Genomic DNA, 57,671 nt, shown 5'->3' with positions numbered 1-57,671 from the left:
GCACTTTTGGCTCTGTACCCTTTTGCAGCGTAAACAGCACCACTCCTGTCAGCAAGAAAAGGCAAGACAACAGCGGCCCCGCTTCGGGAAAGACTGCCACACTCAAGCTTACGGAAACGATCGGTCCGACAATAAAGCAAATCTCATCCACCACCGATTCGAAAGAAAACGCGGTGTGCAGCTTGGGGGAGCCGCCCAAAATCGCAGCCCAGCGAGCGCGCACCATCGCTGCCATGTTCGGCATTCCCCCGGCGAACAGCGCTGCCAAAAACAGCGTCCAGTCCGGCGCCCCGAGCCTTGTGCATAAAAGCAAAATAGCAGCAGCGGTTACGCTGATCCCCGCAGCAGGCAGCAGCACGCGGGATTGCCCCAGCCTGTCAGCCAGCCGCGAGATATGGGGAGCCAAGAGCGCAGATGCCAAGGCAAACGTCGCTGCCACAGCACCTGCCAGCCAATACTCGCCTCGCAGTTGAGACAGCATGGTAACGATTCCGATCCCCATCATGGAAATCGGCATTCTGGCAATAAAGCCAGCCGCAGAAAACCCCTTCGTTCCAGGAGTTTGAAATATCTCACGGTATGAGCGAAACATGGTGCACCTCCGTAAATGTAGGATGACTTGTCACGACCGTCCTTTCAAGTTGACATACGTCCCGTATGCCAATATCATAAAAACATACGCGACGTATGTCAATCCATACCAATCAAACAGGAGGAGTCCCATGACCCGCAAGACACGCCAAGAAATGCTAACAGAAACCCGCGCCAAGCTGGTAAGTGCAGCCAGACAAGCCTTTGGCACAATCGGATATGCGGACACATCCATGGACGATCTCACAGCCTCTGTCGGACTTACCCGCGGAGCGCTTTACCATCATTTCGGAGACAAAAAAGGTCTGCTCGCAGAAGTGGTCAAGCAAATCGACGCAGAAATGGACGAAAAGCTCGCCACCATCTCCACAGAAGCGGAAAATGCATGGGAAGGCTTTGTCTGCCGTTGCCGCGCTTATCTCGCCATGGCGCTTGAGCCGGAGATTCAGCGCATTGTCCTGCGGGACGCACCTTCCATCCTGGGCAATGCCTACTGGCAATCCTCCCAGTCCCAATGCCTGGCGACGATGGCGGAAACGCTCCGCCAGTTGATGGAAGATGGCATGATTGTCAAAACAGACCACGAAGCGCTTGCCCGGCTGTTGAACGGCGGCCTGGCTGATACTGCCTTTTGGCTCGCCAACTCCGACGCGCCGGAAGCGGATTTGTCCAAAGCGCTGCAAAGCCTCACCGCTTTATTGAACGGTCTGTTGCTGACAAAAGAGCCGCTGAAATAAATCGGCTTTTCCCCAATAAAAAAAGCCGAGAGATCGCAGGAGCAATTCCTTCCTGTCCATCTCTCGGCTTCCTTCATCTTGGCAGCTCGTTATCCATCGGCGACTTGCGAATCATCGCCACGCTTGATTCCCTGACAATGAGCCTCGGTTCAAACTGTACCCGCTCATATGCACCGGAACCGTTTTCGCGAATCCGTTTCAAAAGCAGCTCGGTAGCAAGCCGTGCCACTTCCTCCCCCATGATGGACACAGAGCTGATCTGCGGAGTCGTGATCGTCGTCCAGACGTTGTTGTCGATCCCCACGATCGCCACATCTTCCGGAACGCGAACGCCCAGCTCTTTGAAGCGATTCACGATCCCAATCGCCACCATGTCGTTGACCGCGTAGATGGCGTCCGGCATGTTTTTCAGGCTGAAAAAATAGTCAGCGGCCCGGCGGCCAGTCTCAAAGGAGAAGTCCTCGCCGAAATACACCAGCGAAGGATCGACGTGACTGAGCGATCCTTCGTACGCAAAGTAGCGTTCCTCGATCTTGTCTTTAGGCGCCCCGGCGTAAGCAATCCGCGTCCGCCCGATTTTGATCAGATGCTCCATGACAAGCCGCCCCTCCTGGCGAGCCATGCTGACGACGTCGGCCTTCACGTTTTCTTCAAGCCTTTTCCCGTAGTTGATAATCGAAACCGGGACGCTCGCCTTGTTGATCAGCGGAACAAGCGTTTTCGGGTAGGCGAGCGGCATGATGATCAGCCCGTCCACATGCAGCTTTTTCACCTCGCGGACAGTCTCCAGCTCGGTCCGCGCATTGCCTGACGTGTTGATTTGCACGACGCGATAGCCGTGCTGCTTCGCCGCTTGCTCCACAGACCAGGCAATGTCCGGGATAATCGCGTTGCGAATGTCCGGCACAGCCAGCGCGATCTGATACGTCTGGCGTACTTTCAGGCTCTGCGCAGAAGTGTTCGGGGTAAATCCGAGTTCCTCAATCACCTGCAGAACCAGCGCTTTCGTCTTCGGGCTGATCCCTTCGCTGTCATTGATCGCTCGCGACACAGTAGCAATTCCTACCCCTGCTTTTTTCGCCACGTCTTCAATCGTCACTTTATGATTGGTATCCAATGCAATGCTTTCCTTTCCTGCTTGGAATCGTTTTCTGCTTTCTTACGAATCTGCCGCTTTTATTATCGTTATTATATCACACGCGGCTCTGGCGGTAATGCAAACGCCACGCCCGGTCAGAGCCTTCACGCATGCAACAACGGATATTTTCAGCCAAACCAAAAACATTCGCTAGATTTCCCACTCAACAATCAGTCGCACGATTTTCACTCGATATTACAGTTTGACAATATGTCAAAGTTATGACATATTATTTTTCGGAAACGTTTCCTGTTTTAATTACTGATTCCGATCATCATATATTTTATCCACCTACAAGGAGCTGACCATTTATGAAAGCGTTACGCTGGCATGGTTTAAAGGACCTCCGTCTGGAAACAATCGAACAGCCTGAACCTCGCAAAGGACAGGTAAAAATCAGAGTGGAATGGTGCGGCATTTGCGGAAGCGACCTGCATGAATACGTAGCTGGACCAATCTTCATCCCGGAAGGAACCGCTCACCCGCTCACTGGCGAAAAAGCGCCAATTGTCATGGGACATGAATTTTCCGGACAAGTTGTCGAGATCGGTGAAGGCGTACAAAATATCAAGGTTGGCGACCGCGTCGTTGTTGAACCTGTTTTCGCGTGCGGCACTTGCGCGGCTTGCAACCAGGGCAAATACAACCTGTGCAGCAAAATGGGCTTCCTCGGCCTCGCTGGCGGCGGTGGCGGCTTCTCGGAATACGTTGCTTGCGACGAACACATGGTTCACAAAATCCCGGACAGCCTCTCCTATGAGCAAGGCGCACTGGTCGAGCCATCTGCTGTAGCTCTTTACGCTGTGCGTTCCAGCCAACTGAAAGCAGGAGACAAAGCAGTCGTCTTCGGTGCCGGACCAATCGGATTGCTCGTGATCGAAGCGTTGAAAGCGGCAGGCGCAGCAGAAATTTACGCTGTCGAGCTGTCTCCTGAGCGCAAAAGCAAGGCAGCAGAGCTGGGCGCAATCGTCCTCGACCCACAAGAATACGACGTGGTTCAGGAAATTCACAACCGCACCAACGGCGGGGCTGACATTGCCTTCGAAGTAACAGGCGTGCCACCAGTTCTCACCCAAGCGATCGAGTCTACGAAAATCGCCGGACAAATCATGATCGTCAGCATCTTCGAACGCGAAGCGTCGATCAAGCCGAACAACATCGTCATGAAAGAACGCTCCATGACTGGCATCATCGGCTACCGCGACGTATTCCCGGCCGTAATCAGCCTGATGGAAAAAGGCTTCTTCCCGGCGGACAAGCTCGTTACCCAACGCATCAAGCTGGACGAAATCGTCGATCACGGCTTCGAAGCGCTCCTGAAAGAGAAAAATCAGGTGAAAATCCTCGTCAGTCCAAAAGCGTAATCGAAAACGATTCCAATATGATAAATCCCTCTCACAAAACAAAGAGCGGACAGGCTGGCTACACTCCGGCCTTCCGCTCCTTTTTCTTTTCTACGCCGCCTCCGCCTCTGTCAGCGCTTTGCGCCGCTCATAGGCAAACAAGGTCATAGCCACTCCCAGCAAAGCGCACAGCATATACATGAACGAATACGAAGACAAATCCGCGACTGGCCCCATGATAATTCCGCCGAGCGAAACACCGAGATCGGCTGTGGCGATAAACAAACCGATCAGGACATTGCGGCTTGCCTGCGGCAAAACAAAGGTCAAATACGTGGTCAATGTCGGATAGAGCAGCGCCTGCGCGATTCCCATCAACACAGCCCCTACGTAAAAGAAGACAAACCCGCCCGCAGCGGACAAGCTCACACTCTGTGCCGCGACAGCGAGGATGAGCATCACCCCCATAATAAAAGAAGCGCGCCATTTGCCATCGGAAGGAATTTTTTTTCGCAAAACAAATCGCGCCAAAACGACCGTTCCCGCCTGTAGCATCAGGAAAACTCCCGCATGACCGCCGGCAATTTGCAGCGCGTACAACGGAATAAAAGCAGTCACCGCCCCGAATACAAGCGAGGATGTCAGCATCAGCACACTGCATGCGAGCAAGTGCGGATTTTTGAAAAATGGGCCGAACGCCGAAAAGGTTTCCGCTTTTCCATTCGCATTCGCCTGTCCTTGCCCGCCAGCCCCGGCTTGCCCATCGCTTGGATCGTCGATTTTGGCGGTGAACCCGACCACACCCGTCAAAATCGCAATCGCGATCATCGTGACGGCAAAGCTGCCCATCTCCCCGGGCTGCCAGATGCCCAAAGCCAAAAGCGGCCCGACGATCCCTGGCAAATACGCGCACAACGAGTACATCGATATCCCTTGGGAGCGTTCTTTTTCGGGCAGGGCATCAATAATGCCGAGCTGCAAAGCCATGGAGAAAAAGGCCGTGCACACCCCTTGCAGCATGCGAGCGACAAAATACCCTTCCAGTCCGGTAAACGTGTACAGGATCAACGCCGCCCCGTTCAGGATCAAAATCGTGCGGAGCACCTTGATCGGCCCGCGCTTTTGAATAATGTGACCAGCCCACGGGCGCAGCAGCATTGTCGTAAACAAATACGCCCCCATGACTATCCCGATGGTCGTATTGGAAGCCCCCAGCGATGAGCCTTGCAGCGGAATGATCACATTCAGTATGGAGTTGGCGCTAAAATAGAACAAAGTCAAAAGATACAACCGCAAAAAAGGCCAGGCCAACGCTCCCTTCACAACAGCTCTCCCTCCTTGTCTGTCGTCGTTACATTACAGCATGACCATGCGCAACAGCTTTCTGGCATAGGCAGACTGTACGTCTTTCAGTTGCTCGACCGCGACCGTCTCTACCACTCGTCCGCGATGTACGATCATCACCCGGTCGCATAAATAAGCCGCCGCCTGCAAATCGTGCGTAATAAACAGGTAACTCATGCGGTATGTCTGCCCGAGCTGCTTCAACAATTGCAGCACCTGCATTTGCACGGAACCGTCCAACGAACTGATCGCTTCGTCCAAGACGATGCACGTGGGATTTGTCGCGACAGCCCTTGCGATGCACACTCGCTGCACTTCGCCCCCGGACAGCTCATGCGGATGCTTTTGGCGATAGGAGCGATCAAGCCCGACCTGATCCAGCAAAAAGTCGAGCTTGTCACTTGCCTCCTGCCCTCCCATCCCGATCAGGCGCAACGACTCCATAATCGCCGCTTCGACGGTATAAAACGGATTGATCGAAGAAGTGTAATCCTGGAACACAGCGCTGATTTTCCCGGCTCGGCCCCTGCGCTTCGTCACGCTCTCTCCCTCGAACAAAATGCTTCCGCGATCCGGCTGCTCAATCCCCAGCACGAGCCGTCCCAGCGTCGACTTCCCGCTTCCGCTCTCCCCGATGATCCCCAGACATTCTCCGTAATCGCAGGCAAAATGGATATCCGCCAGCACTTGCTCTCTTTCTCTGGAAAAAAGACCTGCTTTTTTATACGCTTTCGCTACCCCTTCAACCTTCAGCAACGTCCACGCCTCCCATCACCTGGCTGAATCGCTGGCTGAGCGCAAGCTTGTTGGACACAAGATAACGCGTATACTCATGCCGCGCCTTGGAAAAGATCTGGTGCGCCGCTCCGCTCTCGACCACTGCCCCTTCCTTCATGACCAGCACCTCATCCGCGATCTTTTTGACGACACCCAAGTCGTGCGAGACGAAGATCATCGCGCAGCCCGTGTTCTGACGCAAAGCCATGAGCTGCTCTACCACTTCAAAGGCCGAGACGGCGTCGAGAGCGGTCGTCGGCTCATCGGCGATGATGAGATCAGGCGCCAGCACAAGCGCCAGAGCAATCATGATCCGTTGCAGCATCCCTCCGGATAACTGGTGGGGATACTTGTTCATGATCTCCCGCGGATTTCTCAGCATGACGCTCTCCATGGCCGCTGTCAGCCTGGTCGTTATCTCGTCACGCCCCCAGTCAAAGTGAGTAGCAATCGTCTCAAGCAGATGCACCCCGACCACGCATGAAGGGTCAAAGGCACGCATTCCATTTTGCACAATCAGGCAAATCTGTTTCCCGCGCTTTTGGCGCATCTCTTTTTCCGAGAGAGCCAGCAAGTTCTCCCCTTTGAACCGGATTTCTCCTGACTGACGAAGCCCGCTGTCGTTCAAGCGCATAATCGCCTTGCAGGTCAGCGACTTCCCGCTCCCGCTTTCCCCGACAATCGCCAGACAACTCCCGGCTTTTACCTGAAAAGAACTGCCAGCGACCAGGCATTGATTCGTGCCGCTGTCCCAAATTTGCAAATCCGCTACTTCCAGTACAGCCATGTGCAATCACCTCCCGCTCTTTCCACTGATTCCGGTATCCAGGGCGGAAACGAGCGCTTGCGGCTTTTGCCTGCTCCGCCCAAGCTTCGGGTCCAGGGCTGTCTGAAGCGCGTCCGCCAAAAAGTTGACCGCGCAAACCGTCAGGACGATCGCCAAACCAGGGGCAAGCATCAGCTCCGGGCGGGAAAACATGACTTCCCGCGCTTCGCTCAGCATCATGCCCCACTCGGCATTCGGAGCCTGGATTCCCAGCCCCAGAAACGAGAATCCGGATATTTGCAAGATCATCGACCCCAAGGAACTGCTGGCAATCACGGCGATGTCGGGAGTCGCCACCAAAGCGATATGCCTCGTCATGATTTGCCAGTCGCTGATCCCGATCGCTTTGGCAAACCGGACATAATCCGCCTCTGCGTACTGTCTCACAGAGGTGCGAATCACCCTGGCAAACCAGGGCCATTTGGAGAGGACAAACGCAATCAAAATATTTTCCAGGCCCACTCCCATAATCCCGATGATGGCCAAAGTCATCACATACCCGGGAAAAGACAGCATGACATCGCACAACCGCATCAAAACGGCGTCCAGCCGCCCGCGGAAATATCCGGCCACAAAACCGACGATTCCCCCGATGCCCACAGACAACACGAGCGCTGCGAGCACCCACAGCAAGCTGGGACGGATGCCGTAGATCAGCCGGGACAAGACGCATCGCCCCAACTGATCATTGCCAAGCGGATACTCCCACGAAGCCGGAGCAAAGCGCATATCCATATGCACAGCTTTTGGATCATGGGGAGCCAGAAACGGGGCAAAAATCCCGGCTGCCGCAATCAACACGAGAAAAGTGAACGATGCCATGGCGACTTTGTCGTGAAGCGCATTTTTCAGCCATTTCATGCTACAACTCTTCCCTCAGCTTTGGATTCAACGCCGCTTGAAGCACATCTGAAACCGTGTTGAACAAAATAAAAGCGACTGCCAGCACAAGCACGTACGCCTGAATGAGCGGAAAATCCCGGCTCATGATCGCTTTGACGCTCAACGTTCCCAGCCCCGGCCAGGCAAAGACGTTTTCCACCACAACAGTGCCTCCTAAAATGACAGGGATCGCCATGCAAAATACGGCGGTAGTCACCTGCAACGAATTTCTTATGACATGCAGCATGATTTTTCGCTCCGGCAGCCCGCACGCCCGGCTGTAACGTACATACTCTTCATGCAAGTTGCCAAGCACCGCGCTCCTGACCATGCGAAAATAAATGCCTGCGTAGCCAATCGTGGTCACAGCGCCAGGCAGCAAGTAGCTTTTGTACGAATCCATGCCGCTCGTCGGCAGCCAGTCGAGCTTGACTGCGAAGTACCAGACCAATATCGCCGCCAGCAAGTAGGGTGGAAGCGAAGCCAGCAAAAAGGATACGGCTCTGACCGCTTGATCTGTCCGCTTGCTTGCTTGCAGGGCGCATATAACCCCGAGGGCGACAGACAGCACGAGAATGGCGGCAACTGAAACCAAAGTCAGCTTGAGCGTATTGACAAAAGCCGGACCGAGCAGCGACCAGACCGATTTGCCCGTGACGTACGAATAGCCGAAATCAAGCTGCAAGCAGCTCAAGAGCCAATCCAGATAGCGCACGATAAACGGCTTGTCCATGCCAAGCTCCGCTTTGGTCTGCGCCACCAGCTCCGGAGTGATCTGCGGTACGCCTTGCGCTTGCAGCACCACCTCTGCCGGGTCGAGCGGCGAGAATTGCATCTGGCAAAAGGTGCAAAACGACACAAGGACAAGCAGCGGAATCGAAATCAGCAGCCTTTTTAGCAAATAACGCCCCATCTCTATCCTCACTTCGTTGCAAACGACATGCGTTCAAACGGCAACTCGTATTGGGTCTGTTTAAAGGAAATGCCTTGCAAAGCTTTGGGAGCGACAATCGTGACGCTGCCGTTCGTCAGTGGAATGAACACCGCTTCCTCATGCACGATATTCAAAATGTCGCGGTAAAGAGACTTGCGTGCTTGCTCCTCTGTCGACACCATGACGTCGTTGATTTTTTTATACAGCTCATCCGCCTGCGCAATGCCGCTTGTCGTATAGTAGTAGGACGACTTAGAAGTAAAAGCCGCGATCGTGCTTTGCGGATCGTAAGCCAGTCCCCATGTTTGGTTGAAAAGCAAATCGTAGTCGCCGCTGGATCTGCGGCTGGCAATGGAAGAGGACTCCTCTCCGATCAAGTCGAGCTGAATCCCGATCCCCTTCAACTGATCCTGCATCCATTCCGCTTCCATTTTTTGCGCAGAGGAGTTCACATCGTAGTAGAGCTTCATCGCCAGCACCGCTCCGTTTTTCTTGCGCACACCGCCTGCCTGCTCCGCGAGCCACCCTGCCTCCTCCAACAGTTGCTTGGCTTTTTCGGGAGCATACTCGCGCTGCTTCAACTCGACATTGGCATAGTTGACGTTGGAAGAAAAGAGAGTGTCGGCTGGCGGCTCCGTTCCCGCAAAAATTTGTTTGCTGATCAGCTCTCTGTCCATCGCGTACCAGAGCGCTTCACGGACAGCGCGGTCGTGGACGGGACTCTCCTTCTTGCTGCTGTTTGCTGCCAAAAAGTTCGTGTTCATCGGCTGGCTGCGGACAATCTGGTATTTTCCCGACTGTTCCAACTGGTTCATCGCCTCTACGTCGAGATTGTTCGCCCCCCGGTCATCGGTAAAGGCAAAATTGACCTCGCCTTTTTGCAGCGCCAAATACGTTGTTTCCCCCGCCGGAAGCACCTTCGCCGTAATTTTTTTGATAGCTGGCGCACCGCCCCAGTATTGTTCATTCGCTTCGAAGACGGCGGACTGTTCCGCTTTATGCTCGACCAGCCTGTATGGCCCGGTACCGCTGTAACCGTTCAGCCCGTCTTTCGTTTCACCCTCGATAAAATTTTTCGGGGAGACAAACACATACGGGCGCGTCATCGACAACTCCACTAGAGTCGGATAATAAGGCTCGGTCAACACCAACTCGACAGTATGCTCGTCCACCACGTTGCAGCTTGCGATCTTCGTCGACAGCTTGATCCAGGAATGCTTGGCGGCATTGTGCTGGACCGCCTCGATATTTTTCTTTACAGCGTCTGCGTTGAAGGGCGCTCCGTCGTGAAACGTCACATTTTTTCGCAGATGAAACGTGTAAACCTTGCCGTCTCCAGAAATCTCCCAAGATTCAGCCAACAGCGGTTTGATTCCCTCTTCGGTATTTTCCACCAGCGACTCATACAGCATGCCCTGCGCGAACATGGAGCCTGTGTACAGATGAGGGTTCATATCTTTTATATCTTTGGATACAGCCATGACAAGTTCCCGGGCTTGCTTCTCCGGTTCGCTCGGCGCTGCGTTTTCATTTCCGCATCCCGCCAATACCAGCAGCGAAACGATTGCTCCCCATAGCCATCCTGCTTGTGCTTTTTTCATGCTCGATCCTCCTGCGTTTCCTGTTCATTTTGTCTGTCTAGTGATGCACCTTTCCCAGCTCGCGGCAAACCAGCTGCACGTCGCTCTCGAAGCTTTGCACGCGAAACGCCTCTGATAGTGACTCGCCTGCAAGCGCGGCAGCGGCTTCCTCCAGTTTCTTTTCATACGTAGCGATAAGCTTGTCCATCGTCGGGCAAAGAGCGCCCACATACGCGGCAATTCCGCGAATCATTTTGATCCGGTAGTAATCCTCTTTCGGCATGCGCGGCATATCCCAGCTGCCTTCGCTGTTGACGAACATCGTGCGGATCGGAACGGCGGAAAAGTCGAAATACCTGCCGTTTTGATCCGGTTCGGAGTACGGATCGACCAGCAAAGACGTATAGCGGATATACAGCAAATACGCTTGACGGATCGGTTCAAAAAACGGGAAGTTCTCAATGTCACGGCGCGATAGGCTCTCCAGACGCACCGGGTAATTGTCGTCGGTCATAAACTGCAAAAGGTTGACGCCTTTCATGCCGAGCTTTTCTACCACATTCGTGATTTCCTGCCACAGCCCGAGCATATCGAAAATGACGTGCTGCGTGATCGGGCCTTCCGGAAACATTTTGTACACGTACTTCGGCACCTTTTCCTCTCCGAAAATGACGCGCAGCGAAAACTCGTTCATGAATAAAGGCGGGTGCACGTACAGCGATATATTTCGCGTCTCGGCCTCAAGCGGGGAATCCTTGGCTTCCAGTGCAATTCCCATGCGCTCGTACAGCTCGCGCAGCCTTTTGACAGAAGCAGAGAGCAGATTGGTAGAGCCGATGAAGACTTTTTTCTTCACTCCTGTCGTCACGACTTCATGCGACGGATCGCCATTCAACCAGCGTGTGTCGCCGAGATACGTGGAAAAGCTGATCACTTCCGCGTCCGATTGCCGCTCCTGCAAATATTGCCGGACCAGGCCGCCGGAGCCGAATGTCGGCGAAATCAGGACAACTCTTCGCACCTGTTGCCATACCGACTCATCCAGTTGCTGCAACACTTCTATGTACGCATCGGCCGTGACAGACAAAACAATCGTGTCCCACTCGCCATAAACCGTCTGATACCCGCAAAACAAGTGATCGAGGACGCATTCCCCAGCCAGTCTGCGGTGCTGCTCATTTTGTACATGGACAATCAGGCGCTGGCCGCTTTCTTTGACTGCCGAAAAGAACGACGCAGAGCGCACCGATTTTCGCCCGACCATTCCCACCTGGCAGTTCCACTCGTTTTTCAGCAAAACAGCCAATTGAACCGCTACCGGACCCGTTCCCAGCAGCAACACTCGTTGCAAGACGTTCATACACAACCTCCCTATTGGATGACTGCTGCTTTGCGATACAAAGCGATGTCAAAAACATGCTCAGGACGCAAGACGGTTTCGACCAGCCTCCACTTTTGCTCGTCGACCGCTTCCATCGGATAGTTGAACAGCGACTTCAAGTGATCGCCATACCGCATGGCGACGACCACGTCTTCCTTTGTCAGCGCGTGTAGCTGATCGAGAATCTCGTATTTATTCGAGACAGTCGAACTGAAGATGATATGGGTCGCCTCCTTCGTCACAGGAAGCTGCTCGACATACGATCTCTCCAGTTGAATCGGCAGCCCCGGTCCAAGCCTATCGACTACCTTTTGCCCGAGCTGGATAGCCTCCTCGTCTATATCGATCCCGACGACGGGCGCTCCAGTGCGCTTCGCAATCAATAAAGGCGTCATCGGATAGGAACCTGAGCCGACCAGCAGCACTTTGGAATTTGCCCCTACCTGAAAGCTCCCAAATTCCTCCTCGATGCACGATTCGATATTTTTGAAGTAGTCCGCTCCTTCTGCTTGCCCGCCAAGCAGCTTCAACGCCCGGTATTTTTCCATGATCGCCACGCAACGCGACGCCACCTGCCTCACATCCGCTACCAGCCCTTGAAATGGTTCCGGCTCGTTTTGCACCAGCCATTCCCAGGCTTCCTTGTTGCTTTCTGCCGTCACAAAAGCAGAGTATTCATCGATCACAGCGGCAAGCTCGAAGCTGTGCTGGATCGTACCGTCATACACCTTCGCCAATTCGGAAAATCTTTGGCAAAAATCCCGGACACACTCCTGAAACAGTTCTGGTTTGATCACTCCACTCCCACCTTCACCCTCTTCAATTGTTGCTCCCTATTTCGATATACGCTTTGCCTTGTGCGACAATGCCGACAGACCCGCCAATTTGCAAACGAACGACTTCCTGCCCTCGCCAGGTGGCATCCACATGGATGGTCCCTCCCGGCTGTCTGATCTCAACAGACGTATCTTTTTGCTGCTTCCAGGCGAGATAGGCACCGACCGAAGCGGTTCCCGATCCGCAGCCGCGCTCCCAAACCAAGCTGTCCAGCTCGGGAACGTAAATGAGCGGCGCAAGCTCGTTTCTGACAGGCTGATACAACAAAATCCCGACCATGCTCCACTCCGACACCGAGCCAAGAAGCTTCGCCAGCGACTCTGCCCTTTTCCGCAAATCCTCGCAAATGACTTCGGCTTCAATCACGACGTGCAAAAAGTCCGGGTATCTGACCATCGCCAGGTTCCATTCGCTGCCCTCGTACGAAATCGTGCGCTGCTCCAAACGCTGCGGCACTGGCATATCAAGCTGGCAGTAGTATTCATCCGCGAGGCGGTTGACCCGGCAATTCACAAGCCCTTCCGCTCCAGATACCCCTAACCGGACTTCTGTCCGCTCATTGGGGCCAAGACCGTTCTCCCAGGCGAGCCAAGCAGCCAGAGCCATGCACGCATTTCCGCAAAATTCACCTCCCGCCATTTGCAAATGAGCACGCGCTCCATCCTGCTGCGCCTGTTCAATAAAGCCGACTTGCTCTGCATGTACGCTGTCGTAGGACATCAGCCTGGACGCAATGCGCGAATACTGCTCCGTCAGATGCTTCGTTTTCACCAGAATCGTCATGTTTTGCGTGGGATTGAACTTGATAAAATCGACTTCTTGCCTCATGATCCCCACCCTTTACACATATGATTAACGTAAGCATCTTGGGTTGTTTAAATGAAAAACGTAATCATTACGTTTTAATACCGATAACTATATGGTACAATTCTGGTGATTGTCAATGTGTTCCAAATATATTTTTTTGTCGCCATGCTCCGGAGTACCGATATCGAGACAATGGTCAGGAAATCAATCTGTACCCTAGACGGAGGAATGAGAGAGCAATATTTCAAATGTCCCCCTGTGATATAACTAACATGACTTTTCAAACAGGGAGATGAGGACATGAGCAAGTTGAATGGAAAAATCGCTTTGGTAACGGGAGCAAGTCGCGGTATTGGCCGCGGCATCGCACTGCGTCTCGCACAAGATGGCGCGTTGGTCGCCGTACATTATGGCCGCAGACAAAAGGAAGCCGAGGAAGTCGTGCAGGAGATCGAGAAAAACGGCGGTGCGGCCTTTGCCGTCGGTGCCGACTTGCGCACGCTCGCGGGTATTCACGACTTGTTTGCCGCTTTGGATGATGCCTTGATCGCTCGCACCGGAGAGCGTCAGTTTGATATTTTGGTGAACAACGCGGGGATCGGTCAGATTTTGTCTCTGGAAGAAGCGACAGAAGAATCGTTCGATGAAGTCATGAGCATCAATGTAAAAGGTCCGTTTTTTGTCATCCAGCAAGCCTTGTCTCGTCTGAAAGATGGCGGGCGGATCATCAATCTGTCGTCGTTTGTGACGCGCGTAGCTTCGCCAACGGTTTTTGCCTACAGCGTGTCCAAAGGAGCGATGGATACCCTCACGCTCGCGCTGGCAAAACAGCTTGGCAGCCGCCACATCACGGTAAACGCCATTCAACCGGGCATCATCAATACCGAAATGAATGCTGGCACCCTGCAAAACAATCCAGACGGACAAAAATACGCCGCAAGCCTGTCCATTTTCAACAGATGGGGCGAGCCGGAAGACGTGGCAGATATCGCTTCCTTCCTCGCCTCGCCTGACAGTCGGTGGGTAACCGGACAATTGCTTGACGCCAGTGGCGGATCGCGGTTGTAAGGACACTCGACGCAAAAAAGGGCTGTCTCCCAAGTCGATTTTCCGACTGCGAGACGCCCTTTTTTCACAATGCTCCGACTGTTCCGGGCGATTGCTGCGGCTGCCAGGCTGCCGCTTGCCTAAACTTGCCCATTCGCTCCAGCGCCCGCTGCAAATCGTCACGCGAGCTTGCATGGGAGCAGCGAATAAAGCCCTCTCCGCCTGCTCCGAACACACGTCCCGGTACGACTGCCACCTTACCTTCCCCACTCCTGTTTCCGCTCATGCACGGAGCTGGCAATCATTCGATCCAGCAGCTGCGTATAGGTCATGCCTGCTGCCGCTGCGCTTTTTGGAAACAGACTGTTGGCGGTCATGCCCGGCAGCGTATTCACTTCCAGCACATACGGTGTATCCTGATACAAAATCATGTCGATCCTGGCGTACACTTTGCATTGCATCAACTGATAGCTGGTCAGTGCCGCATGATGTACGCGCTGCTCCACAACAGCGGGAAGCTGAATCACCTTTTCCTCCGCGCCGCCGACCTCGTATTTTGCCTGGTAGTCAAACCACTCCGAATGGGCGGAGCGAATCCCGATAATCGGCAAAACCTCGCCATCCAAGATCGCAACGGTCAGCTCTGTCCCTTTTATATACGGCTCAATCAAAATCGTCTCGCCCAAGCTGCAAGCTCCCTGGACAGCCGCCAACAGCTCCTGCTCGTTTTGCACAAGCTGGACACCGATGCTCGATCCGCCCGTATTCGGCTTCACAATAACCGGGTAACCTAGCTGCGCCACCATCTGCGGGTCATAATCGTTCATTCCTTGCCAGCAAAGACCCGCAGGCGTGTGCACGCCCGCTGCTTTGAGCAGCATTTTGCTCAGTTGTTTATTCATGCACAGACTGCTAGCCAAGACCCCGCTGCCTGTATAGGGAATGCCCAGCGTCTCCAGCGCGCCCTGCACCGTGCCGTCCTCCCCATACTCGCCGTGCAACGCCAACAGAGCGACATCAATTCCTGCCTGCTGAACTTGCCTGATTAAATCCGGCCGCTGATCGATCACGATGGGAACAACCTCGTAGCGACTGCGATCCAACTGTTTGATCATCTCTTGGCCTGTTTGCAGAGAAACCTGACGCTCCGAGGAAACCCCGCCCATAATGACACCAATTTTCATCGTGACACCTCTCCTTTATCGTTATCCTTGCAAAAATTTGCGCGTCTGCTCGCCGATTATGCGAATGCCCCGTTCGATATTTTCATCCGTTACCCGTGAAAAGCCTAACCGCAATGTATGCACGCCTTCGCCTTCCGCAATGAAAAACTTGTCTCCCGGCGTAAAAATAACGCCTTGCTCCGTGCAAGCTGCCAGCAGTTGACGGGTATTAACGCCTGGCGGGAAAGCAAGAAACAAGTGCAGGCCCCCGTCTCCAGACAGCTGCGCTTCCGGAAGGTGCGCTTCACAGCATGCTTTTGTCAGCTCGTATTTGCGCTTGTATTCCGTCCGCGCTTTTTTGACGTACTTATCAAAATTTCCGTTCAGCAAATATTGGTACAAGATCGCTTGATCGATGGTGGATGTATGAATCGTGCGTGCGCGCTTGATGCTTTCCAGCGTGTCGATCAGCGCTCTGTCTCCAAGCACCCAGCCTACTCGCAGGCCAGGGAACAGCACCTTGGAAAAGCTGCCGATGTAGATGACCCCGTTCCCTTTTCCCACTGTGGCAATCAAGGGCGACACATGCGCTCCCGAGTAGCGCAGCTCCTCATTGAACCCATCCTCGATCACCGGAACTTGATAGCGGCTCATGACATTCATGACGGCGCTGCGCTTGGCTGGCGACATGACGATGCCAGTCGGATTGTGATAGGAAGGAATCAGGTAGGCCAAATCGAAGCGATTGGCTTTTAGCACTGCCTCCAGCCGCTCCGCATCGATGCCGTCACGTTCCAGCGGAATGCCAGTTATCTCGAATCCGTGCAGCTTCAAGTTTTTGATCGCCGTATGGTGGGTCGGATTTTCACAAATGGCCGCACCGCGACGCCCGGAAGGCCGCAAAGCGGACAGCACCATGTCAAAGCCTTCTGTAAACCCGTTTGTGATCAACATGTCCTTGCCGCTTATATCCACGCCTTTGTTTTCCATATAGCGCATCAAGTATTCCATCAGCGGCTTGTAGCCTTTGGCATAGCCGTAGTTGAGCAGCACCTGCCCCTCGATCGCCATGCGATCCATAAACGCCCGCTTTACATCCCCCAGATCGAACAAATGCTCATCCGGCGCAATGCTCGTAAACGAGATCGTTCCTTTTTGGGCGCGTATGCCCTGCTTCATCATGTCCAGCTCTACAGCCGATACCGCATACTCGTTCATTTTCGCCTTCCAATCGACTTGCCAGCTGGCGGGGCCTTCCGTTCCTCCACTATCTCTGGCTGACTGGTCCACTATAGCAGCCACGTAGCTGCCCTTGCCGGGGATTGCATACGCAAAGCCGTCATCCGCCAAGCCTTCATAGGCGGCGATCACTGTATTGCGGCTCACTTTCAAAAGACCGCTCATCTCTCGCGTGGACGGCAGCTTCTGATCCGCTTGCAGCGCCCCTTTTATCATCAAACGTTTAAGGTATTCTTTTACTTGGATCACGACCGGCCGGTCATCGACGAGCTTGAAATCCTGGAACATCCTTCATCGCCCCCATCTACAATGATGGCACAGAAGACGCGCGAAAAAAAAGAACCACCGCGATCGATTTTTCATCGTGCGGCGGTTCCTTGCTCGCTTCCCCCATTAGGTGACAAGCTTTGCTTCTTCAACTTTGTTTCAGATCTTTTATATACCATGCATCCATTGCGGAATGCTCAGAGCCAGGTAGCGGCTCAGGTAAAAGGGTAAAGCCAAACTTCTCATACAATCTGCACGCAGCTTTCAGCTCGTGCTGTGTTTCCAGATAGCATTTTTCATAATGCTCGGCGGCAAATGCCAAAGCTGTTTCCATCAACTGTTTCCCAAACCCCAGACCTTGCGTTTTGGGACTTAAATATAGCTTTTGCAATTCGCAAATTTTCTCGCGCTCGTCAAACGGCGCTATGCCAATCCCGCCAGCAACCTCGCCATTGATTTCAACCACCCAATACTGGCTGTTTTTCAAGCGAGTGTAATATTGGTGAAGATCGTCAAGCTGCGGATCAAAGTAAGCTGTCCCCGGGATGTCTAGCCCAAGCGATTTTAATGAATCTTGAATGATTTTTTTGATTTGCGCATTGTCTTCTTTGCTTATTTCGCGGATAACCATATGCTTTCTCTCCTTCAAAAGTTGACTCAGTCCACATTTTAAAAGTACAATTATACTAATCTTAAATGTGGACTAAGTCAACTAAAAAAGGAGCCTATATGAATAAGCAAAGCATCTCTGACATTCGGCAATTCAATCGGTTTTATACGAAGATACTGGGCTTATTTAATGATCAAATTTTAGAGACCAATTATACATTAACGGAAGCGCGGGTATTGTTTGAGATCAGCGAGAGAACGGAATGCATCGCCAACAACCTCGTGCAAGAGCTTCGGATCGATAGAAGCTACATGAGTCGAATTTTACGCAAATTTGAGAGAGAAGAACTCATAGAGAAAAAAACTTCACTGACCGATAGCAGAAAAACGTTCCTTTCTTTAACACAAAAAGGGAAAGAGGTATTGGATAACATTCACAGCCAGTCGGACGAACAAATCGAGCAACTGTTGGATGGACTGACTGATCGTGACGTGAACGAGATCTGCGAGGCAATGGCACTCATCCAAGAGAAATTGAGCAAAGCAAAAATGAACAGCAAGTAATCCCAGGCTTGGTCTGGAAACGCATGCATCACATGCCAGAACAATAAAAGACGCTGCACCCCTATGAGTACAGGGATGCAGCCTTTTTGTCAGCGTATAGATTTACGTCCCTTTTCCCGCTTTAGCCATAGCGCCTTGCTGCGTAACGGACTTTTTCCATTGCAAGCCAATAATCAGAATCAGCGTTACAACAGCCAGGAAAATACTGCATCCTAACGCCAAGGTGAAGGCGTTTAGCTGCAGGTGCATATCAGCTGCTGCTTGCCCTGAGAGAGCTGCAAAAAATACGGTCCCGATTACGGCGACTCCAAGCGCATTGGCTGTCTGCATGAAAGTGCTCAATATGCCTGACGCCGCTCCTACATATTCCCTTCCGACACCTGACATAATCGTTCCCATCAGCGGGGCGCCAACCAAACCTTGTCCCAAGCCGATCAGGAAGAATGGCAAAATGAGCTGCTGCCAGTACAGCTCAGCGGCCAAGGCATAACACGCCGCTATGACTGCCGCATAGCCCGCGATCAAGACCGTTGCCCCCACTTTCAGCACATGGGCATTTTTCTTTGCCCACTTCGGCCCAAGCAACGATGCGATAAAAAAGCCAAGCCCGATCGGAGTGAACGCCAGCGCCGAATCCATGGCAGAAAGGGACAAAGCGTCCTGTAGCGTAATGGATACAACGAGAAAAAACCCGCTATTGCCGATTTGATAAGCCAAAATGGTAAGGACACCCAGAGTAAAAGAACGCTCGTGAAAAATCGCTGCAGGAATCAACGGCTTCTCCCCGCGCTCAACCATTCTCTTTTCGTGTATGCGAAACAGGAAGAAAGCAACGAGCGCTCCCGCAAAGCTTGCGAATACCCACAGCGGCCAACCTGCCTCTCTCCCGACAACCAGCGGATAGATCAACAGCAGCAAGCTGCCCGTCAAAATGAAGATGCCGAGCGCGTCAATTTTTTGCTTTCCTGCCGATTTTGTTTCCTTGATCAATGGAATGATGAGCAGAACAGCCAAAATACCAAAAGGAATGTTAATAAAAAACACGGAACTCCAACCGAGCCCTCCGATATCAAAATGGAGCAGTGCGCCACCGACCATTTGTCCCGCGATCAAGCCAAGCCCGCTGACTGCACCGTAAAAACCAATCGCCTTCCCTTTTTCCTCGGGCGGAAAGATCACCTGAATAATAGCCAGCACTTGGGGGATCAAAAGCGCAGCGCCAACCCCTTGGATGACACGTGAAAAAATCAGAAATCCTGCGCTTGTCGAAAATCCACATAAGGCAGAAGCCACGGTAAATATGATCATACCGACAATGAACAGCTTTTTGCGTCCCAGCCAATCCCCCAGACGAGCGCCAGTAATCAGCAACACAGCATAAGAAAGCACATAGGCAGCCACAATGAATTGAATTTGTGTGGTACTCGCGTGTAATTGTTCTTCAATCGTTGGAATCGCTACGTTTACAATAAATGAATCCAACAACACCATAAAAGTCCCAAGCAATAAAACAGCCAGCGCCCACCAGCGCTTTGGATCGATCGCCTTTGCGGTCTCCGGATTAGCCGTGTTCATGCAGAGTCGCACTTCCTTTTCCGTTATTTTAGGGGTATTTTTAAATACTACTATTAGCAGGTCAAAAATAGAGGAATACTGTTTTACAAGTATTCCTTGTACGCATCAATGATCCGCTCATAATGCTTCCCGTACTTCGCTTCCAGCTCTTTGCCAAAATCGCGCTCCACTTGCTCCATGATGAGATCATGGTAAAACGTGTTTTGCAACAACTCAATGAGCGAAGGATGATTTGTTTCCAGAGCGGTGGGCTTGATGCCTTTCCCAAAGCTGCCAAGCAAAGCGGAATGAACATCACACAAAATCGAAAATTTTCGCGTGCGAACCGAGCTCCACTCTTCGCTTCTTTGGTGAATGATCACATTTTTTACGCTCGTGTTGCATTCCCCTATCGAGATCAGCGTAACAGCAACCCCGCGCTTTTCCGCTTCCAGAAGCGGCTCTTCCACCCAGCTCACATCTTCGGACCAAATATCTACGACAATGCTTTTGTCCGCATTCGCAATCAGGCGATGAATGACCGTCTCGATCGTTTTGTCACCTTGCCAACTGTAAAAAGACGGCGGCGTGGTGGGGACAGCATTCAATTGCTCCTGTAGCACACGCGTTGTTTGTTCAAATTCCGTTTTCAGCAGACGAACAAGCTGTGCAATCGGGACGGCATCATAGAGCACAGGCTCGCTTTCGATCACCCGGCATATGCCCTTTTCCGTTAAAGAGCGCAGGGCCGCATACACATTCGTGCGGGATACGGATACTTTTTTGGCGACCTCATAACCGGAAATCTTCGGGTCCTCATGAAGCGCCAAATAGCATCTTGCTTCCAGATCGGATAATCCGATTTTTCGCAGCTCATCAATCATGGCTCTACCTCCTTTCTTACCCGTTTGTTTGTAGTGGTGTTTTTAAATACTACTATCGTTTTGCAAAGAAGTCAACTCCCAACTCCCGTTCCAGCATCTGCTGCTATCACGGTAAAGTGGAACGCGCTCCAAGCTCCTGCCAGCGGGTTTAGACGACTACTTGTGATCGTCAATCGAGGCAAGGGCATGCTGCAACGGAATCGGATTAAAATATTCTCTCCACAAACAAATTTGCCCATCGCTTACCTGCACGAGACTGACGTACGATTGGGCATACGCAAACCCGCTTTGCTTCACAGTCCCTTTGCTCTCCATTTCTGCGAAAACAAGCTCGGTCTTCCCATCGCCAACCGGGTACACCCGGATGTTGCTGATTTCCCACGCCGCGTACATCCCGTTCTCTTTTCCAATGAACTGATCAAGCAATTGCAGCAGCTTTTCCTTGCCCTGAATCTGGCCCGCTTGCAGACCGAACGGCATCTCATAGACGATGTCGCTGCTCATCAAGCTCCCCATTCCCTGTATATCCTGGTTAGCCTCCCGTTGAAAAAACTCGCTCACGATTTCCGCTGCTTTCATTCCTGCTCCACTCCTTTTCATTTCTTGGCAAACCTGCCCCCAAAGTATAGCGCCAGCTTTGCCGCAAAATATTGAACAGAATGCGCAAGTTTTTGTGAAAAATCGCGCTCCTTTCAGCGGGACGACGCGTATTTCAACGGGGTCAAGCCCGTCACTTTTTTAAACTGCCTGGTAAAATGGGCCTGATCCGCAAAGCCGCTCTGGGCAGCAACCTCCTTTAAACTCATGTGGCCGCAGCGAATGAGCTGCTTGGCCCGTTCCATTCTCAACCGGATCAAATATTGATGCGGTGTCACTCCCGTATGCTGTTTGAACAACCTCACCAACTGTGACAGGCTGATATTGGCAACCACCGCAAGCTCCTTCAAGGAAATGTCCTGTTCCACATTCATGCGCATGTACTCGATTGCGGCCGTCACCTGCTCGTTTGTCGCTGTAGACGATGCCACACTACTTCTGGCGTTTGCGGTATAGTTCCGAAGCAAATGGATTGCCATCGTCGTCGCAAGCGATTGGCTGTACAACTTTCCGTTGGCCCCGCCGTTGAGCACTTCCTCCATCATCCAGCGGGTGAGCACGATCAGCTTTTCGTCCCTGACCAAGGGCTTTTGTTCCAGCTGCCATTTGTCTGTATGCCCAAACCCCGACTCTTCGGCAACCTGGTCGAGAAAAAGCGGATCGATCGCAAGCTTCACAAAAGAGATCGCTCTTGTCCAGCGGCAGGACCACTTCTCGCCCGCTGCTAACAACTGAATATCGCCTGGCGCCAGCTTTTTTTCCGTTCGATTGCCGTGCTGAAAAAACTGCAAGTTCAGCGGCTCCTGTGTGCCATGTATGGCCATGACATGCCTTTTGGCGAGGGAAGCGTCGTACAGGTGGGCAGGCGGTATGTTCTCCCACCGGGAAAGCATGATGTTCGACCACCCCAGATCATCGCTGGACAAAATCGGCTTTGCACCGCTAGACAAAAATTCCTTGATCGCTCCATCCATTGCGCTCACCCTGTCTCCCGAATAGTTTTTTCGTATCAGCCAGTATAGCATACGCCGCTTTTTTCCACAGAGCAGGCGTCACCTGAAAAAGAGCCGCATACGCGACTCTTTTCCTTCACTGTCATAAGCTAATTTGCGGAACTGGCGGCAGTTGGCATCCCGCCTTGCTCAATCACGCGCACAGTCTGGATTTCACCCGTCCCTTTTTGCAAATCGGCTTTTGTAAAGTAGACGAAATACACCTTGCCCTCGATGTCGTTCATCGGCCCGATACCGTCAAAGCTGTTTGGGTACCAGTCAATTTGCACGTCTTTTGATTCGTTGTCGATATATTTGCTGCTAATCCAGTAGCCATGCTGGGGCAGCTCGATCTTCCTCGCTTTGAAAGCTTCCGTTGCCGCTTTGATAAACGGCTCGGCTTGCTCTTTGGACATGGCGGTTGGAAAAACCATTTGGGACTCGGCTTGTTCGTTTTGCTGTTTGGAAGCATCCGCAACCGTCTCTTTCCCCTCAAGCTCTTTCGGTGGTGCAGCCTCCGTCATGACCACATTCATCTTGCCATCCAGCACAGATTGCGCATACGTCGCCACGGAAAAACTGGATGCGACAGCGAGCGTGCCGATTGCGGCAAGGCCGAGCAGCAATCGAGACTTCCTGGTTGTTTTTTTACTGGTTTCCATACGATTCCCTCCCTGCAAGAAATGAGGCCGAACCTCCGGATGTTCGACACCGTTAGCGTATCACCGGCATGTCATCCTTCCATCTGCGTTCTGTCATCGTTTTGCAAAACTTGTCCGTTCGGCACTCGTATATAGACACTCGTCCCTTTTCCCAAACTGCTGACGATGGAAATACTCCCCCCGTGCGCTTCCGCAATCGCCTTGCAAAGGGACAAGCCTAATCCGTGGCCGCTGTACTTTCGATTCCGGGCAGTATCCAACACAAAAAACGGTTGAAACACATCGCTCACATGTTCCGCCGGAATGCCGCAGCCCTTATCGCTTACACAGAAGACAACAAACTCCCCTTCCGCATAAACACTGAGGAAAATCGTCTCGTGATAACCCGACGCTTTCGAGGCATTTTCCACCAAATTATTCAGCAAAACGTACAGCAGCTCCTCATCCACCAAGGCAATCTCCACGACGGATTTCATCACCAATGACTGCCCTTTGCCCGCAAGCGACAGCTTCGAGATCATGTCGAGGTGCTCCAAAAGCTGAGCGACCCTGACCTGTTCTTTTCGCACCACTCGCCCATTGCCCAGCCGGAACAGATTCAGCAGTTTTTTGGACATGTCATCCAGCCGCTTGCTTTCCGAGTGAATCAGGCGAAGCGCTTTTTGTTTCTCGGCTTGCTCCAGTTCATAGTTTTCCAGCAAACTGGCGTAGCCCATAATCGACGTGAGCGGCGTTTTCAATTCATGGGCAAGGCTGGCAATCAAGGTTTCCCGCTCTTTTACCTCTCTGCGCAGAAGCTCCATGTGGGATTGAACGGCATCGGCCATATGATTGAACTCTAGCGCCAATTGCCCGATTTCGTCCCGGCGAGCCACTGCAATGCGCGGATCGTAGTTTCCCCTGGCGAGTGCTTTTGCTTGCGTACCCAGCTGGGCGAGCGGCTTTAACGCATGACGGATGAGGACATACAAACCGATCGCAAGCAAAATCATCCCTGCGGAAAACCACAGGGCGATTTGTGTAGCGAGAGTCTGCTGACCAGCTACCATGTCGGTCACATCGTTTTCATAGTCGAGACGATAGAGCTGGTCTGCTATGCTCATCCAGCCTGATACAAACAGGACGCTGTGCTCACCCGATTGACGAATCACGAAGCTCCGCCTGCCGTCTTTTGGCGGGTCCAGTTCCATGATCTTTTCATCCGCTGGGGAAAAACTGCTGTACAGCTTTTCTCCATCCAGACTCGTCATCGCGATATAGCTTTTGCCATCTGTATAGTACCGCCCGTAATTTTGTGCCGCTCTCGTCAACAACTCTTGCCGCAACCCCGGATTGAACGCCATTTTCTCGATGGAAGCTGCATACATTTTCATCGCACTCGCAAACATCACATGCCTGTCCAGCGAGCGGCTATATTCTCTCTGCATGCTATGCTCACTTGAGACAGCCGTGATTTGATAGCAAAAGAACAAAATAATCACCGCACTCAAGCCGAATGCCAGCAAATAAATCCGTATCCAAAGAGGCATTTGTCCGTCTGTCCGCAACATCACGCCAGCTCCAATCGGTAACCAACTTTGTGCACCGTCTGAATGTAGCTGGACAGCCCGAGCTTTGTCCGCAGGTTCAAAATATGCGTATCCACCGTTCGCGTACTTCCGTAAAAGTCAAAACCCCACACCTGGCTGAGCAGGCTTTCACGGGAAAAGGCAATGTTCGGGTTTTGCAGCAAAAACGCCAGCAGTTCATACTCTTTCGGCGTCAAAGTAATAAGCTCGTTCGCTTTGTACACTTTGCGCCCAACACAATCTACTTTCACGTCGCCAATCAGCAGCATCTCCTCTGTCTCTTGAACCCGCCTTCTCAGCGCAACTTCCACTCTTGCCAATACTTCCAACAGTTCAAACGGCTTTGCAATATAATCCTCAGCCCCCAACCGCAATCCATGCACCTTGTCCAACACACTCGCTTTGGCAGTCACAAAAATAACGGGTACGTGCTTCTCTTTGCAAATGTCCAGCAACTGGTATCCATCCAGTCCCGGCAGCATGATATCCAGCAATGCCAAATCGTAGCCGCCATCTCCCAACAACTGCTTCGCGATGTGTCCATCCCCTGCGATTTTGCAGTGATAGCCGGAAGCGGTTAACGCCAGCTGAAGCAGCTCGGCGATAGACGGATCATCCTCTGCAAGCAAAATGGAATAAGCCATACGTTCCTCCCCCATTTTTTCCTTCATTCATTATGGCAGCAGCTTCGTATTTTCTTGTCAAAGAAATGTAAAAACCTATCCTTTTTTCGTTCATAGCGAGTGCAGATATTTTTACAATTTGAACGTGCAGGAGAGATACAGTAAAATCAATATATCTTTAGGCTGCAAAAGGTGGTTTTGGAACATGGAAGATGCTTTGCAAACGTGGATGGCTCTCGATCAGTTGTACGTAACCCTCAATCAGCAATTGGAAAAATTCCTTAAATCCAACTACGATTTAACCGTCAGTGAGTTTATGGTCATCACTGTGCTCAACGGCGACACTGGCGCGGGACTTACCATCGACCAACTGAGCAAAATGGTCAATCTGAGCCACAGCGCGGTTTCCCGTCTTGTCAGTCGCCTGGAAACTTGCCATACTGTGGAACGCCGTTTAAATGAAACCGATCGCCGCAGCTCATTGGTTCGCCTCTCCGACCAGGGAAGAGCCGATTATCAAGGAATCTTGCCGGACATCACCGCTATTATCCGTAATGGGATGAACAAGAAAAACATCTCGATCACGATTTCATGAACATGCTGCTTTTTCATGAGCGTTGACGAACAAAAAGCAACTTGTTATATTATATGTGCGTGCGCACGCAAATAAAAGAGCAGCTTGTATCTTGCTTTTCTACAAGGAGAATAAACCAATGAACAGTCGCCCTCTATCCTTTACCGCTCCCCGTCCTTTCCAAATCTCGGTCGATCAGCAAATCCTCGATGATTTGTCCGATCGGCTCAAACAGACACGCTGGCCCGACCGAATCGAACATACAGGATGGAGCTACGGCACTGACGATGTCGTCTTGCGCGATCTCGTCGCCTATTGGAGCGATGGCTTTGACTGGCGCAAACAGGAGCAAGCCTTGAATGAGCTGCCGCACTATACGACAACGATTGACGGTATCGAGATCCACTTCATCCACCTCCGCGGAAAAAGTCCTTCGGCCAAGCCGCTCCTGATGCTCCACGGCTGGCCCAGCTCGTTTGTGCAAATGATGGAGATTGCCCCGCTCCTGGCTGATCCGGCCGCTTATGGCGGACAGGCAGATCAAGATTTTGATGTCATCATCCCTTCCTTGCCTGGCTATGGCTTCTCTGGTCGGCCAAGTGAATCCGGCATGGATATCGCCTACATGGCTGACATTTTCTCCACTCTGATGACGAAAGTGTTGGGCTACGAGCGCTATATCGGGAGAGGCAGCGACATGGGACAAGGTGTGCTCATGCACCTCGCTCACAAATATCCAGAGCAGCTCATCGGCCTGCACTTCTCGGGTACGAATCTCCTCGTCGCGGAGGTTCCTGACGATATCACGCCAGCCGAGGCAGAATTTATCGCCAACTCCGCCGCCTGGATGAAATCAGAGTGGGCGTACGCATTGCTGCAAGCGACGAAGCCGCAAACGGTTGCCGTGTCCTTGAACGACTCTCCGGCAGGTCTGGCTTCCTGGGTTTTGGAAAAATTCCATGCCTGGACAGACCGCCCCGATGATTTCGTCAACCGCTATGGACGGGATCGGCTTTTGACGAATTTGACAGTGTATTGGGTGACCCAGACGATCGCTTCCTCGATCCGGTTGTATGCAGAGTGTACGCGCAGCAACAGCTTCCATCTCGATGTAAAAGTCCCTACGTGCATGCTGATGGCCGGCTCCGACATGTTTTTAATGCCACGCGAATGGGCGGCCCGCAGCACGAATATCGCACGCTGGGTCCAGCTTGATTGCGGAGGGCATTTCCTGGAATGGGAAGAGCCAGCGCTGGTCGCCGAAGATTTGCGCGCAGCTTATTTTCAATAACCTCCGCCTCCACGCTCGTGCTTGAAATAGACCGTCAAACCTCAAGAACCTGCAACAGCAAAAAAACGCTGTTACAGGTTTTTTGACGTGTCTACCCCGCCTTCCAAAAGGACAGCTCCCTCTATCTTATCTCCAAAATGTCTCGAATCCCCTCCTCCGTAAGCTTCCACGATTGATTTTCCCCCGGTTGAATAACTTCTTGAAAAAGCTTCTGTTTACTGGTTTGCAACTCATGTATTCTCTCTTCAATCGTTCCTTGCGCGATCAGCTTGATGACTTGAACGTCTTTCTTTTGCCCCAAGCGATACGCGCGATCGGCTGCCTGCTGTTCCACAGCCGGATTCCACCAGAGGTCGTACAGGATAACCGTGTCTGCCCCTGTGAGATTCAAGCCTGTCCCTCCCGCTTTTAGCGAAATGAGAAACACTTCCCTCTCTCCCTTGTTAAACCGATCGCAAAGCTGTACCCGCTCCTTGGCGGCTGTATTACCGTCCAGGTAGAAGTGGCTGCATTCCTTGTGACTCAATTCCTTGCTGATGATCGCAAGCATCTCCGTGAATTGCGAAAAGATGAGCATTCTCTTGCCTTGCTGCCGATACTCCACCACCAGTTTGCCGAGCTGCGCAAGCTTCGCCGAGCCTCCTGCATACCCTTCCAAAAACAAGCCCGGATGACAGCAAAGCTGACGCAACCTCGTCAAGCCAGCTAGGATTTTCATCTGATTTTCCTGAAAAGTATCCTTGCCGACATGCTTCAGGGAAACATGCTTGAGCCTGGCCAAGTAAGCGGCGTACAGCTTTTTTTGTTCAGGCAGCAAGTCGGAGGTCAGTATGGTTTCCATTTTGCTTGGCAGCTCTCTGAGCACTTCTGCCTTCATCCGGCGAAGCATGAACGGCGCGATCAGCTGTGCTATTTTTTCGCGCGAAAGCTCATGAAAAACTTGGCGATCCGGCATTAATCCCGGAAAAACAACGTGGAAAATCGCCCAGACATCCTCGATGTTATTTTCAATCGGCGTGCCTGTCAGCGCAAAGCGATTGGCGGCCTGGAGTTTTTGGAGCGCCTTTGCCGTCAGCGAATCGGCGTTTTTAAAAGCTTGTGCCTCATCGAGAAACAGCGTATGAAACACCCTTTTTTGATAGAAATGACTGTCCATTCGCAATAACGGATACGACGTGATGAAAACGTCTGTCTCACTGGCCCGCTCCAGCGCCGCTTTTCTTTCTTGATGAAGACCATCCACAACCGTAACACGTACTTCCGGTGTGAACCTGGCAAACTCGTGCAGCCAATTGTATATAAGCGAGGAAGGCGCTACGACCAGAACTGGATTGCCCTGCGCCCTGATCTCCGATAGCTCTGCGGCGATGAAGGCCAAGCTTTGCAGCGTTTTCCCCAGCCCCATATCATCCGCAAGAATCCCGCCGCAGTTATTTTGGGCTAAACGCTTCAGCCATTGGAATCCCTCTTGTTGATAGCTTTTCAAAATGGGCGCAAGCTGCGGGGGAAGGGGAAAGTCGGACTTCCCCGGGTTTTTCAGTTCCTCCACCCACTGTTGAAAAGAGCTTCCTTTCGTCAGGATACTCTCTGGTGTCTGTGCCATTTGCTGTAGACCAAAAACAAACGGGACACGAATTTTGCCCTCCACGACCTGCGCTTTGCCCCTGTTCAGCTGTTCAAGCAACATGCCCACATCTGCAAACTGCTTTGCCTCCAAAGACAGCAAGCGGCCATCCCGCAGTCGGTAAAACTTCCTTTTTTCACTCAAGCTCAGCAATACTTCGCGAATTTCCACTTCCGGAACTCCCTGCATATCAAACTGAAAGATGAGCCAATCGGTGCGCTCGTCAACCTCCACCCTGACCGTTGGCCGCGTATCTGCTTTACATATGCGGTCCCGCACCGCTGTTGTGGCATGGATTTCTACATGCGATTGCAGCTGCGGAACCATGTGGACCAAAAAATGGTACTCCTCTTCATCGTTGCTCCAATAATAGCCGCTCTCCGTTCGCGTACCGAGACTCTCTTTCATTAGCCGAAGAATTTCCTGCTCCTTCTCTCCCAGTTGGCTGAGACGTGATTCGGTTGGGATGTCGTCATGCATGGCTTCCAATGGATTCATGACGATCGCATCATAGTGAAACTCCAAACCCGCCAGCAGCCTGTTTTTGATTCTGTCCAGGAACAGCTTGCCTTTGAAACGAGTATTTGCTTTTCCTTTTGCCAGGTCGTCGATGCCTAAATCCCCTGCCAGGCTGCGTGCCGGCTTAGGTTCCGGGTGCTCGATCCTTTTTGCAGCTGATAATGGCGAAGGAGTCTGGCGCGGAGAAACTTGCTGGGGAGGTAAGCCATTGACCTGTATATCGTGCAAGCAGAGGAGAACAGCCGCAACGTGCTGGCAGCTTTTGTGGTAAGAAGAGAGTCTCGGGCAGGTGCACTCCGCGTAGATGTATCCGTTATTGTCCTTTTTAATCGTGACGTCGAACAGCGCTCCGCTATTTACAGTCGCCCGGAAAATCGACTGGCCGGGATGGTAATGGATGAGCTTTACCCGCTTTTCTGCAAAGTACCTCTTCCCTTTTTTAAACGAGATATCGCCGCATATTTGTTTGATTTTTTGCTGATTGAGAAAGTAGTTCATGGGGTGGCTCCTTATAGAATTCGTGTTTGATTTTATTTGCGTGCGCACGCATATATAAAATATCAATTTTGAGGGGGAGTGGCAACTTTTTTGTTATCGAGAGAGCCACCCCCTCTGCTGCCAGTTCGGTTTATTTTCGCGTAGAAAGTCGGAAAAGCGTTAGCTGTGTAGGCTAACGAGGCTAACGCTCTCCGCTTTCGTATAAATGGCAGGCTACACAATGGTTGGGAGCTGCTTCTTGTTTAACGGGAGTCAGCTCTTTGCAAGCTGCCTTCACAAACGGACATCTGGTTTGAAAAACGCAGCCTGATGGCAGATTCAAGGGAGACGGGATTTCGCCGCGAAGGATTACCCGCTCTCTTCTTCGGGTTAGGAATCGGCACAGCTAATCCCGCCAAAATAACTTCATTGACAACGTTTTCACTGAATAATAGAATATATTTAATGACAAGTTAACTTTGATGGAGACTCGGAGACTCATACTTTCTGGCACTTTCATTTTTGAAAGCGCCATTAAAGTATGGGTTTTTTTGCGTGTATCGTCATCTTTGTTAGAAATTACTTTAGGGGAGGAATACGATGCTCAAACTGTTTAGGCCTGCACCGCCTATTGACAGATTGCCTGACGAACAAATTGATTCTGAGTATAAAAAGCTCAGGCTTCAGGTGTTTTTAGGAATCTTCATTGGTTATGCGGCGTACTATCTCATCCGCAAAAACTTCTCGCTCGCCATGCCTTATTTGATTGAAGAAGGATTTACAAAATCAGAGCTTGGTTTTGCCTTATCTGCCATTTCGATTTCCTACGGGATCAGCAAGTTTGTAATGGCCATTTTTTCAGACCGAAGCAACCCGCGAATGTTCTTACCCGCCGGTTTGATTCTTTCTGCACTTATCAGTTTGCTGATGGGCGTTGTCCCTTACTTCACCTCATCCGTCACGATTATGTTTGTAATGCTATTCCTGAACGGTTGGTTCCAGGGAATGGGCTGGCCTCCATCTGGACGTGTCCTCGTACACTGGTTTAGTGTAAGTGAAAGAGGAGGCAAAACAGCGATTTGGAATGTTGCCCATAACGTTGGCGGAGGCTTGATGGCCCCCCTTGCTGTTGCAGGTGCAGCGATGTTCACCGGGCTTTCGGGTAATATCGGTTCCGGATATGAAGGCGTATTTATCCTGCCTGCCCTCGTTGCCATTGTCTTTGCATTCATTACGTATTTCTTAATTCGCGATACTCCGCAGTCAGTCGGCCTGCCGCCTATCGAAGAATATCGCAATGACTATCCAACCAAGACGAAGAAAACGTTTGAAACAGAATTTTCTACAAAAGAAATCCTTTTCAAATATGTGTTGAACAACAAATGGGTTTGGGCCATCGCAGTTGCCAACATCTTCGTCTATTTCGTCCGTTACGGCGTTCTGGACTGGGCGCCAACCTATTTGAGCGAGGAAAAAGGCTTTGATATGAACAAGTCGAGCGTTGCTTACTTCCTATACGAATGGGCAGGCATTCCGGGAACGCTCCTGTGCGGCTGGCTGTCCGATAAATTGTTCAAGGGCCGCCGTGGACCCGCAGGGTTTGTCTTTATGCTCGGCGTATTGATCGCTGTTCTGGTCTACTGGTTCAACCCAGCTGGAAATTCCTTAGTCGATATGATTTGCCTGATCGCGATCGGGTTCCTGATTTACGGTCCAGTCATGCTGATTGGTTTGCAAGCCCTTGATTTTGTTCCGAAAAAGGCCGCCGGAACCGCGGCAGGGCTGACAGGTCTGTTTGGTTACCTTGGCGGTACGGTCTCCGCAAATGCATTGATGGGGGTTATCGTTGACGCCTCCGGCTGGGATGCAGGGTTTATGTTGCTGACAGCTTCGTGCGTAGTGGCTGCGCTTGTTTTTGCGCTGACGTGGAATGTGCGGGGGCAGGAAGTCGTTAAAAATCATTAAAATAGCAAAAAGAAGGATGAAAATCGTTGTGATTTTTATCCTTCTTTTTCATGTGATGAATAATCAGTCTTCGCCGGATTTCTTCCTGGTATTCAACTCACCGGATGACTAGCCCCTCTACATAGTCCAAATAGAGAACAATCTTACATCATGGTTAATAGATTAGTGACTGCTGCAGCATTCTCATGGCTTCTCCGGTTGCACCCATCCCCCATAGCGTCGGGAAACAATATACCTTCGTGTTCGGTGAAAACTTTTTCGTCCCCCGCCGAATTTCTTTTGCTTCTCCGTAGAAGCGCTCATCAACGAACAAAATTATTTTTCATTCTGAAGAATCTTTCTGTATTCAACACCGTGAATATGTACAAGTATTTTTCGCTTTTCTAATTCCTCAAAAAAATTCAACATATCACCAAACGGGTTTGCAAAATATTGAATTAAGTGTTTAAAATCCTCAGTTGTTTTCAAGAAGTCATAAAAAAAGTACGGATCAATATTTCCAATATCGTCTTTATTCCCGAGGGAAGCTTCCAATTTTTGTCCGGTATCTAAGTTTTCAAACATGCAATGCTCTCCATGAACATCAAAGTACCAATTACCGCTTAAATATTCTTCACCGTTTAGTAATTCCGCATTTGAAATTAAGTAGTAACTTCCTTTTATTATCTCTGATTTTTCAGGCTGGTTTGTTTCCAATATTAATTTATCCATGAGTTCTTGCGCAATTTCTTTATAAGCGTCCATTGCTGCCAACAATTCATCTACCGTTTCTTTGGTTAGCGTGTTCATACATTACCGCCTTTTGTGCTATTTATATTTTTCAGATAAAGTTTTCCTTTAATCGTTTCTTACCAACTCACCCTGCGAATATGCTTCCTTGCAACTTCGCAGAACGTTCAGTTATTCAGGACGTACAAAAGATATATCCAACCTGCTCCGCACCTTTGCCAAAAATTCTGCCAGTCCCAAAGTCTGCAAGCTTGCATTGCGAGCTTAGTGTTACAACTTTATCATCCAGTCTATTCCTTTATTCATCTGTCTAAAACTGGATTATCACTGCACAAGCACAACAGCCCTTTTTATAAATAAAAATCCCGATGACCTAACAAAGCATCATCGGGACTTTTCTTGGAGTTTCATACTTTTTTATAACCAAACACTTGTGTCTAAGGATAATAAAGTTGTAGACTGTGATCCTTGAAATAATAAGGTTATCTTAGCCTCAAATCGTTAATAATCCCAAAAAAAGTTTTAGACTCAATGATAGAAGGAATCAGAATATGACTCTAAAACTAAATAATAAAGTTTTAGACTAAAACTGACATTACAATTCATTTTAAAAAATTCACAAATGTATCCCTATACGTTTCTTTAAAGAAAAGTTCATTTACACCAGCTCGAGACTGATATGAAATGTATTTGTTTATAATATTCTGTATATAACTCCTTTTTAAAGTAGCAATTTTTTCACATCTACTCATTACCTCGTCGTATCTATAAGATACTACATTATAAAAATCCCACTTAATGAACTTTATTGTTTTCTCTCTATCAAAAGGAACTGCAATACATGCATAATTCTCACCCATATTTTTTAAATATGTTGATTCCGGTTCAACAATTGTTCCTACAATAAATTTGAAGTTGTTATCAACTTTCACACTAGGCCTATGTGTATCGCAAAATGGTGTAATGCACAATAAGTATTTATAATCATATCTCTTATTAGTATTTTTAACATATCTTTTATTACGTGTATTTCTTGCCAGTCGTGGAACTGACATTTTAAAAATACTACCTGTATTGATTCTGTCATGTGATGTGTCTATGTATTTTAGTAACTTAGTAAAATAGTATGTCTGAGTTAAAAATGAAGTTTTAAATTCTTTATCAGTCTCTTCAATAAAATATACTGCCAATACTGTCATGAGAATGATATCATTAATTTTCTTGCTCATACTCGAATCTAATATTTCAGATATCCTATTATTAAGATGTTCAAATGATCGAACATTGACATCACTAAATATCTCTTTTAATCCAGTTAAAAAACTTTGTTTTTTAAATAGGTCTGCAATACTATCCTTTCCCTTAAAATTAAAAGTATCACACAAATGCTTTATTATTTCATAAGTTATTTGATTTGATTGCATTTTCTCGCGAATTTTTTCTCTTTTAGCACTAAACAAAAAGTTCTTCGGATCTAATGGTAATTCGTCAGATAATATGTTTGAAAGTAATGTTTCATCGAGAAATTTTGGTATACCATCATTTTTAATATCCAAGGATAACATTTGGGTTAATAAAACTTTTTCAAAAGGAGCATTGAATTTATATATTACATTGGCAATACTCTTTTCAAGCCTACTAGCACTATCCATAACATGTAGTGGTATGCATTTGTCTTTTAGGAGTATCGATGAAATTTTTGTAATTATCTCCTGAGGCTCAACACTTTTTCGCATAACAAAACCAAATAAAGAATTTCCATCTCCACCATCTCGTTCTTGGAAAAAAAAGTTTTCTTCATCAATCAGCTCAAAGTCATTGGTTAACTGCTCCAAAACTGTTGTAGAATCTTCTTGAGTATAAATTACAACACATTTTAATCCATTAGTGTGATTTGAATAAGTTTTTATTATCTCTAAAGCAGCCTTCCCAGGTCTTTCAGGAGATTCAGGTAGGTAACCCTCCAAGTTCCAGTCTATAAATAACAGCTTTGATGTTCTTAATATTTTTGATAGGAACTCAATTTGAGTTTCTGTATCATCATCATTAAATTTATATGGATAAGTAATAAACCCATCCGTAGTTAATTGACGTAACAATTTTAACGGTCGGTTACTCAAATCGTCTTCAGTTGGTTCTATTCCGGCTGCAACTTCTATCCTAGTTTCCTCATTTACAGTATCCTCCTCGTCTATATCATCTGGGAGCTCCCCAAGATCGTCATTAGATAATTTGTGAACTTTCTCTACATACAAATTCATTTCATCGTCGATTATTATTGCATTATCGAAGTAACCCTTAACAATTGATTCGACTTGTTGAATTTCATTCATAACTTATTCCACCTCAAGAGCATCATTGTTAAATTGAATACAAAAACAAGCCCCACTCAACTTAAAAATCTGGTCTTCGGGAGACACAAGGAATAACTTATGACCCCTGGACTCCAAAATATCTCGTGACAAAAACAGTCCGAGGCCTCTTCCCTCAGATTTCCTGGTAAAGAACGGATCGAATATCCGAAGATGATCTTTAGGATCGATTCCCTGTCCTGTATCATGAATGAACAAACTTGTTGGTGAAGAATAAAAGTGTATCTCTTTGGTTGATTGGTTAAGTAGCCAATATATCGCGTTAGCAACGATATTTACTACAGGTGTAAACAAAACCGAATCATTCTCTTTAACAATAAAGTCGTCAGAAAGATGTATCTCAGTTTTTATTTTGTATCTTCTTAAATCTGACTCAAAATACTCAAGTACACTACCCACAAAATTTTTAATAGTTATTTTTTGCTTTCTTGCTCTTACTTGCCTATACAACGGATTCATACGTTGATGAAGCCTCTCTAACGATTTAAAAGCATTTCTTGTCTTTTCTACTACAGGCAGAGCCTTCGTTTGATTAAGAGATTTATAAAGGATGTTTAGATTTTCTTGAATGGTACTATATAGCGCATTAAATTCATGACTTGTGAGTTCCGCTGCAAGCCCAACTGCGGATAAGTCGCGATACATCCCTACCTCTTTCTTTAAGAATCCTATATATTCGTTATCAGAATTATAGTCAAGGTTTTGAGAAAGTTTATGCTTTATGTCTGTTATCAGTTCTTGATTATTTTTTGTAATGCTCATATCTTTAACTAAATTTGCAAAGTTTAGTAATTCGTTTTGAGCATTTTCAATTAGCTTTTCATATTCCATTAATACAGTTTCTGCTTCTAACTTGACTGCTTCAGAGTTAAATAAATAATCAAAGGTCGTAAATTTCTCAAGAATCCCTTCCAATTGTGAACACTTCTGCTCAATTTCATAATCCAATGGGCTTAACATGTTTTTTCTTTTTTCAGTAAGTTCATTGATATATAATTGAGTTATTTCATAAGTTATTTGAGATAACTCTTCTTTTAATGAATCAATCTGTTGGTCAATGACTTTAGAAACCATTTGTGTAAATTTCGATCTTTTCCAGTCAATTGCTTGATGTATCTTGTTTGTCCAATGCAAGACATCATTATCTGTACTACCGTGATTATTTGTACTTTCCTGTTCTTCTAATTCTTTAATTTTAATTAAAGAAATACCATCATCAATGTAATTTTTGAGTTCTTCTTTTTGTTCAAATATTTTTACGTTAATCTGATCAATTTGATCCATTAGTTCGGATTCGTGGAAATATCTCCGGTTATAATTTACTCGCAACTTGTATAAATCATCTGTTAAATCATAGAGATTTTTCCTTAATTGATACAGATTTTCATTCAATTCATATTTATTATATCTGTTATGGTTGAATCGTACTTCTGCCTGAGATATTTTGCTATCAATTTGTTGTCTGATGTTCAAATACAACGATTTATTATTCAATGTAAAGTTTTTTATTGATTCGTTTAATGCACGAAAATATTCTTTTTCTCTTTTTTCCTCCTCACGCTGTTGTTGGATTAGCCTGGTGTCTTTCTCTCTTTCGTCCTGTAGTCGTTTAATTCTTATTGCTCTTCTTCCGGTTTCCTTTTGTGATTCAAGGAAATCCCTCGCCCACCAAACAAGCAAGTTTTGTGCTGTTGTAACAAAATATTTATAAGCGTTGTTTTCTACAAAACCTTCCCTACTAGATTTGTCGACAAGATCTGGATTTTTCGTTTTACTTATCTCCATGAAACCATACATTCTTCTATGACTAAAAAGGTAATACCCGGCACCCTTTGAACGTCGTTCTTCTATTCTTAAAAAATCATTCCCTGGTTCACCGTAAGGTAGTATTCTTAGTCCGTCTCTAAATACATATATTCCTCCAGATTCTAATAATTTATCCTTCATCATTTCTAATTGTTCTTTAGTAAGAGATGTAAGTTCATCTCTACCTTCAACAAAAAACCATTTTATTTCTACTGGTCCACAGTCCATTTCGATACTTTCAGTGTGAATACCAAACGTTAAATCAATTTCTGTAATATCAAATACTTCCACAGTTTTTGTGCTTCTAATAAAAGCTTGCCCACTAAATTTCCCATTATTGATAGTTCCCTTAAGGGCGTAATCATAAAGTTGTATGTCTTCCGGGTTAAACCACGATTTATTCTCCAGCTTTAGTCCATCTATATGTATTTTTGGATAGAAAGCATTCTCGTGCTTACCATCTTCTTTTTTATCAAATAAATCAATAAGATTAGTAAATGAAACAAGTACATTCTCTAATCTTCTTTTTCTTTCCCTTCTACTTTCATCTTCAACAGCTAATTTATATACATTCCAATCCCATTGATTATCAAGATTATGAATATAGAACGTTGTTCCTCCACCACGCCTTTCATTTACATTCACTCTTTTAAAAAGAGAATCTGAAACGGTAAATTGATCTATTTCTTGTGATATTTTTATTGCAGTTTTATTTTCCCATTTACTTTGATCTGCTAAATTTTTTTTTAGATCTTCTTTTATAGTAGCTAAATCAAACTTAATAAATGATCTCATTTCTTCCAAAGAAGTGAATGTTTTAGTGGGTAACTCAATTTCCTCTAAAAATAATTTCTCATTTCTAAAGAGACCCCAGTGTAAATACAATAGAGACCAATTATCTACATCCCTTTTTTTTGATAAGACAAGTAATTGGTCTCCTAAAAGTGAAATTGCTAATCTACCAATACCCTTTTCACCAATTTTGATTCTTCCTTTTCTTGTCTTAGTATTATGGGATTTGTACTTTGAGTAAGTTCCAATCGTTAACCAGTTATTGATTAAATCCTCTTCACTCATTCCATCTCCATCATCCCATACAATAATTCGATCTTCACTACTGCTTACATCAATAAGTCCTTCTGATGCGTCGGCGTCAAATGAGTTTCTTAACAATTCAGAAATGGCCGTAACTTCGTCACGAATTTGTTGTTTACCTAGCAAATCAACAGCTCGAGCCTTTGTACGGAATCTTGCCATAACTACGCCCCCTTTATTTATTTTCCCGTTCCAATTTTAAAGCACTAATTATAGATTTCCCTAACAATTTTCCAACCAGTGGTGGAACAGCGTTGCCAATCTGTCGCCTTATGTCCCCTTTATTTCCGATAAATTTAAATTCATTATTAAACGTCTGTAGTAAAGCTGCTTCTCTGGCAGTAATGGGTCTATTTTTAAATGGATGTGCAAATCTCCCTCTTGTAAAATTATCAAAACCTCCTGTTATTGTTGGTGCTGGTTTATTTACGGACATTCGCCCATATACATCTGGCCAACCTGTTTTTTTCTTATGACAACTCAACTGCAATCTTCTCGGTATACACTTTCTTCCACTTCCTTGTGGAACATAGCTTATTCGCTCAATATTTATATCTGTTACTTTTGGTAAAGTATGATTAGGGTAATTAGGATGCTCTGCCCCATCTCCTAACGGTTCCTCAATTCCTTTTAGCACTTCGCCAACGGTAACCCAACTACTTGAGTGAGTTTCCTTTGGAAATACATAGTTGCAATTCAAATCTCTTCTCACACCAACTATTATTGTCCTTTTTCTTGTTTGTGGAACACCATAATTTGCACAGTTAATTTCAAATACATTAATTTCATAAGTATCTTGTAACCCTTTTTGTAAGAGCTCAAGATATGTCCTTCCTCGTTTTTTCTTAAAGGTGTCAACATTCTCCATAAGAAAAAACATTGGCTCAATACCCTGAACTAATCGAATATATTTGACAACAAGCCTATTCCTCTTATCTCCGTTTTCTCCATTCTTTTTTTGTCTGGAAAATCCTTGACAAGGCGGGCCTCCTGACAAGAGTGTTAATTCACCTTTCTTTATACCTACTCTGTCTAGAATCTCTTTAGCACTAATTTTGTTTACATCTTCGACAGATGCGTTTGATGATATATTATGTTTAAAAGTCTCAATTGCCATTGAATCATTATCAAATGCCCAGAGAATCTTGAACCCCGATTGTTTCAAACCTAGAGCTAGTCCTCCAGCTCCGCAAAAAGTTTCTATACAAGTAAATTTCACTAAAAAAACCTGCCAGTCGCTTAAATATCATCCTGCTATTTTATTCATATTTGCTATCTTAAATCTAACATAATTTAATAGCTTAGTCTTTCATTCCTGTTACCTTTGCTCTAATAAGATTTATAATTTGTTTCCAAGCCTTATTACTGCTCGCTTAATGTTTGCATTTTTATAGTGCTTCAATTTGTGAATTGCTATTTCTCTAAATTCATTTAATACTTCTTTGTCCCAATGCCCGCTTTTATTAACGAGTCCTTCCAGCAACCCTTTTATATAATATTCAATATTCTCCATAGAAGTCTGATTAATTGGATCAAGAATTAGTGTGGATATGGACCATCCATCAGGACGAGCTATCTCTAAAATGTATTTCTGTTTTACTCCAATACTTACTTGAACTATAGCACACGTCCGCCGAACGCCGTTTGAGCAAATGGAAAAACGACGCCCAGGTGGTAACGGAACCACACTCATGTGTACTTTAACTTGGTACATCTCTGCCAACATTTTTATTACATGAAAGAATTCCTCCAATCCAATACCTTCCGAAGTAGGGATCGCCTGCATGCTAGAAAACTCAATTGGAGGCGTATCTCCACCAAAAATGGAATCCTCAGTACTAACGATCTGATTAGAACCAACTAGTTTTCCTCCTCTTCCTGGAATCAGACTATCTCCACCTGTATTTACTGATTGTACGTCTTTTCGATCTACTTCAATTTTTGGCTTTTGAACAAATCCAAAAACCGTTGCAGGCAACTCCATAACATCTTGATGAACGTCTTCTTTGGCGTTTTCACTTTTAGGATTTAATTCATAATCATTATCTTTAGACTTGTTGGTAGGAATAATCTTCTTGTCACCAGCGACAGACACTTGTTTTTTTAAAGCAGGATGACTGTACACAATTTTTCTTAAGGGGACCTGCATGTTCGAAATCCCCAACACCTCTAGGACCAAAACTTGGTTTTTACTCCTGATACAACGAACCGTTAACTCACACGGTCCAACAGGGGGGAGATTTATATCAAGCGGTATTCCGTACTGAAATTGATCTAACGGATGTTTCCCGCCCTTTGCTACGGCCTTCCGAAAAAGACTGCTGTAAACTGAATCCCAGGAACCCCGAGCACCTTGTACGGTCAGTACCCAGGCCAGATGAAGTACCTCATTTGGCCGTGCCAATTTTTCAGGAAGACGTCGATTGAAACCAATAAATAGCGTGCCATTTCGAGCTACAACATTGTCCACAAGTAAATCAATTCCATGAGGCTGCAGCAACAGGTACGCAAGAGTTCGGTTTTTGACAAATAAGCACCGAATCCATTCCATTACCGGAATGAAGTATTCAATGCTATTGATGGTATATTTCACAACACGCTGCAACCCTAGTTCTGGTCTCTTTTGAAAAAACATTAGACTGCTCGGCAAATCGAAACCTATAACCACCTGACCTTGGCGTAAATCAGGCAGTTGAATGGTTTCCGGGTGCCCTTTTGCTAGGGTAGCAGAGTGAAAGACCCCATCCCTATACATTTGTCCTAACCTTAGAACAGGAAAAGTGCCCCAAGGGTACGAAACCATCTGTATGCTCCCATCTTGTTTCCGGAAGGCAACCTGAATCCTCCACTTTCCGCTTGTGTCCGTAAAGGGAGAACCAAACCAGCATAATTCGACAACTTCTTGGGATGAAAAAGGCCAAGGCCGTAACTTCAATGTAGCCAATTTGAATTCACCTCAGAGTTATATAAAACACCAAATGTCGATAACGCTACATGCTTTACAATTTCATTTCGAATGCGTTCGGAATAAACTGATTGTAATCCAGCTAACTTTTCAATTTGCCAGGCTTTTATAGGGAATACATGCGAGAGTTGTTGAGCTGCCCAACGAACTCGTCGAACTTGAAAGTCCTCAGTAGTCTCTTCGTATGACTGAAAAATCTGCATGGTGACAGGGAGCTTATCTCGATGTTGCAGCAATAGACTCATTTTCCCGAGCCGCTTAGCTACCGTCGTCAGGCGAATGCGGATTGGCTTAGAAGAACTGTTTTCCAGAAGTTGTTTACATGCAACTTCCACCAACACACTTAACTCTAAATCTCGCATTTCCCAATTGACACGCTGCTTACCAACTTTGGATTGAATAGCAGAAGGTTGTTTCCCCTCTGTACTTTTGCTCATAAAACCAATTGGCTCTACGACATCTTTGGTCACATCGACCGCTTCCCGTTTCTCTTCAGACAGTCTGGCATACTTTATGACGGTATGAGTGTCTACCCCCAACGTTCGGGCAATCATTCGGAACGAATATCCTTTTGCCAGCAATTCATCGAGTTTCGTTTGCCATATAGGTCCAAACTTTTTGATTCGTCCTATGGTGTACCGATCCTCCGGTCTAGTATCAGGGCCGCGCCTCGAGTAAACAAAACCGCACTCGCATCGAAACGTACCAACGGGTTTTCCTGTACTTGAACATCTCGTTGTATGGCAGTTAGTGATTATTAGGTGCCCGTAATGATCAGCAGCTTTGTTAAGACAAGGGAAAGGATCGATCCCAAACGGGTGATATTTCACTGATGTCTCCACATATAAAAAATCTTGAATAGAGCCATACAGAAACCGAATGAGTAGCAGTTGGCGCACAGGGTTAATCGTTCTACGTTCCTTCCGAGTTGCAGAAGATAACCAGGAGTGATCTCCAGGAGGAGCGCTATCCATAATCTCTAGCAACTCAAGACCGTAATAATCTAGGAAGTGATCAGTTAAACTCTGTTGTCTAATTCTCCCCGTAGGGGTTGCAAATCCACGTTTTGCAAGCTGTCTCAGAAATATTGATTTGCTCCGAAAGAGATTAGGAAAATGTGAGCTATTTAATACGCTTTGTACATCATTTGCAATTTCATGTAAGAAATGAATTGTCTTGTCAGTCAACTCGCTAGGGAGAATCGTTGCAGTCTTTACAAACTCCCGACTAATAGGAAGCATTGTTAACCCGTGGCGATCAGTGATCGGCGAGAGCAATTGGCAAAGTATTGCATGATGGGTAGGACAAGTTAATACACCCGGCGCTTGATGTATGCGGTGCCAATATGGCTCTCCAAATAGCCTAATGTCTTCTTCATAACATACAGGACAAAAACTAAAATGATTTGGCTGGGGACCATTTCCTGCACTTAAGCCTACAAAAGCATGGATTCCCTCACCAGTTTCTTCTCTCATCATTTGTTTCAGTTTGCTAGCTCTTGATTCGTCCATGAAGGGACTATACAGAGGATAAAGCGTATGATCACGAATCCAATCCTCAACACTTAACTGTAATTGAGGTATACGGGAACAAAAAGCATCCAGGTGACTGGGCAATGTCATATTAGGAATTACCGTTGAGAGTCCAAACAGCTCCTGAAAAGTCCACTTTGGACTGCTGTTCCCGCTCCTGGAATGAAAACGGGCACATACACTATACAACGTTTCGTCAGGATAGGGGGTAGGGAAAAACGTTAGCATTTTCTTGACCTCATGCCAGAAACTCCAGAGCATCCTTGATGTATCCAGCTTTCTTTAAAGCTTCATAAGGAGGGACTTTCGGCTTTTCACCTTGCGAAATTATCAACCTCAGATCATCTACTTCGGTAGGCAGTGTCCGAACTTTCTTTTTGCGGTCGGCTATCTTGGAATCCTTTTGTTGAAGATTTCTCATCGCTGATTTCAGTACCTCTTGATGTAAATCCACTTCGTCCAGGTGATCGATATGTTCCTTTACCACATAGCTGGCAGCTTCATTTGCCACTTCCATCTCAAATCCTGATTCTACGAGCCAGCTGCTCAGTTTGTTAATCGTTTCTTTCTCAACATCATATCCAAGCTCTTGGCGAATTACTTCCATCTGTTCCTCTTTACGTTTCTCAGCAACCAGTCGTTCTAGATAGTCATCTATGGTGACACCAGAGTAGATGTCTCCATACTTTTGGATTTTGTCTTTCTTTCCTGAACGAAGGGCTTCAAGTGCCGGGCGAACTAACCCCAGTCTTTCTTTCGCTACGGAACGGATAAAGGACGATGTAATGTGATCAATTCCTTTGTCCAAAGCCCGCCATTGTGTAAGCATGAATAGCTTGATGGCTATGTCTGTAATCCCCTGTGATTCCTCATACATGACATCGTTGAACTCTTGGGAGAGCTCGATTCTGTTATTGGTCCATTGATACTTCCACAACCCTTGAAGCAACCAATCCCATTCCTCGTCCTTTTTTAAATGATGCCAAATAGCGTCCCCCTGGCCACTGGAACGACGAGCATTTCTAAACTCACCGTTCAGTACCGGCATTGCCTTATAAGTACCGACTACCACAACCGGAAGTCCGATTGTATTCACCAGTTGCACAAAGAAATTCAACATTTGGGAAGCACGGTCATCTTTGGATTCCTGCAAATTTTGAATCTCATCAATGACAAGAACTCCCAAGCAATGAACAGCTGCTGCTTGTGCCATAATGGGAAGCAACTCGTCAGTTGATTTCGTTGCATTCTTTTTGTAATATTTCGCTCCCACCAAACTATCCAGCGCGATGAGAAAATTAAGACATAACCCACGAATAGAACCGTCATGCGGACAATCCATCTTTAACCATACTATTTGATACAATGGCAGGTCTTTGCCTTTGTACCGATGGTGCACAATTACTTGGGGATACATTTGCAATACACGAAGCAAAGTACTGGACTTACCGATCCCTGAAATGCCTACCAAGGCAAAACCAGAGGACGTTGGAGTATTAACCGGATAACTACTTGTAGCCCCCTTCATAAGTAATTCGTAGGTATCCTTGCGAGCACGAAAAGCATAGTTTGGGGTTAATGGATTCCGACCGACATATCCGTCTCGAATAAGCCGAGACAAGCTCTGCTCCAGCTCAAGATGTTTGGACAACGGTTGGAAGAAATCCCTGGATATTCGCTGTACACAGTGCATACGAAGATGAACTGGCAACTCTCGTTCTGACGATTTATAGAGGGGCCGGGAAGCCATTTTCTGCACAACTGATTTTTCGTCCCAAATTGGAGGAAGAGACTCAATCAATGGATTATCCCTGTAGTCATCAAGTAAAGGATCGAGATACTCCGCCTCAACAAAAGTTCCCTGACTAATATGAAATAGGGGTGATTCCAACTCGTTCAATCCCCATCACCTTCTTCCATCAGATATTCACGTATTTTTGCCAGCTTGTCTGAAGTCGAACCTTCTGCAGACATAGGAACCAATTTTGCCTTAGCACCGCTTAAATTCTTATCAGTTTGTCCTAATTGGAATGCTTCCGAAACACGATGTGCCTCTTTTTCTATCTTCCGGTTCTGTTTTATCCCCTTAATTCGCTCGCGCTTCGATGTATTAGTTTTCTTCAATGCGTCGTTTGTTTTAATCTCTGCCTGTTGGACAATTGTTTGAGTGAATGCTTCCAACTCAGACAAAGGCTGTAAACGGATCGTTTCCTGATCTCTTACCTGCTGTCTCTCTAATGCAAGAAGATCATCTATCTCTTCAAATCGTTTGTCTCGATAGCGTTCTTCCCGTTCAAGCAAGGTGCATACTTCAAAGCTGTTTCCTTTATCCAACCAAAGATAGATATGATTAGCCGTTCTGGGGTCATAACTTACTTTGACTCTCCAGCTTCTTCCTGTCCGCGCTTGAATAAACCACTGTTCTTTTAGCGCAAGTTCACAGCTGTAATACATCCCCTTAAATTGAATTCCAAGCCCTGTAACGGTGGCTTCTCCCTGATATAGAAGATTCAGCTTTACAATTTCCTCAGGCATTTTTCGTAAACGGCCTGTCCGATTTTTGATCCCCCACATCCACAATTCACGTGGTATAGGAGAGACATCCTCTGCAATCATAAACTCGCTTCTGTCATACCAACTCATATAGTGATGATTATTGTGGTAGATGACGTATTTTATGATGATCTGAGTGAACTCCCGCAGGGTTAGTTTAGCATCTAGCCGATAATCCCGATCTCCCCGTTCGCGCATGCGCTCTTTAACGGCACCCGGCACAAAATGTATGGTACGCAGGTTCAACAAACGAAATTGCTGCTCTACAATTCCCTTCCAATCTGCTCTGTAGGGAGCAGTATTTTCAACATCTACGCCAAGAACGTCAATAAGGTTGTTCGGTTTATGCCCCTCAAGTTCACCACGGTCAGCCGTCAACTTTTGTGGAAGATGACTGCAGATCCATTCTTCAGGATCGATCTCAATTCCATACTCGGAACAAAAGCGTACTTTATCCTCAGTGGTATTGGCTAAAGCCATCATAGCTCCGAGCCAACTTGGTCCTTCCAAGCCGATATATATACCGGTTATCAAACGACTAAAAACATCAATCACCACATAAATCACGGGTCTACCGATAATCCATTCTCGGCGATATTCACTGACCAAATATACATCGGCAATGGTGGCATCAATTTGATAACGTGACCCAGGCCCAAACGACTCAAGAGTTGAACTGCCCAAAACAGGGCGTGAATTCTGGTTAAACTTGTTCTTCCCATATCGTTTGATCAAGCTTTCCTGTAGATCAGACTCTTTTCTAAACCAGTATTTAAACTGAGTAAATGTCGGTAATCGATCAGGAGGTAATAAAATAGGAATCTTATTTGCCCCGTCATATCTGTAACCACTGGTAAAGAACTTCTGTATAGTGAGTTGGTATGCTCGTTTCAGAGGAGCTTTATCTTTCGTGTTATAGAAAAGTTGAATTCCTGACCGAAACAATTGCCGAATCTCTTCATCAGCATTGATTCCAGCATATTGATCATCATATTTCCGTGGCCGACCGCGTTTTACCTCACCCGATTTCCGTTCCTCACCGCTACCTCCGCAGTTTTCGTAAAAAGGAAGTAGGGCGTTTTTCAGCTTCCCCCCTTGCCAGTACCGGCGCAAATAACGGTAAATCGTGCTTTTATGTAGTCCTGTACGTACTACTGCTTCTTGAATCATTGCGCCACGCAATCTGGAATCATAACAATCAGGCTCTTCCAATACAATGAGTCGAATGGCATCCCAAGCCTTATCACGAATCTCAAGGCTCTTGGGTGCAATTTTTCCGTCCATAATCAGAGGAATCCTATTATCAACCCAAACAATGGGTTTACACTTTTTAGTTTGAATTCCTGAGACCATTTCCGATAATGTCTTACTTTGAGGAAAGGCTTTCTCATCCTCAAGGACAATAGTAATTACCTTATCGCAAACAGGATTGATCCAGAGAATTCGCTCAACGTATGTCATTTGTAGTTCATCTGCGGACCATTCAAGCACAGCATTTTCTATAAGTCCGTCCATTAAGATCCTCCTTGCTCCCGAAGGGTCTCATTCGTGTTCACAATCTGAAGGTGGTTAACCGGAAGGCTTGGATTGATTTTTACATTCATATCAACAACCCAATACTTACGTGCTAACAAATGCTTGAAATACGCTAGGGCCGTCCCCACCGGAAATCCTAACTTTTCATCACAAAATGTTGCAGCCTTTGCCAAGGATTCGCCTTGCTGTAAGTTTTCATAAAGAAGTCCCTCCAAATTAGATTTCACAAAAGCCGAAAAATGAATCAAATCTTCATTGTCATAATCCTTGTGGAACCACTCGATATTCCGAGCAACAACTTTAGGGATATCACGGTCAGTAACAATCTTCCATTCAACGTACCTCTCCTGCCAGTAACGTTTTTCAATCTCCAACTTATCAATTGTGCGTGTAGATCCTAAAAGACCAGCGGGTTTTATCGCGAGTGCCATTAGCTTGTTTTTGTACGTCACCAAGAAATCTGTAGTCATTACAACAGGCTCACTGGTATGAGGATCAGTTGGATGCTTTACACCCATTTTGTCTGCAATCGCCAAAGTCTCTTCAAGAGGGAGAAGGGGATACTGTTCCCGAATATCAGTGACATCATCAGCAAAGTCGAGAATGTAGAAAAAATCACGCTCCAAATCAGACATAAGATGATGCATTCTACCGGTAGTCCAGCCCTTCATCCGTGTAGCTCTTCCTTCCGAAGGGACATCCTGAATATAAAGCCAAGGCAAATAATCCATTCCTTCTCCTTGGCCCCGACCTTCTTTTAGGCGTTTTTGAATGGTTGAACTTGTAAAGTCACGTTTTCGTTTGGCCATCTTTTTTCTCCCTAGTTCATTTGTAGGGTATGAATGTGTTCTTATTTATTTATCAATTATGAACTCAAACTCCTCAGCTATATACTCCGGTAGGAACACCTGAACCTTATCAAAAATATCTTTGATTTCCTTGCGTTTTTCATCACTCATTGGCACGTAGAATCTCGTGTTGTATCCACTAGCCCAAAGTTCAATATGCCGTATTGCTGTATCACGGATTTCTTTTTCCTCCGTAGCACATGCACGTAATAAAAATAGAATGCTGTCGGCCTTACTGAGCTTCGTAAATAAAAAGAGAATGTTTTTCTTCACGTGAGGCCTTTCATCATTTTCGAAGATCTTCCAAAGCAATTCGGTCTGGCGCAGGTCAACAATACCCGCCAGTATTTGTCTCGCTTCTCGAGACACGCTTCGTTTGTCCGATTGTAATGAGCTGATAAAAACCTCGGTGTTATCTTCCGGATTAAGCATTCCTAGCGCTTTGATTGCCGACCTATGCATCCGAGCATTGTCATGGAATAAAAATGGAGTTATCCACTGTGCATCTGTCTTTTCGCCAGTTTCACCCAATCCAACAATCGCAGCCTGTATCAATCGCTTATCTGTCTCTTTGAGTTTTTCCCGGTAAAAGGAAGGGAAGTCCAATTGCAGATCTTTTAGATAATACCTGGCCATTTCTCGAATTGTTTTATTCTGATCCAGGAGAGCAGCACGCAGTTCTACGATAGACTGTTCGGGAAAACGATCAATAAACGCTTGTAATGCTAATTGCCGAATAGGAGGAAAAACGTCACTTCCGATTCGTTTTAGCCATGGATTTAAACACTCGTTTGAGTCATTTCTGCAAATATGTTTAGCCATTTGTAGCCTTATCAAGGCATCTGATTGACGAAATGCTTCGGATATCACTGACTCCCGATCAATATCGGGAAATTTGATCGCTATTTCAAAACAAAATCGTCTAACAATCGGGTCTTTTGAGTGAAAACCGCTTAACAGCACATTCCGATTTTGGGGATGACCAAACATCTCATAAATTTCATCTACTAAGTCTGAGAACTTTTCTCGGGTGTAGTATTCGGACAGATGTTTTATCAGATATATGGCATCAAGAAATTGCTTTACATAGTCTGAATGTAATTTCTGTTTAATAGCCTTGAAAGACAGGAATCGAATTTTGGGTTGCCAATCATTCAAGCGAAGAAACAAAAAGGGAATATCTGCTCCTGAAGCCTGTTTTGACAACACTTCAATGGCCGCTTCTCTTACATACCCATTGCGATGGAAGCTGCAAATCCCAATAAAACTTACATCGGAATCATCTCGAATATGATAAGCTCTGATACTTTCAGGTAACAATTGATGCCATGCCGCCAATTTGTCACTGTATTGGTAAGGGGTCAACCTACGTATATATTGATCCAAGCCAATCAAGTCTTGCTTCCGATGGCTAGAGATAATTTGGTGTATAGCATCACGCGCTGTCTTTCGTATTGTTTGATTCTTATCTAAAGCAAACGGTAATAAAAACGTCAATGTAAACATACTTCCGGAATTAGCTAGCGTCTGTAAGATTTCTATTTTACGTGTGTTTGTATTTTTGAAAACATCGAAGAACGTGGTTTTTTTATATAGTTCATCGATTAAATGATGTTCCTCTTTTGAAATGCCTTTCATCAGGCTACACACCCCTTTTTGTAAAAGAAAAAGAGCTACCCAGCACAGGTAGCTCTTTTAACAGACCGTTTTCTAAGTTGTAGGATCATGATGGGACTATCTTAAAGCACCCATTCCAAGTATTAGCAGTTATCTCCAGTCTAATACTTTATTATCCAGTCTACAACTTTATTATTCAGTCTAATACTATATTATTTAGTCTAATACTTTATTATCTCTGGACAACTTGCTATATTAGCCCTATCTCCCCTACTCCACCGTAACACTCTTCGCCAAATTCCGTGGTTTATCCACGTCCAGGCCGCGAGAGATCGAAGCGTAGTAAGCGAGCAATTGCAATGGAATGACGGTCAGAATCGGTGCGAGCATTGGCAGCGTGGCTGGCAGGTAGATGACTTCGTCCACACTCTTTGCCAGGTCTTGGTCGCCTTCGGTTGCGAAGCCCAGGACATGGGCGCCGCGCGCCTTGACTTCCACGATGTTGCTCACCATTTTTTCGTAGATGTCTGGTTGTGTAGCCAATGCGACGACTGGTACGTTATCTTCAATCAGCGCAAGAGTACCGTGCTTCAGTTCGCCAGCCGGGTACGCCTCGGAGTGGATGTAGGAGATTTCCTTGAGCTTCAGGGAGCCTTCCAGCGATACCGCGTAGTCCAGGCTGCGGCCGATGAAGAACAGGCTGTTTACCCCTTTTGTGCTCTCTGCAAAATGGCGCACTTGCTCGGCGTCTTCGAGCATCGATGCGATTTTGCCAGGAATGGTTTCCAGATGCTCCACTACGCTTGCTACCTCGGCCGCTTCCAGCGTGCCTTTTACCTGCGCCAGATACAGGCTGAACAGGTACAGGGCTACCACTTGGGAAGTGTACGCTTTGGTAGAAGCTACGGCTACTTCAGGACCAGCCCAGGTGAAGATCACTTCGTCCGCCTCGCGCGCGACAGAGCTGCCTACTACGTTCGTGATGGCCATGACCTTCACGTTGCTCTTCTTCGCTTCGCGGAGCGCAGCCAGCGTATCTGCTGTCTCACCGGATTGGCTGATGACGATCATCAACGTTTTGTCCGTGTAGATCGGGTCGCGGTAACGGAACTCGGAAGCTACAGCTACCTCTACCGGTACACGGGTCCATTTTTCGATGACGTCTTTGCCGACCAGACCTGCGTGCATGGAAGTACCGCAAGCGACAATGTAGATTCGGTCGTACATTGCCAGCTCGGCATCGCTCATTTTCAGCTCAGGCAAAATGACGCGTTTGTTCTCGTGGTCAATGCGTGCGCCCATCGTGTCGCGGACTGCTTGAGGCTGCTCATGAATTTCTTTCAGCATGAAAGAATCATAGCCGCCTTTTTCCGCTTGCACCAAATCCCACTCGACATGGAACAGATCCCGCTCGATTTTTTCTCCGCTCTCTGCGTCCATCAGTTCCACGCCGTCGCGAGTCAAAACAGCCATTTCGCCTTCGTTCAAAATGTATACGTCGCGTGTATGCTCCAAAATAGCCGGGATATCCGAGCCGATGAAGCTCTCGCCCTGACCTACGCCGACCACAAGCGGGCTAGCCAAACGAATCGCTACCAGCTTATCTGGCTCATGCTCGGTCATGATTCCCAACGCATAGGCACCACGCATACGCTGTACAGCTCGACGCGCTGTAGACACGATATCTCCGTCGTACATGTCAGCCAGCAAGTGAGCGATGACCTCGGTATCTGTCTCGGAAGTGAACGTGTAGCCTTTTGCAAGCAGCTCTTCCTTCAACGGCAGGAAGTTCTCGATGATCCCGTTGTGAACGACAGCAAAAGACGTTTTTGCGTCAGTATGCGGATGGGAGTTTTCGTCAGACGGTTTTCCGTGCGTCGCCCAACGTGTATGCCCGATTCCCATGCAGCCGGAAAGCGGCTTCGACTCCAAACGATCTTCCAGCACTGCAAGGCGTCCCTGCGCCTTTTCCAACTCCAGGCCGTTGTCATTCACTACCGCGATGCCAGCAGAGTCATAACCGCGATACTCCAGCTTGCGCAGACCTCCGATAACGATCTCTTGCGCTTGTTTATCTCCAATATATCCAACGATTCCGCACATAAGTGTATGATCCCCTTCCAAAATTGACGGGGACACAACCCAAAACCAATGGTACGGGGGAGTGCCCCCGCCATTCCATGTTTTATGATCTATATTTTTGTACTAATCCGTGGCTTGAAACGTATCACACGCAAAGTTTTGTCCATCAGATCACCCTGATGCTTTGTCCTTGCGTTCTGCGGCAGTGATACTGCTGCCGGGAGGTACCCGCCGAAATCTTCGATAAACCTCCACCTCGTCCACTGGGCTCCATGTCGGGCAGCCACAGTGCTGGCGCTTTACGACTGTTGGTTTCTTGCTTTCCCTCAAAAATGTGTCTGTTCAATCTCCTCCCAATTTTTGCAATTGGTGCTCCGGCGCACATGAACACTGTACCACAGATCGAACGAAGCGACAATATCTTCGTCATTTACATGTATGCAAAAGGGAGTGGCATCGCACCACTCCCTCCGAACATTTTTTATACCAGTTCCTGTTTGACCACGTCTACGATCCGGTGTACAAGCCCTTCCAGCTGAGCAGCATCCGGGCCTTCTGCCATCACGCGTACAATCGGCTCTGTACCGGACGGACGAACCAGCACACGGCCGTTGCCTGCCAGCTCTTCTTCCACCTCGCGGATCGCCTGCTCGATCGCTACGTTGCCGTTCAACTTCGACTTGTCCTCTACACGGACATTGATCAAAAGCTGCGGATACTTGACCATCACCTGTTTCAGCTCGGACAAAGGCTTGCCCGATTCCTTGATGATGTTCAACAGCTGCAAGCCTGTCAAAAGGCCGTCACCTGTCGTATTGTAATCCAGGAAGACGATGTGGCCGGACTGTTCTCCACCGAGGTTGTAGCCGCCGCGCAGCATCTCTTCCACCACGTAGCGGTCGCCTACAGCCGTTTTGGTTGTATGAATGGAGCACTCCTCCATCCCTTTGAAAAAGCCCATGTTGGCCATAACAGTTGTGACAACAGTATTGTTGTTGAGCTTTCCTTTTGCTTTCAACGCACGTGCGCAAACCGCCATGATGTAATCGCCATCGATGATTTCGCCTGTCTCGTCGACCGCGATACAGCGGTCCGCATCGCCGTCAAAAGAAAGTCCCAGGTCAGCTTTATGCTTCAGCACTTCCTCCTGAAGTCGCTCAGGATGGGTAGAGCCGCATTGTTCGTTGATATTGACTCCGTTCGGGTTGGCCCCGATGGTGATCACTTCTGCGTCCACGTCTGCAAACAAACGGGCTGCCAGCGACGACACCGCTCCATTGGCACAGTCCAAAACGACCTTCAAACCGTCGAAACGCTCGGATACGGTACTTTTCAGGTGAGAGAGATACTTTTGTCCACCTTCAAGAAATTCCAATACCGTGCCGATCTGTTCTCCTACTGGTCTTGGCAAAGTGTCCTCTGCGGCGTCCAGATACTGTTCCACTTCGGCTTCTACGTCGTCGGACAGTTTGAAACCGTTGCTGCCGAAGAACTTGATTCCGTTATCCGGAAACGGATTGTGGGAGGCGGAAATCATGACACCCGCATCCGCACCCAATGCACGCGTGAGATACGCAACACCCGAGGTGGAGATGACACCCAATCTGACCACTTCTGCTCCAACCGAAAGCAAGCCAGCCAAAAGCGCGTTTTCCAGCATTTGTCCGGAAATGCGCGTGTCGCGCCCAATCACCACTTTTGGTTTGCCTTCCTGCTTGTGTCTGGTGAGAACGTAGCCGCCAACGCGACCGATTTTAAATGCCAGTTCGGGTGTCAATTGTGTATTGGCTACACCACGCACACCGTCTGTTCCGAAATACTTCCCCATGTTTGTCCCTCATTTCCTTCCTTGTGCACACAACAGCTTATGTCTACCTTTGTTTGTTCGTGATTTCGATTGTGACCTTTTTCGGTGCGCTCGCAGAAGTCTTGATATAATCCGGCTGATTGAAAATATAATTCAGAGGCACCTCGTACACACCAGCCGGCATATTGCTGACGTCTGCCACGACCTGCAAGTCTTCGTGTCTCAATTGATCCAGCACTTGGGCTGCACCTATTACATCAAAGTCAATTGTAGACAGCTCCTGACCATCGGTGGACAACACCCTGGCTTGCATAGTCTCTGACAACCCGCTGATGCGAATCGGGATTTTCTCCAAACGCTTGGTTGTGGACGGAACTACTTTCAACGATACCTTGAGATACTCCGGCTCTACCTTCACGATGTTATCCGCTAACGGTATCTTTAGCTCCAAAAGACGATCTGATGTAATGTTGCTAAGATCGATTTCCGGTCCTGAGTAGGTGTTCGCCTTCATGGCGTCGATGACCTCTTTCGGACCAAAAACGGTCACTTCATCCACATTCATATCCATACTAGCCAAACTATAGCCATTCGGCATTTCATTCGTCAAGTTTAATTTGATCGGCACTTTCACAAAAGGACTGGTGACCGGGATGTTTACCTCAACCGTCAGCGGAATGACATCCGCCCCTTGAATCACATTTCCTGACTTGTCCACGACTTTCAGTGGGACTGTAGTCTTAATCGCGGAAGTGGCCCCTTCCAGATCGACGGACGCCTTGACTGCCGCCACTTTGTCTACCTGGCTTTCCGGAACTCTGACAAGCGCCCTGAACGGCTTGACGATCGGTTCACCCGCGGTATAGCCGGGAGCTACTTGTCCCAGTTTTTCCACGGTAACTTCCCGTTCCACTGTCTTCTTCTCTTCCAGCGTAATTTCCACGATGTTCGGAATGATGCCCACTTTCACTTCATCCGGAAACCCTTTGTACTGGACAGGAACCCTGTGAGTCCCTTTTCCCAAATTGGTCGCATCGACGTATACTTCCATCGAATCAGCCGGGAAAAAGTTATGGCGGTAAAACGGGTTGTTGCTTTCCAAAGCGACTTTTACCGTTCGCTGCTGCTTGACGACCTGGAAACGATCCGTATCGTACTTGACATGCAAGGTCACGCCGTCGATAAAGACGGGCTGGCTCGCTTCCGGAGTCGGGGTCTGCTCTGTTTCCAGATTGACGACCATCCACATCATGACAGCCAAAAGCAGCGCTACGGCCCGTGCAAACCAATGACTGTTCAACCATTTATCCATGTTTTCGCCTCCATTGCCAACGACTGCCAATGGACTTGCCCTTTGACAGAGGCTGGAGCTGTTCGGTCAGCATCTCTGCCAGTTGCGCCTCCGTCAGATTTCGGTTCATCGCGCCATGCGCGGCAAAAGACACTTGTCCCGTCTCTTCCGAAACGATAATGGACATGCCATCCGAAACCTCGCTCACGCCGATTGCGGCGCGGTGACGAGTCCCCAACTCCTTGGAGATGGAGTTGTTCTCGGACAACGGAAGGTAACAGGCAGCAGCCAAAATGACGTCCTTGCGCATGATCACGGCTCCGTCATGCAATGGCGTATTCGGAATAAAAATATTGATCAAAAGCTCCGAGCTCACCCGCCCGTTGATGGCGATGCCCGTCTCTACATAGTCGTTCAGACCTGTCTCGCGTTCAATGACGATCAATGCCCCAATCCGCCGTTTTGCCATGTAGGTAACCGATTTGCACACTTCCTGCACCACGCGGTTTACCATATCGTCATCTTGCAGGCTGCTCGAACGCGAAAAGAGCTTGCCTCGCCCGAGCTGCTCCAGCGCACGCCGCAGTTCCGGCTGAAAGATAATGACCACAGCCAATACCCCGAAAGTAAACGCCTGGGACATCAGCCAGTGAAGCGTCGTCAGCTGGAAGTATTTGCTGAGAAGCCAGGTGATGACGATGACCATGATCCCCTTCAGCAATTGTACCGCGCGTGTTCCGCGGATGAGCATAATGATTTTATAGATCACGTATGTAACGAGTAAAATATCCGTTCCATACCGCAGTAAATCCCCATAATCCATCGATATCATAACGAAGCCCCCATATCTCGCTCCATCTAAATAAGGTCAGCCTGTCTCCTGCGGAAAAAGCACGGCTCCACTGCCGTGCTGTTGATAGCTGTACTCTCTATTTTCTCTTATGGCAAGATCGGAAGCAAGTCATTTCCAATATTTTTCACCTCATACCAAATCCAATCGAAAATAGCTTCTATAGATTCAGTGTTTCCCACCACCTGAGCGGTAGATGCCACGAACACTTTGCCTTCGATGGCTACGACATTTCCTTTGACGTGTCCTTGAACGTCTACATTGCCGTTGCGCACGACCAAATCACCGTCGATGCTCGTTCCAGCCGGCACCACGACGACGTTGCGTTGCCGATCTATTTTCAACTTATCCATGTTCGCGGAGGATACCTGTAGCGTGTTGTCCCGATCGAACCAGTTCGCGCACAAGCTGCCCGTCATGAGGAACAGAAATACTGCTGCCGCGGTCAAAAACGGGTGATTGCGCAGCCAGCTGGAAAAAAGGTTGGCTTTGGTCGGCGCAGGTAATTGCGCGAGTACGCGTGCAGTAAAATCAGGAGAAACATGAATATGTGAAGCGCTCTGTACAAAAGCGATGGCCCGCTGCAGCTCGTGCATATGCTGGCGGCAGCTCGCACATGACCTTATATGTGCTTGCAAATGCTGATTGGCTAATTCATCAGTGTCCCCATCCAAATATTCGTGAATGAGAATTATCATTTCCCGGCATTCCATCGTGATTTTCTCCTTTCTCACATCAATCGCAACTTGCTTCGCAACGCTTCCCGTCCTCGGTGAATGCGCGTTTTAATCGTCGTAATGGGAAGTTTTACGATATCGCTGATCTCTTGCAACGACAAGTCCTCGATGTAGCGCAAGATCATAATCGAGCGATATTTGGGCTGCAAATGAGACAGGGCATCCTGTACTGTCTCCTGCAACTCCTGCGTCACGACTTTGTCTTCTGGTGTTTTTTCACTAGAAGACAGGCGCGAATACCAGTCCATTCCCTGTCCTGGTTCGGTTTCTTCATCCAATGAAAAGTCAGGTCGTTTTTTACGGCCGCGGTCGATACATAGATTGGTTGCGATCCGGTAGATCCATGTGGAGAACTTGTAGCTGTCATCGTACGAATGCAGGTTGGCATACACGCGCAAAAAGGTTTCTTGCGCGATGTCCTCCGCATCCTGACGGTTCCCTACCATACGATATGCAAGCTGAAAAATCTTGTCTTTATAAATCTCGATCAACTCCGCAAATGCTTCGCGGTCTCCACGCTTCGCCCGCTGAGTCAACCGTTTCTCTACAAAATCCATGCGATCCTCCCCACAATACCGTAATCCTATATACGGATGATACTGCAAATGGTTTCGTTCCAAATACGCGTTTGTGCAGGTAATTTGTTGGGAATTAGAGGAATAAGGCTACTGCCTACCTCTATATATTAGTGATGATAACTCTTTCATCCCTCCGATGGAAAGGAGAGTGGGACGTATGTCAAAACAAGACGTTCTCCTCCAGATCGAGCAGTTGCGCAAAGAACTGAATGATCAGTACAAGAAGCAGGCATCCATCACTCCTGAATTAGTCGCCCTAAGCGTGCAACTTGATCACCTATTAAACGAACTACATCTCCATCCTTAGAATGTACTTCTTTCTTCCACCAATGTAAAGATGCGTAAAAAGCAAAAAGAGAGGCGATTGCAGCCTCTCTTCTTGCTTTTTACCCCTTCATTTTACAGCAATTTATCTCCGAATACAGAGCTCATCAACGCAACGGCAACCCGTGCCGTCATGTTTTCGCGATCAAGGATCGGATTTACTTCCACAAACTCGGCGGAACACAGAATGTCGGCATCAGCCAGCATCTCAAGGGACACATGGCCTTCACGATAGGAAATGCCGCCAATCACCGGCGTTCCTACCCCTGGTGCATCATGCGGATCGAGTCCATCCAAATCCAGACTCAAGTGTACGCCATCTGTGTTTTTGGACACATGGGCAATCGCTTCATCCATCACGCGAGCCATACCCAACTTGTCGATCTCGTGCATCGTGAACACTTTCATGCCGATGCGCTTGATCAAATCGCGTTCCCCTTGATCCAGATCGCGCGCTCCGATGATCACCACATTTTCCGGCTTCAGCTTAGGTGCAAAGCCGCCGATGTTCGTCAGGCGCTGATGTCCGAAGCCAAGGCTTGCTGCCAGCGGCATTCCGTGAATGTTGCCGGATGGAGATGTCTCCCCGGTGTTCAAGTCTCCGTGAGCATCAAACCAGATGACCCCGAGATTTTTCACGTGTTTTGCCACACCAGCGATCGTACCAAGAGCGATGCTGTGATCGCCGCCCAGCACGAGCGGAAAACGGCCAGCGGTCATGATATCGCTTACAACATCAGCAAGCTTTTCATTTGCTTCTACAACTTCATCCAGATATTTATGATTTTCCGTTTCCGTAAAGTGGTGTGGACGGGTGACAAAAATATCTCCGCGATCCTCGATGTGAAAGCCCATTTTCTCCAGACGAGCTACTACACCTGCATAGCGGATTGCGCTAGGCCCCATATCTACTCCACGGCGGTCTGCCCCCAGATCCATCGGTACGCCAACAATACTCATGTTCTTGTTCATTATAAATGCCCCCAATTCCTTCGATCGTTGTTGCTTCACCCCTATATTGTAGCCTCCGATGGCGAAATGACTCAACTCGACAGGATTTTGCATAAATAACCCGTTTGTCATGTTATTGTCAAAAATGTCCCCTTTTGGGAACACAAAAAAACGAGCAACCGAATCGGCCACTCGCTTTACACAAAACATATGGAGCGGGTGATGGGAATCGAACCCACGCGACCAGCTTGGAAGGCTGGAGTTCTACCATTGAACTACACCCGCACAACTTTATGGAAAACATGCAAAACCCTGCAAAAATGAAGGGTAAAAATGGTCGGGAAGACAGGATTCGAACCTGCGACCCCTTGGTCCCAAGCCAAGTACTCTACCAAGCTGAGCTACTTCCCGATTATAAGGTGAAAATGGCGTGCCCTGAGAGATTCGAACTCCCGACCTTTTGATTCGTAGTCAAACGCTCTATCCAGCTGAGCTAAGGGCACATATTTTTTTACCAGTAAAAACTGGTGAGCCATGAAGGACTCGAACCTTCGACCCTCTGATTAAAAGTCAGATGCTCTACCAACTGAGCTAATGGCTCG

At 47.7% G+C, this 57,671-nt stretch carries 47 protein-coding genes, 4 tRNA genes and 2 pseudogenes (1 of these 53 running past the window's edge); 8 read left to right on the top strand and 45 right to left on the bottom strand.

What is annotated here, in order from left to right; all coding sequences use genetic code 11:
• Nucleotides 1–592, bottom strand: partial view of an MFS transporter gene (locus HP435_RS02010; protein ID WP_122962173.1) — the beginning only. The gene continues 635 nt to the left of window position 1, outside the view; only the first 592 of its 1,227 coding nucleotides appear in the window; it begins with the start codon at nucleotides 590–592; its stop codon lies off the left edge, out of view.
• 130 nt (nucleotides 593–722) lie between these two features.
• Here HP435_RS02010 and HP435_RS02005 point away from each other — a divergent pair, with 130 nt between their 5' ends.
• A complete protein-coding gene (locus tag HP435_RS02005; RefSeq protein WP_122962172.1) occupies nucleotides 723–1,328 on the top strand; it encodes a TetR/AcrR family transcriptional regulator in 606 nt (201 codons plus the stop codon).
• A 73-nt stretch (nucleotides 1,329–1,401) separates the two neighbouring features.
• On the opposite strand, the gene HP435_RS02000 is transcribed toward HP435_RS02005, so the two are convergent.
• Nucleotides 1,402–2,445, bottom strand: a complete 1,044-nt coding sequence (locus HP435_RS02000) for a LacI family DNA-binding transcriptional regulator (protein WP_122962171.1) — start codon at nucleotides 2,443–2,445, stop codon at nucleotides 1,402–1,404.
• A 332-nt stretch (nucleotides 2,446–2,777) separates the two neighbouring features.
• On the opposite strand from HP435_RS02000, the gene HP435_RS01995 reads away from it, so the two are divergent.
• The gene (locus tag HP435_RS01995; protein WP_063229073.1) at nucleotides 2,778–3,830 is read left to right on the top strand and encodes a 2,3-butanediol dehydrogenase; all 1,053 of its coding nucleotides are present in this window, start codon (nucleotides 2,778–2,780) and stop codon (nucleotides 3,828–3,830) included.
• Nucleotides 3,831–3,920: 90 nt separating this feature from the next.
• Here the strand turns inward: HP435_RS01995 and HP435_RS01990 are convergent, their stop codons facing one another.
• The 9 genes from HP435_RS01990 to HP435_RS01950 are packed head-to-tail and all read right to left on the bottom strand — an operon-like array spanning nucleotide 3,921 to nucleotide 13,198.
• Nucleotides 3,921–5,132, bottom strand: coding sequence for a staphylopine family metallophore export MFS transporter CntE (locus HP435_RS01990; RefSeq protein ID WP_173599704.1), 1,212 nt, complete (start codon nucleotides 5,130–5,132; stop codon nucleotides 3,921–3,923).
• Nucleotides 5,133–5,165: 33 nt separating this feature from the next.
• Entirely contained in the window at nucleotides 5,166–5,909 is a 744-nt protein-coding gene (locus tag HP435_RS01985) for an ABC transporter ATP-binding protein (RefSeq protein WP_173599703.1), read from the bottom strand.
• Nucleotides 5,896–6,717, bottom strand: coding sequence for a staphylopine uptake ABC transporter ATP-binding protein CntD (locus HP435_RS01980; protein WP_122962168.1), 822 nt, complete (start codon nucleotides 6,715–6,717; stop codon nucleotides 5,896–5,898). Before HP435_RS01980 ends, HP435_RS01985 begins: the two co-directional genes overlap by 14 nt.
• A 6-nt stretch (nucleotides 6,718–6,723) precedes the next feature.
• Nucleotides 6,724–7,617, bottom strand: coding sequence for a staphylopine uptake ABC transporter permease subunit CntC (opp1C, locus tag HP435_RS01975; protein WP_122962167.1), 894 nt, complete (start codon nucleotides 7,615–7,617; stop codon nucleotides 6,724–6,726).
• A gap of 1 nt (nucleotide 7,618) precedes the next feature.
• Nucleotides 7,619–8,551 (bottom strand): nickel/cobalt ABC transporter permease, encoded by a 933-nt coding sequence (gene opp1B / locus HP435_RS01970; RefSeq protein ID WP_173599702.1) that lies wholly within the window; start codon nucleotides 8,549–8,551, stop codon nucleotides 7,619–7,621.
• An 8-nt stretch (nucleotides 8,552–8,559) separates the two neighbouring features.
• The gene (gene nikA, locus HP435_RS01965) at nucleotides 8,560–10,173 is read right to left on the bottom strand and encodes a staphylopine-dependent metal ABC transporter substrate-binding lipoprotein (RefSeq protein WP_173599701.1); all 1,614 of its coding nucleotides are present in this window, start codon (nucleotides 10,171–10,173) and stop codon (nucleotides 8,560–8,562) included.
• Nucleotides 10,174–10,210: 37 nt separating this feature from the next.
• Nucleotides 10,211–11,512, bottom strand: a complete 1,302-nt coding sequence (locus HP435_RS01960; protein ID WP_173599700.1) for an opine metallophore biosynthesis dehydrogenase — start codon at nucleotides 11,510–11,512, stop codon at nucleotides 10,211–10,213.
• Between the two features lie 11 nt (nucleotides 11,513–11,523).
• Nucleotides 11,524–12,330 (bottom strand): methyltransferase domain-containing protein, encoded by an 807-nt coding sequence (locus HP435_RS01955; protein ID WP_173597902.1) that lies wholly within the window; start codon nucleotides 12,328–12,330, stop codon nucleotides 11,524–11,526.
• Nucleotides 12,331–12,352: 22 nt separating this feature from the next.
• A complete protein-coding gene (locus HP435_RS01950) occupies nucleotides 12,353–13,198 on the bottom strand; it encodes a histidine racemase CntK family protein (RefSeq protein WP_173597901.1) in 846 nt (281 codons plus the stop codon).
• Between the two features lie 279 nt (nucleotides 13,199–13,477).
• Here HP435_RS01950 and HP435_RS01945 point away from each other — a divergent pair, with 279 nt between their 5' ends.
• Nucleotides 13,478–14,245 carry an SDR family oxidoreductase gene (locus HP435_RS01945; protein ID WP_122962161.1) on the top strand — a complete coding sequence of 256 codons (768 nt, stop codon included), beginning with the start codon at nucleotides 13,478–13,480 and terminating at the stop codon, nucleotides 14,243–14,245.
• Nucleotides 14,246–14,309: 64 nt separating this feature from the next.
• Here the strand turns inward: HP435_RS01945 and HP435_RS01940 are convergent.
• The 4 genes and pseudogenes from HP435_RS01940 to HP435_RS01925 form a co-directional block, all read right to left on the bottom strand.
• Nucleotides 14,310–14,489, bottom strand: a pseudogene (locus HP435_RS01940) (hypothetical protein); the annotation flags it as partial.
• On the bottom strand, nucleotides 14,482–15,408 hold the full coding sequence (locus HP435_RS01935) for a D-alanine--D-alanine ligase (RefSeq protein ID WP_122962160.1): 927 nt from the start codon (nucleotides 15,406–15,408) through the stop codon (nucleotides 14,482–14,484). The gene HP435_RS01935 and the pseudogene HP435_RS01940, both read right to left, overlap by 8 nt.
• Nucleotides 15,409–15,429: 21 nt before the next feature.
• Entirely contained in the window at nucleotides 15,430–16,914 is a 1,485-nt protein-coding gene (locus HP435_RS01930) for an aminotransferase-like domain-containing protein (RefSeq protein ID WP_173599699.1), read from the bottom strand.
• A gap of 127 nt (nucleotides 16,915–17,041) precedes the next feature.
• The gene (locus HP435_RS01925) at nucleotides 17,042–17,524 is read right to left on the bottom strand and encodes a GNAT family N-acetyltransferase (RefSeq protein WP_122962158.1); all 483 of its coding nucleotides are present in this window, start codon (nucleotides 17,522–17,524) and stop codon (nucleotides 17,042–17,044) included.
• 98 nt (nucleotides 17,525–17,622) lie between these two features.
• On the opposite strand from HP435_RS01925, the gene HP435_RS01920 reads away from it, so the two are divergent.
• On the top strand, nucleotides 17,623–18,066 hold the full coding sequence (locus tag HP435_RS01920; RefSeq protein WP_173597899.1) for a MarR family winged helix-turn-helix transcriptional regulator: 444 nt from the start codon (nucleotides 17,623–17,625) through the stop codon (nucleotides 18,064–18,066).
• A gap of 102 nt (nucleotides 18,067–18,168) precedes the next feature.
• On the opposite strand, the gene HP435_RS01915 is transcribed toward HP435_RS01920, so the two are convergent.
• The 7 genes from HP435_RS01915 to HP435_RS01885 form a co-directional block, all read right to left on the bottom strand.
• Entirely contained in the window at nucleotides 18,169–19,641 is a 1,473-nt protein-coding gene (locus tag HP435_RS01915) for an MFS transporter (protein WP_173599698.1), read from the bottom strand.
• 83 nt (nucleotides 19,642–19,724) lie between these two features.
• Nucleotides 19,725–20,504 carry a TrmB family transcriptional regulator gene (locus HP435_RS01910; RefSeq protein ID WP_122962155.1) on the bottom strand — a complete coding sequence of 260 codons (780 nt, stop codon included), beginning with the start codon at nucleotides 20,502–20,504 and terminating at the stop codon, nucleotides 19,725–19,727.
• 156 nt (nucleotides 20,505–20,660) lie between these two features.
• Nucleotides 20,661–21,083 carry a nuclear transport factor 2 family protein gene (locus HP435_RS01905; protein WP_173597896.1) on the bottom strand — a complete coding sequence of 141 codons (423 nt, stop codon included), beginning with the start codon at nucleotides 21,081–21,083 and terminating at the stop codon, nucleotides 20,661–20,663.
• A gap of 113 nt (nucleotides 21,084–21,196) precedes the next feature.
• The gene (locus tag HP435_RS01900) at nucleotides 21,197–22,075 is read right to left on the bottom strand and encodes a helix-turn-helix domain-containing protein (protein ID WP_229049927.1); all 879 of its coding nucleotides are present in this window, start codon (nucleotides 22,073–22,075) and stop codon (nucleotides 21,197–21,199) included.
• 128 nt (nucleotides 22,076–22,203) lie between these two features.
• Nucleotides 22,204–22,755: a hypothetical protein gene (locus HP435_RS01895; protein WP_173599696.1), complete on the bottom strand. Its 552-nt coding sequence runs from the start codon at nucleotides 22,753–22,755 to the stop codon at nucleotides 22,204–22,206.
• A 71-nt stretch (nucleotides 22,756–22,826) separates the two neighbouring features.
• Nucleotides 22,827–24,305 carry a sensor histidine kinase gene (locus HP435_RS01890; RefSeq protein ID WP_173599695.1) on the bottom strand — a complete coding sequence of 493 codons (1,479 nt, stop codon included), beginning with the start codon at nucleotides 24,303–24,305 and terminating at the stop codon, nucleotides 22,827–22,829.
• Nucleotides 24,305–24,967 carry a response regulator transcription factor gene (locus HP435_RS01885; protein WP_122962150.1) on the bottom strand — a complete coding sequence of 221 codons (663 nt, stop codon included), beginning with the start codon at nucleotides 24,965–24,967 and terminating at the stop codon, nucleotides 24,305–24,307. The genes HP435_RS01890 and HP435_RS01885 overlap by 1 nt, the downstream gene beginning before the upstream one ends.
• A 184-nt stretch (nucleotides 24,968–25,151) precedes the next feature.
• Here HP435_RS01885 and HP435_RS01880 point away from each other — a divergent pair, with 184 nt between their 5' ends.
• Nucleotides 25,152–25,541 carry a MarR family winged helix-turn-helix transcriptional regulator gene (locus HP435_RS01880; RefSeq protein ID WP_173599694.1) on the top strand — a complete coding sequence of 130 codons (390 nt, stop codon included), beginning with the start codon at nucleotides 25,152–25,154 and terminating at the stop codon, nucleotides 25,539–25,541.
• Nucleotides 25,542–25,659: 118 nt separating this feature from the next.
• Nucleotides 25,660–26,811: an epoxide hydrolase family protein gene (locus HP435_RS01875; protein ID WP_173599693.1), complete on the top strand. Its 1,152-nt coding sequence runs from the start codon at nucleotides 25,660–25,662 to the stop codon at nucleotides 26,809–26,811.
• 121 nt (nucleotides 26,812–26,932) lie between these two features.
• Here HP435_RS01875 and HP435_RS01870 read toward each other — a convergent pair whose 3' ends face one another.
• The gene (locus tag HP435_RS01870) at nucleotides 26,933–29,452 is read right to left on the bottom strand and encodes a DEAD/DEAH box helicase (protein WP_173599692.1); all 2,520 of its coding nucleotides are present in this window, start codon (nucleotides 29,450–29,452) and stop codon (nucleotides 26,933–26,935) included.
• Nucleotides 29,453–29,633: 181 nt separating this feature from the next.
• Nucleotides 29,634–29,816, bottom strand: a pseudogene (locus tag HP435_RS01865) (oligopeptide/dipeptide ABC transporter ATP-binding protein); the annotation flags it as partial.
• Nucleotides 29,817–30,031: 215 nt separating this feature from the next.
• Here HP435_RS01865 and glpT point away from each other — a divergent pair.
• On the top strand, nucleotides 30,032–31,396 hold the full coding sequence (gene glpT / locus HP435_RS01860; protein WP_173599691.1) for a glycerol-3-phosphate transporter: 1,365 nt from the start codon (nucleotides 30,032–30,034) through the stop codon (nucleotides 31,394–31,396).
• A 315-nt stretch (nucleotides 31,397–31,711) separates the two neighbouring features.
• Here the strand turns inward: glpT and HP435_RS01855 are convergent, their stop codons facing one another.
• The 16 genes from HP435_RS01855 to sigW form a co-directional block, all read right to left on the bottom strand.
• Complete coding sequence (locus tag HP435_RS01855; RefSeq protein WP_173599690.1) at nucleotides 31,712–32,185, bottom strand: DUF6896 domain-containing protein; 474 nt, start codon at nucleotides 32,183–32,185, stop codon at nucleotides 31,712–31,714.
• A gap of 542 nt (nucleotides 32,186–32,727) precedes the next feature.
• Complete coding sequence (locus tag HP435_RS01850) at nucleotides 32,728–34,458, bottom strand: response regulator receiver domain (RefSeq protein ID WP_173599689.1); 1,731 nt, start codon at nucleotides 34,456–34,458, stop codon at nucleotides 32,728–32,730.
• Nucleotides 34,459–34,461: 3 nt separating this feature from the next.
• The gene (locus tag HP435_RS01845; RefSeq protein WP_173599688.1) at nucleotides 34,462–37,560 is read right to left on the bottom strand and encodes a sensor histidine kinase; all 3,099 of its coding nucleotides are present in this window, start codon (nucleotides 37,558–37,560) and stop codon (nucleotides 34,462–34,464) included.
• A gap of 13 nt (nucleotides 37,561–37,573) precedes the next feature.
• A complete protein-coding gene (locus tag HP435_RS01840; protein WP_173599687.1) occupies nucleotides 37,574–38,617 on the bottom strand; it encodes a DNA cytosine methyltransferase in 1,044 nt (347 codons plus the stop codon).
• A gap of 120 nt (nucleotides 38,618–38,737) precedes the next feature.
• A complete protein-coding gene (locus HP435_RS01835) occupies nucleotides 38,738–40,201 on the bottom strand; it encodes a Tn7-like element transposition protein TnsE (RefSeq protein WP_173599686.1) in 1,464 nt (487 codons plus the stop codon).
• A gap of 128 nt (nucleotides 40,202–40,329) precedes the next feature.
• Nucleotides 40,330–42,123, bottom strand: a complete 1,794-nt coding sequence (locus HP435_RS01830; RefSeq protein WP_173599685.1) for a TnsD family Tn7-like transposition protein — start codon at nucleotides 42,121–42,123, stop codon at nucleotides 40,330–40,332.
• A gap of 10 nt (nucleotides 42,124–42,133) precedes the next feature.
• Complete coding sequence (locus HP435_RS01825) at nucleotides 42,134–43,795, bottom strand: ATP-binding protein (RefSeq protein ID WP_229049791.1); 1,662 nt, start codon at nucleotides 43,793–43,795, stop codon at nucleotides 42,134–42,136.
• A complete protein-coding gene (locus tag HP435_RS01820; RefSeq protein WP_173599684.1) occupies nucleotides 43,792–45,963 on the bottom strand; it encodes a Mu transposase C-terminal domain-containing protein in 2,172 nt (723 codons plus the stop codon). Before HP435_RS01820 ends, HP435_RS01825 begins: the two co-directional genes overlap by 4 nt.
• The gene (locus tag HP435_RS01815) at nucleotides 45,963–46,793 is read right to left on the bottom strand and encodes a TnsA endonuclease N-terminal domain-containing protein (RefSeq protein ID WP_173599683.1); all 831 of its coding nucleotides are present in this window, start codon (nucleotides 46,791–46,793) and stop codon (nucleotides 45,963–45,965) included. Before HP435_RS01815 ends, HP435_RS01820 begins: the two co-directional genes overlap by 1 nt.
• 45 nt (nucleotides 46,794–46,838) lie before the next feature.
• Entirely contained in the window at nucleotides 46,839–48,470 is a 1,632-nt protein-coding gene (locus HP435_RS01810; protein ID WP_173599682.1) for a HEAT repeat domain-containing protein, read from the bottom strand.
• Nucleotides 48,471–48,719: 249 nt separating this feature from the next.
• Nucleotides 48,720–50,552 carry a glutamine--fructose-6-phosphate transaminase (isomerizing) gene (gene glmS / locus HP435_RS01805; RefSeq protein WP_173599681.1) on the bottom strand — a complete coding sequence of 611 codons (1,833 nt, stop codon included), beginning with the start codon at nucleotides 50,550–50,552 and terminating at the stop codon, nucleotides 48,720–48,722.
• A gap of 460 nt (nucleotides 50,553–51,012) precedes the next feature.
• Nucleotides 51,013–52,359: a phosphoglucosamine mutase gene (gene glmM / locus HP435_RS01800; RefSeq protein WP_122962142.1), complete on the bottom strand. Its 1,347-nt coding sequence runs from the start codon at nucleotides 52,357–52,359 to the stop codon at nucleotides 51,013–51,015.
• A gap of 43 nt (nucleotides 52,360–52,402) precedes the next feature.
• A complete protein-coding gene (locus HP435_RS01795) occupies nucleotides 52,403–53,650 on the bottom strand; it encodes a CdaR family protein (protein WP_173597875.1) in 1,248 nt (415 codons plus the stop codon).
• Complete coding sequence (gene cdaA / locus HP435_RS01790) at nucleotides 53,643–54,461, bottom strand: diadenylate cyclase CdaA (protein ID WP_007780837.1); 819 nt, start codon at nucleotides 54,459–54,461, stop codon at nucleotides 53,643–53,645. Before cdaA ends, HP435_RS01795 begins: the two co-directional genes overlap by 8 nt.
• Nucleotides 54,462–54,568: 107 nt before the next feature.
• A complete protein-coding gene (locus HP435_RS01785) occupies nucleotides 54,569–55,192 on the bottom strand; it encodes a zf-HC2 domain-containing protein (RefSeq protein WP_122962140.1) in 624 nt (207 codons plus the stop codon).
• Nucleotides 55,193–55,209: 17 nt separating this feature from the next.
• Nucleotides 55,210–55,773 carry an RNA polymerase sigma factor SigW gene (gene sigW / locus HP435_RS01780; protein WP_063229047.1) on the bottom strand — a complete coding sequence of 188 codons (564 nt, stop codon included), beginning with the start codon at nucleotides 55,771–55,773 and terminating at the stop codon, nucleotides 55,210–55,212.
• A 178-nt stretch (nucleotides 55,774–55,951) separates the two neighbouring features.
• Between sigW and HP435_RS01775 the strand changes: the two genes are divergently transcribed.
• Nucleotides 55,952–56,101, top strand: a complete 150-nt coding sequence (locus HP435_RS01775) for an aspartyl-phosphate phosphatase Spo0E family protein (RefSeq protein ID WP_063229046.1) — start codon at nucleotides 55,952–55,954, stop codon at nucleotides 56,099–56,101.
• A gap of 92 nt (nucleotides 56,102–56,193) precedes the next feature.
• Here the strand turns inward: HP435_RS01775 and rocF are convergent, their stop codons facing one another.
• The 5 genes from rocF to HP435_RS01750 form a co-directional block, all read right to left on the bottom strand.
• Complete coding sequence (gene rocF, locus HP435_RS01770; RefSeq protein WP_063229045.1) at nucleotides 56,194–57,090, bottom strand: arginase; 897 nt, start codon at nucleotides 57,088–57,090, stop codon at nucleotides 56,194–56,196.
• A gap of 190 nt (nucleotides 57,091–57,280) precedes the next feature.
• Nucleotides 57,281–57,354 (bottom strand) — tRNA-Gly (locus HP435_RS01765).
• 49 nt (nucleotides 57,355–57,403) lie between these two features.
• Nucleotides 57,404–57,480 (bottom strand) — tRNA-Pro (locus tag HP435_RS01760).
• A 15-nt stretch (nucleotides 57,481–57,495) separates the two neighbouring features.
• Nucleotides 57,496–57,572 (bottom strand) — tRNA-Arg (locus HP435_RS01755).
• 22 nt (nucleotides 57,573–57,594) lie between these two features.
• Nucleotides 57,595–57,670, bottom strand: a tRNA-Lys gene (locus tag HP435_RS01750).
• Nucleotide 57,671: the final 1 nt, after the last annotated feature.

Source organism: Brevibacillus sp. HD3.3A, from assembly GCF_013284375.2.
Lineage (GTDB): Bacteria > Bacillota > Bacilli > Brevibacillales > Brevibacillaceae > Brevibacillus > Brevibacillus parabrevis.
Note: the sequence above shows the minus strand (reverse complement) of the source record. Positions and strands in the feature narration are given on the sequence as shown.

Bases quoted from the DNA above. Each gene is read 5' to 3' on its own strand.
- HP435_RS02005 (WP_122962172.1), top strand. From the start codon at position 723: ATGACCCGCAAGACACGCCAAGAAATGCTAACAGAAACCCGCGCCAAG.
- HP435_RS01995 (WP_063229073.1), top strand. From the start codon at position 2,778: ATGAAAGCGTTACGCTGGCATGGTTTAAAGGACCTCCGTCTGGAAACA.
- HP435_RS01980 (WP_122962168.1), bottom strand. From the start codon at position 6,717: ATGGCTGTACTGGAAGTAGCGGATTTGCAAATTTGGGACAGCGGCACG.
- opp1C (WP_122962167.1), bottom strand. From the start codon at position 7,617: ATGAAATGGCTGAAAAATGCGCTTCACGACAAAGTCGCCATGGCATCG.
- opp1B (WP_173599702.1), bottom strand. From the start codon at position 8,551: ATGGGGCGTTATTTGCTAAAAAGGCTGCTGATTTCGATTCCGCTGCTT.
- nikA (WP_173599701.1), bottom strand. From the start codon at position 10,173: ATGAAAAAAGCACAAGCAGGATGGCTATGGGGAGCAATCGTTTCGCTG.
- HP435_RS01960 (WP_173599700.1), bottom strand. From the start codon at position 11,512: ATGAACGTCTTGCAACGAGTGTTGCTGCTGGGAACGGGTCCGGTAGCG.
- HP435_RS01950 (WP_173597901.1), bottom strand. From the start codon at position 13,198: ATGAGGCAAGAAGTCGATTTTATCAAGTTCAATCCCACGCAAAACATG.
- HP435_RS01945 (WP_122962161.1), top strand. From the start codon at position 13,478: ATGAGCAAGTTGAATGGAAAAATCGCTTTGGTAACGGGAGCAAGTCGC.
- HP435_RS01935 (WP_122962160.1), bottom strand. From the start codon at position 15,408: ATGAAAATTGGTGTCATTATGGGCGGGGTTTCCTCGGAGCGTCAGGTT.
- HP435_RS01930 (WP_173599699.1), bottom strand. From the start codon at position 16,914: ATGTTCCAGGATTTCAAGCTCGTCGATGACCGGCCGGTCGTGATCCAA.
- HP435_RS01925 (WP_122962158.1), bottom strand. From the start codon at position 17,524: ATGGTTATCCGCGAAATAAGCAAAGAAGACAATGCGCAAATCAAAAAA.
- HP435_RS01920 (WP_173597899.1), top strand. From the start codon at position 17,623: ATGAATAAGCAAAGCATCTCTGACATTCGGCAATTCAATCGGTTTTAT.
- HP435_RS01915 (WP_173599698.1), bottom strand. From the start codon at position 19,641: ATGAACACGGCTAATCCGGAGACCGCAAAGGCGATCGATCCAAAGCGC.
- HP435_RS01910 (WP_122962155.1), bottom strand. From the start codon at position 20,504: ATGATTGATGAGCTGCGAAAAATCGGATTATCCGATCTGGAAGCAAGA.
- HP435_RS01905 (WP_173597896.1), bottom strand. From the start codon at position 21,083: ATGAAAGCAGCGGAAATCGTGAGCGAGTTTTTTCAACGGGAGGCTAAC.
- HP435_RS01900 (WP_229049927.1), bottom strand. From the start codon at position 22,075: ATGGATGGAGCGATCAAGGAATTTTTGTCTAGCGGTGCAAAGCCGATT.
- HP435_RS01895 (WP_173599696.1), bottom strand. From the start codon at position 22,755: ATGGAAACCAGTAAAAAAACAACCAGGAAGTCTCGATTGCTGCTCGGC.
- HP435_RS01890 (WP_173599695.1), bottom strand. From the start codon at position 24,305: ATGTTGCGGACAGACGGACAAATGCCTCTTTGGATACGGATTTATTTG.
- HP435_RS01885 (WP_122962150.1), bottom strand. From the start codon at position 24,967: ATGGCTTATTCCATTTTGCTTGCAGAGGATGATCCGTCTATCGCCGAG.
- HP435_RS01880 (WP_173599694.1), top strand. From the start codon at position 25,152: ATGGAAGATGCTTTGCAAACGTGGATGGCTCTCGATCAGTTGTACGTA.
- HP435_RS01875 (WP_173599693.1), top strand. From the start codon at position 25,660: ATGAACAGTCGCCCTCTATCCTTTACCGCTCCCCGTCCTTTCCAAATC.
- HP435_RS01870 (WP_173599692.1), bottom strand. From the start codon at position 29,452: ATGAACTACTTTCTCAATCAGCAAAAAATCAAACAAATATGCGGCGAT.
- glpT (WP_173599691.1), top strand. From the start codon at position 30,032: ATGCTCAAACTGTTTAGGCCTGCACCGCCTATTGACAGATTGCCTGAC.
- HP435_RS01855 (WP_173599690.1), bottom strand. From the start codon at position 32,185: ATGAACACGCTAACCAAAGAAACGGTAGATGAATTGTTGGCAGCAATG.
- HP435_RS01850 (WP_173599689.1), bottom strand. From the start codon at position 34,458: ATGAATGAAATTCAACAAGTCGAATCAATTGTTAAGGGTTACTTCGAT.
- HP435_RS01845 (WP_173599688.1), bottom strand. From the start codon at position 37,560: ATGGCAAGATTCCGTACAAAGGCTCGAGCTGTTGATTTGCTAGGTAAA.
- HP435_RS01835 (WP_173599686.1), bottom strand. From the start codon at position 40,201: ATGGTTTCGTACCCTTGGGGCACTTTTCCTGTTCTAAGGTTAGGACAA.
- HP435_RS01830 (WP_173599685.1), bottom strand. From the start codon at position 42,123: ATGCTAACGTTTTTCCCTACCCCCTATCCTGACGAAACGTTGTATAGT.
- HP435_RS01820 (WP_173599684.1), bottom strand. From the start codon at position 45,963: ATGGACGGACTTATAGAAAATGCTGTGCTTGAATGGTCCGCAGATGAA.
- HP435_RS01815 (WP_173599683.1), bottom strand. From the start codon at position 46,793: ATGGCCAAACGAAAACGTGACTTTACAAGTTCAACCATTCAAAAACGC.
- HP435_RS01810 (WP_173599682.1), bottom strand. From the start codon at position 48,470: ATGAAAGGCATTTCAAAAGAGGAACATCATTTAATCGATGAACTATAT.
- glmS (WP_173599681.1), bottom strand. From the start codon at position 50,552: ATGTGCGGAATCGTTGGATATATTGGAGATAAACAAGCGCAAGAGATC.
- glmM (WP_122962142.1), bottom strand. From the start codon at position 52,359: ATGGGGAAGTATTTCGGAACAGACGGTGTGCGTGGTGTAGCCAATACA.
- HP435_RS01795 (WP_173597875.1), bottom strand. From the start codon at position 53,650: ATGGATAAATGGTTGAACAGTCATTGGTTTGCACGGGCCGTAGCGCTG.
- cdaA (WP_007780837.1), bottom strand. From the start codon at position 54,461: ATGATATCGATGGATTATGGGGATTTACTGCGGTATGGAACGGATATT.
- HP435_RS01785 (WP_122962140.1), bottom strand. From the start codon at position 55,192: ATGGAATGCCGGGAAATGATAATTCTCATTCACGAATATTTGGATGGG.
- sigW (WP_063229047.1), bottom strand. From the start codon at position 55,773: ATGGATTTTGTAGAGAAACGGTTGACTCAGCGGGCGAAGCGTGGAGAC.
- HP435_RS01775 (WP_063229046.1), top strand. From the start codon at position 55,952: ATGTCAAAACAAGACGTTCTCCTCCAGATCGAGCAGTTGCGCAAAGAA.
- rocF (WP_063229045.1), bottom strand. From the start codon at position 57,090: ATGAACAAGAACATGAGTATTGTTGGCGTACCGATGGATCTGGGGGCA.